General features: G+C 72.8%; 48 protein-coding genes. 36 read left to right on the forward strand and 12 right to left on the reverse strand.

All coding sequences use genetic code 11. The annotated features are described in order from the left end of the window. The 8 genes from BG452_RS22030 to BG452_RS22065 all read left to right on the forward strand — a co-directional run. The coding region (locus tag BG452_RS22030; protein ID WP_411292988.1) for an amylo-alpha-1,6-glucosidase at nucleotides 1–1,111 on the forward strand (1,111 nt) is incomplete at its 5' end. A gap of 165 nt (nucleotides 1,112–1,276) precedes the next feature. Next, nucleotides 1,277–2,035, forward strand: coding sequence for an NUDIX hydrolase (locus BG452_RS22035; RefSeq protein WP_188306066.1), 759 nt, complete (start codon nucleotides 1,277–1,279; stop codon nucleotides 2,033–2,035). Nucleotides 2,036–2,179: 144 nt separating this feature from the next. Next, the gene (locus BG452_RS22040) at nucleotides 2,180–2,467 is read left to right on the forward strand and encodes a hypothetical protein (RefSeq protein WP_188306067.1); all 288 of its coding nucleotides are present in this window, start codon (nucleotides 2,180–2,182) and stop codon (nucleotides 2,465–2,467) included. A 209-nt stretch (nucleotides 2,468–2,676) separates the two neighbouring features. Beyond that, a complete protein-coding gene (locus tag BG452_RS45850; protein ID WP_223242565.1) occupies nucleotides 2,677–4,158 on the forward strand; it encodes an ATP-binding cassette domain-containing protein in 1,482 nt (493 codons plus the stop codon). Nucleotides 4,159–4,161: 3 nt separating this feature from the next. Continuing rightward, entirely contained in the window at nucleotides 4,162–5,067 is a 906-nt protein-coding gene (locus tag BG452_RS22050; RefSeq protein ID WP_188306068.1) for a hypothetical protein, read from the forward strand. A 214-nt stretch (nucleotides 5,068–5,281) separates the two neighbouring features. Further along, nucleotides 5,282–6,160 (forward strand): FadR/GntR family transcriptional regulator, encoded by an 879-nt coding sequence (locus tag BG452_RS22055; protein ID WP_188306069.1) that lies wholly within the window; start codon nucleotides 5,282–5,284, stop codon nucleotides 6,158–6,160. Between the two features lie 501 nt (nucleotides 6,161–6,661). Next, nucleotides 6,662–8,308: an RNA polymerase sigma factor gene (locus tag BG452_RS22060; RefSeq protein ID WP_188306070.1), complete on the forward strand. Its 1,647-nt coding sequence runs from the start codon at nucleotides 6,662–6,664 to the stop codon at nucleotides 8,306–8,308. 218 nt (nucleotides 8,309–8,526) lie between these two features. After that, nucleotides 8,527–9,426: a serine protease gene (locus BG452_RS22065; protein WP_317621168.1), complete on the forward strand. Its 900-nt coding sequence runs from the start codon at nucleotides 8,527–8,529 to the stop codon at nucleotides 9,424–9,426. 225 nt (nucleotides 9,427–9,651) lie between these two features. On the opposite strand, the gene BG452_RS22070 is transcribed toward BG452_RS22065, so the two are convergent. Continuing rightward, complete coding sequence (locus tag BG452_RS22070; RefSeq protein WP_188306071.1) at nucleotides 9,652–9,885, reverse strand: hypothetical protein; 234 nt, start codon at nucleotides 9,883–9,885, stop codon at nucleotides 9,652–9,654. A gap of 538 nt (nucleotides 9,886–10,423) precedes the next feature. Here BG452_RS22070 and BG452_RS22075 point away from each other — a divergent pair. The 6 genes from BG452_RS22075 to BG452_RS22100 all read left to right on the forward strand — a co-directional run bounded on the left by BG452_RS22075 (nucleotide 10,424) and on the right by BG452_RS22100 (nucleotide 17,537). Next, entirely contained in the window at nucleotides 10,424–12,535 is a 2,112-nt protein-coding gene (locus BG452_RS22075; protein ID WP_188306072.1) for a type IIA DNA topoisomerase subunit B, read from the forward strand. 162 nt (nucleotides 12,536–12,697) lie between these two features. Beyond that, nucleotides 12,698–13,183, forward strand: a complete 486-nt coding sequence (locus BG452_RS22080) for a CcdC protein domain-containing protein (RefSeq protein WP_188306073.1) — start codon at nucleotides 12,698–12,700, stop codon at nucleotides 13,181–13,183. Between the two features lie 30 nt (nucleotides 13,184–13,213). Next, entirely contained in the window at nucleotides 13,214–14,389 is a 1,176-nt protein-coding gene (locus BG452_RS22085; protein WP_188306074.1) for a sensor histidine kinase, read from the forward strand. A 73-nt stretch (nucleotides 14,390–14,462) separates the two neighbouring features. Continuing rightward, nucleotides 14,463–15,167, forward strand: coding sequence for a response regulator (locus tag BG452_RS22090; protein ID WP_223242568.1), 705 nt, complete (start codon nucleotides 14,463–14,465; stop codon nucleotides 15,165–15,167). Between the two features lie 370 nt (nucleotides 15,168–15,537). Next, nucleotides 15,538–15,864, forward strand: a complete 327-nt coding sequence (locus tag BG452_RS22095) for a DUF485 domain-containing protein (RefSeq protein WP_411292989.1) — start codon at nucleotides 15,538–15,540, stop codon at nucleotides 15,862–15,864. Further along, the gene (locus BG452_RS22100; RefSeq protein WP_188306075.1) at nucleotides 15,861–17,537 is read left to right on the forward strand and encodes a cation acetate symporter; all 1,677 of its coding nucleotides are present in this window, start codon (nucleotides 15,861–15,863) and stop codon (nucleotides 17,535–17,537) included. Before BG452_RS22095 ends, BG452_RS22100 begins: the two co-directional genes overlap by 4 nt. A 71-nt stretch (nucleotides 17,538–17,608) precedes the next feature. Here the strand turns inward: BG452_RS22100 and BG452_RS22105 are convergent, their stop codons facing one another. Both BG452_RS22105 and BG452_RS22110 read right to left on the reverse strand, forming a co-directional pair. After that, nucleotides 17,609–18,298 (reverse strand): response regulator, encoded by a 690-nt coding sequence (locus BG452_RS22105; protein ID WP_188306076.1) that lies wholly within the window; start codon nucleotides 18,296–18,298, stop codon nucleotides 17,609–17,611. Then, entirely contained in the window at nucleotides 18,298–19,884 is a 1,587-nt protein-coding gene (locus BG452_RS22110) for a sensor histidine kinase (RefSeq protein ID WP_188306077.1), read from the reverse strand. Before BG452_RS22110 ends, BG452_RS22105 begins: the two co-directional genes overlap by 1 nt. 302 nt (nucleotides 19,885–20,186) lie before the next feature. On the opposite strand from BG452_RS22110, the gene BG452_RS22115 reads away from it, so the two are divergent. Genes BG452_RS22115 through BG452_RS22125 form a run of 3 tightly spaced genes read left to right on the forward strand, consistent with a single transcriptional unit; the run spans nucleotide 20,187 to nucleotide 22,959 of the window. Next, nucleotides 20,187–20,993: an ABC transporter ATP-binding protein gene (locus BG452_RS22115; protein ID WP_188306078.1), complete on the forward strand. Its 807-nt coding sequence runs from the start codon at nucleotides 20,187–20,189 to the stop codon at nucleotides 20,991–20,993. Next, nucleotides 20,983–21,852 carry an ABC transporter permease gene (locus BG452_RS22120; protein WP_188306079.1) on the forward strand — a complete coding sequence of 290 codons (870 nt, stop codon included), beginning with the start codon at nucleotides 20,983–20,985 and terminating at the stop codon, nucleotides 21,850–21,852. The genes BG452_RS22115 and BG452_RS22120 overlap by 11 nt, the downstream gene beginning before the upstream one ends. 36 nt (nucleotides 21,853–21,888) lie before the next feature. Beyond that, nucleotides 21,889–22,959 (forward strand): ABC transporter substrate-binding protein, encoded by a 1,071-nt coding sequence (locus BG452_RS22125; RefSeq protein WP_188306080.1) that lies wholly within the window; start codon nucleotides 21,889–21,891, stop codon nucleotides 22,957–22,959. Nucleotides 22,960–23,096: 137 nt separating this feature from the next. Here the strand turns inward: BG452_RS22125 and BG452_RS22130 are convergent, their stop codons facing one another. Both BG452_RS22130 and BG452_RS22135 read right to left on the reverse strand, forming a co-directional pair. Next, a complete protein-coding gene (locus BG452_RS22130) occupies nucleotides 23,097–23,999 on the reverse strand; it encodes a sucrase ferredoxin (protein WP_188306081.1) in 903 nt (300 codons plus the stop codon). Between the two features lie 179 nt (nucleotides 24,000–24,178). Continuing rightward, nucleotides 24,179–26,629, reverse strand: coding sequence for a DNA topoisomerase (ATP-hydrolyzing) subunit A (locus BG452_RS22135; protein ID WP_188306082.1), 2,451 nt, complete (start codon nucleotides 26,627–26,629; stop codon nucleotides 24,179–24,181). Nucleotides 26,630–26,935: 306 nt separating this feature from the next. Here BG452_RS22135 and BG452_RS22140 point away from each other — a divergent pair, with 306 nt between their 5' ends. From BG452_RS22140 to BG452_RS22150, 3 genes are all read left to right on the forward strand, one after another. Beyond that, entirely contained in the window at nucleotides 26,936–28,270 is a 1,335-nt protein-coding gene (locus BG452_RS22140) for a M16 family metallopeptidase (RefSeq protein WP_188306083.1), read from the forward strand. Between the two features lie 20 nt (nucleotides 28,271–28,290). Next, entirely contained in the window at nucleotides 28,291–29,655 is a 1,365-nt protein-coding gene (locus BG452_RS22145; RefSeq protein ID WP_188306107.1) for a M16 family metallopeptidase, read from the forward strand. Between the two features lie 324 nt (nucleotides 29,656–29,979). Next, nucleotides 29,980–31,173 (forward strand): RtcB family protein, encoded by a 1,194-nt coding sequence (locus BG452_RS22150; protein ID WP_188306084.1) that lies wholly within the window; start codon nucleotides 29,980–29,982, stop codon nucleotides 31,171–31,173. Between the two features lie 79 nt (nucleotides 31,174–31,252). On the opposite strand, the gene BG452_RS22155 is transcribed toward BG452_RS22150, so the two are convergent. Beyond that, nucleotides 31,253–31,534, reverse strand: a complete 282-nt coding sequence (locus BG452_RS22155) for an HPr family phosphocarrier protein (protein ID WP_188306085.1) — start codon at nucleotides 31,532–31,534, stop codon at nucleotides 31,253–31,255. A 241-nt stretch (nucleotides 31,535–31,775) separates the two neighbouring features. On the opposite strand from BG452_RS22155, the gene BG452_RS22160 reads away from it, so the two are divergent. The 4 genes from BG452_RS22160 to BG452_RS22175 all read left to right on the forward strand — a co-directional run bounded on the left by BG452_RS22160 (nucleotide 31,776) and on the right by BG452_RS22175 (nucleotide 37,306). Continuing rightward, a complete protein-coding gene (locus BG452_RS22160; protein ID WP_188306086.1) occupies nucleotides 31,776–34,607 on the forward strand; it encodes a GNAT family N-acetyltransferase in 2,832 nt (943 codons plus the stop codon). Between the two features lie 92 nt (nucleotides 34,608–34,699). After that, nucleotides 34,700–35,299: a DUF5998 family protein gene (locus BG452_RS22165; RefSeq protein WP_188306087.1), complete on the forward strand. Its 600-nt coding sequence runs from the start codon at nucleotides 34,700–34,702 to the stop codon at nucleotides 35,297–35,299. A gap of 101 nt (nucleotides 35,300–35,400) precedes the next feature. After that, nucleotides 35,401–36,588, forward strand: a complete 1,188-nt coding sequence (locus BG452_RS22170; protein ID WP_188306088.1) for an alkaline phosphatase family protein — start codon at nucleotides 35,401–35,403, stop codon at nucleotides 36,586–36,588. Nucleotides 36,589–36,649: 61 nt separating this feature from the next. Next, nucleotides 36,650–37,306 (forward strand): thymidine kinase, encoded by a 657-nt coding sequence (locus BG452_RS22175; RefSeq protein WP_188306089.1) that lies wholly within the window; start codon nucleotides 36,650–36,652, stop codon nucleotides 37,304–37,306. A gap of 50 nt (nucleotides 37,307–37,356) precedes the next feature. On the opposite strand, the gene BG452_RS22180 is transcribed toward BG452_RS22175, so the two are convergent. Next, nucleotides 37,357–38,112 carry a VOC family protein gene (locus tag BG452_RS22180; RefSeq protein WP_317621170.1) on the reverse strand — a complete coding sequence of 252 codons (756 nt, stop codon included), beginning with the start codon at nucleotides 38,110–38,112 and terminating at the stop codon, nucleotides 37,357–37,359. 167 nt (nucleotides 38,113–38,279) lie between these two features. Here BG452_RS22180 and BG452_RS22185 point away from each other — a divergent pair, with 167 nt between their 5' ends. Further along, complete coding sequence (locus BG452_RS22185; RefSeq protein ID WP_188306091.1) at nucleotides 38,280–39,155, forward strand: sulfurtransferase; 876 nt, start codon at nucleotides 38,280–38,282, stop codon at nucleotides 39,153–39,155. A 76-nt stretch (nucleotides 39,156–39,231) separates the two neighbouring features. Here BG452_RS22185 and sepH read toward each other — a convergent pair whose 3' ends face one another. Next, nucleotides 39,232–40,311 (reverse strand): septation protein SepH, encoded by a 1,080-nt coding sequence (gene sepH, locus BG452_RS22190; protein WP_188306092.1) that lies wholly within the window; start codon nucleotides 40,309–40,311, stop codon nucleotides 39,232–39,234. Between the two features lie 517 nt (nucleotides 40,312–40,828). Between sepH and BG452_RS22195 the strand changes: the two genes are divergently transcribed. Continuing rightward, the gene (locus BG452_RS22195) at nucleotides 40,829–41,704 is read left to right on the forward strand and encodes a hypothetical protein (protein ID WP_188306093.1); all 876 of its coding nucleotides are present in this window, start codon (nucleotides 40,829–40,831) and stop codon (nucleotides 41,702–41,704) included. A 73-nt stretch (nucleotides 41,705–41,777) separates the two neighbouring features. After that, the gene (locus tag BG452_RS22200; protein WP_188306094.1) at nucleotides 41,778–42,662 is read left to right on the forward strand and encodes an IS982 family transposase; all 885 of its coding nucleotides are present in this window, start codon (nucleotides 41,778–41,780) and stop codon (nucleotides 42,660–42,662) included. Nucleotides 42,663–42,935: 273 nt separating this feature from the next. Here BG452_RS22200 and BG452_RS22205 read toward each other — a convergent pair whose 3' ends face one another. Then, nucleotides 42,936–44,258: a D-arabinono-1,4-lactone oxidase gene (locus BG452_RS22205; RefSeq protein WP_188306095.1), complete on the reverse strand. Its 1,323-nt coding sequence runs from the start codon at nucleotides 44,256–44,258 to the stop codon at nucleotides 42,936–42,938. 138 nt (nucleotides 44,259–44,396) lie between these two features. After that, nucleotides 44,397–45,665 carry an MFS transporter gene (locus BG452_RS22210; RefSeq protein ID WP_188306108.1) on the reverse strand — a complete coding sequence of 423 codons (1,269 nt, stop codon included), beginning with the start codon at nucleotides 45,663–45,665 and terminating at the stop codon, nucleotides 44,397–44,399. Between the two features lie 131 nt (nucleotides 45,666–45,796). Between BG452_RS22210 and BG452_RS22215 the strand changes: the two genes are divergently transcribed. Further along, complete coding sequence (locus BG452_RS22215; RefSeq protein WP_188306096.1) at nucleotides 45,797–46,939, forward strand: ferrochelatase; 1,143 nt, start codon at nucleotides 45,797–45,799, stop codon at nucleotides 46,937–46,939. Between the two features lie 38 nt (nucleotides 46,940–46,977). Next, nucleotides 46,978–47,796, forward strand: coding sequence for an inositol monophosphatase family protein (locus BG452_RS22220; RefSeq protein WP_317621169.1), 819 nt, complete (start codon nucleotides 46,978–46,980; stop codon nucleotides 47,794–47,796). 224 nt (nucleotides 47,797–48,020) lie between these two features. Here the strand turns inward: BG452_RS22220 and BG452_RS22225 are convergent, their stop codons facing one another. Continuing rightward, a complete protein-coding gene (locus tag BG452_RS22225; protein ID WP_030057688.1) occupies nucleotides 48,021–48,206 on the reverse strand; it encodes a hypothetical protein in 186 nt (61 codons plus the stop codon). Nucleotides 48,207–48,648: 442 nt separating this feature from the next. On the opposite strand from BG452_RS22225, the gene BG452_RS22230 reads away from it, so the two are divergent. From BG452_RS22230 to BG452_RS22245, 4 genes are all read left to right on the forward strand, one after another. Beyond that, a complete protein-coding gene (locus tag BG452_RS22230; protein ID WP_188306097.1) occupies nucleotides 48,649–49,302 on the forward strand; it encodes a response regulator transcription factor in 654 nt (217 codons plus the stop codon). A gap of 87 nt (nucleotides 49,303–49,389) precedes the next feature. Next, nucleotides 49,390–50,712 carry an ATP-binding protein gene (locus BG452_RS22235; protein ID WP_188306098.1) on the forward strand — a complete coding sequence of 441 codons (1,323 nt, stop codon included), beginning with the start codon at nucleotides 49,390–49,392 and terminating at the stop codon, nucleotides 50,710–50,712. 273 nt (nucleotides 50,713–50,985) lie between these two features. Beyond that, nucleotides 50,986–51,969: an acyl-ACP desaturase gene (locus BG452_RS22240; RefSeq protein ID WP_188306099.1), complete on the forward strand. Its 984-nt coding sequence runs from the start codon at nucleotides 50,986–50,988 to the stop codon at nucleotides 51,967–51,969. A gap of 506 nt (nucleotides 51,970–52,475) precedes the next feature. Continuing rightward, the gene (locus BG452_RS22245; RefSeq protein WP_030057692.1) at nucleotides 52,476–52,775 is read left to right on the forward strand and encodes a DUF4193 domain-containing protein; all 300 of its coding nucleotides are present in this window, start codon (nucleotides 52,476–52,478) and stop codon (nucleotides 52,773–52,775) included. Nucleotides 52,776–53,002: 227 nt separating this feature from the next. Here BG452_RS22245 and BG452_RS22250 read toward each other — a convergent pair whose 3' ends face one another. Beyond that, a complete protein-coding gene (locus BG452_RS22250) occupies nucleotides 53,003–53,452 on the reverse strand; it encodes a DUF3093 domain-containing protein (protein ID WP_411292991.1) in 450 nt (149 codons plus the stop codon). A gap of 136 nt (nucleotides 53,453–53,588) precedes the next feature. Between BG452_RS22250 and BG452_RS22255 the strand changes: the two genes are divergently transcribed. The 3 genes from BG452_RS22255 to BG452_RS22265 all read left to right on the forward strand — a co-directional run bounded on the left by BG452_RS22255 (nucleotide 53,589) and on the right by BG452_RS22265 (nucleotide 55,498). Then, nucleotides 53,589–54,167 carry a PaaI family thioesterase gene (locus tag BG452_RS22255; protein WP_317621171.1) on the forward strand — a complete coding sequence of 193 codons (579 nt, stop codon included), beginning with the start codon at nucleotides 53,589–53,591 and terminating at the stop codon, nucleotides 54,165–54,167. 20 nt (nucleotides 54,168–54,187) lie between these two features. Then, complete coding sequence (dut, locus tag BG452_RS22260) at nucleotides 54,188–54,631, forward strand: dUTP diphosphatase (protein ID WP_411292992.1); 444 nt, start codon at nucleotides 54,188–54,190, stop codon at nucleotides 54,629–54,631. Between the two features lie 69 nt (nucleotides 54,632–54,700). Further along, nucleotides 54,701–55,498: a DUF3710 domain-containing protein gene (locus BG452_RS22265; protein WP_188306103.1), complete on the forward strand. Its 798-nt coding sequence runs from the start codon at nucleotides 54,701–54,703 to the stop codon at nucleotides 55,496–55,498. Nucleotides 55,499–55,968: the final 470 nt, after the last annotated feature.

Consider the following 55,968-nt stretch of genomic DNA (forward strand, 5'->3'; position numbering starts at 1 on the left):
GCAACAGGTCGCCCCCGCCCCCGGCCGTACGGAGGGCCTGCTGCCCGGCGGCCTGCGGCACGGCGGCCCCGAACTGCCGCCCACCTGCACGGCCACCGAGGCCACCCTGCTGTTCGTCACCGTGCTGGCCGAGGCCTGGCGCTGGGGCCTGCCCCGGGCGGAGGTCGCCGAACTGCTCCCGGCCGCCGAGCGGGCCCTGGCCGCCCTGCGGGAGGGCCTGGTCGACGGCTTCGTCACCGATCTGAGCCGCCCGGTGGAGGAACGGGGCGCCCAGCCGGTGGCCGCCCGCGTCGAGGTCCAGGCGCAGGCCCACCGGGCCGCCCTGCACGGCGCCGAACTGCTGGAGGCCTTCGCCAGGCCGGGAGCCGGGGACTGGCGGAGCTGGGCCGCCGACCTGCGCGGGCGCTTCCGCGAGCGGTTCTGGATCGACGACCTCTCCGGCGGCCGCCCCGCCGCCGGACTGGCTCCGGGCGGCCAACCGCTGCCGGCCCTCGCCTCCGCCCTGGTGCACCTGCTCGACACCGGGCTCGCCGCCGACGGCGGCCGGCACGAGAGCCTGCTGGACCGCGAACAGACCCGGCTGTTCGCCCAGCGCCTGGTCGCGCCCGAGCTGGACAGCGGCTGGGGTCTGCGGACCCTCAGTGCCAAGTCGCCCCGCTTCAACCCGCTGGGCCACCGCGGCGGCGCGGTGCGGATCCACGAGACCGCGCTGGCGATCGCCGGGCTCGCCGAGGCCGGCCACGAGAACGAGGCCGGCACCCTGTTGGAGGGCCTGCTCGCCGCGTCCGCCCACTTCGAGGCACGGCTGCCGGAGATGTACGCCGGGGAGCAGCGCACCCCCGGTTGCCCACCGGTGCCGCACCCCGCGGCCTGCCGCCCGGCGGCGGTCTCCGTGGCCGGGGCCGTCCACGCGGTGTTCGCGCTCGCCGGAGTACGGCCGGACGTCCCGGGCGGCCGCGTGCTGGTCCGTCCGGCCAGCACCGCTCCGCTCGGCGAACTCGAACTGACCGGCCTGCGGGTGGCGGGTGAACCCTTCTCGGTCCGGGTGAGCCGGATCGGGGTGGCGATGGTGGAGGAGGCCTCCGCGGACCTGCACCTGGTCGCCCGCTGACGCCGGGCCCGGCAGCGCCCGCCGGAACCCTGCCTGCCCACCCTCCGGCCGCCCCGGCACTGGTCGCCCGTGCGCGAATCGTGCCGGGCGGCCACGGCCACCGGTGCTACGCGCTCCCCGTACGGGCCTGTGCTTATCGTCAGAGAGACGACTATGATCGTCGCCATGTCGCGCTACGATCCGTCGGCCTTCCCCCCGTTCGCAGTCACGGTTGACCTGGTGGTTCTGACGGTGCGCGACCACTCGCTCTGCGCCCTTCTGGTCAGACGGGGCGAGCCGCCCTACCAGGGGTACTGGGCCCTGCCCGGTGGCTTCGTCCGCCCGGACGAGGGCCTGGCCGAGGCGGCCTCCCGCGAGCTGGCCGAGGAGACCGGGCTGCGCGCCCACTCCGCCCCTGGCCACGAGGCGGCGGGCCCCGGCGCGGCCGGTGCTCACCTGGAGCAGCTCGCCACCTACGGTCACCCGCAGCGCGACCCCCGGATGCGTGTGGTCAGCGTCGCCTACCTGGTGCTCGCTCCCGACCTCCCCACCCCCCGGGCCGGCGGCGACGCCAGCAGCGCCCGCTGGGCCCCGGTCAGCGAACTCCTCGGTGAGAACCCGGCCGACGGGGTCCCGCTCGCCTTCGACCACGGCCTGATCCTGGCCGACGGCGTGGAACGCGCCCGTTCCAAGATCGAGTACTCCTCCCTGGCCACCGCCTTCTGCCCGACCGAGTTCACCGTGGGCGAGCTGCGCCGCGTCTACGAGGCCGTCTGGGGCGTCGCCCTCGACCCGCGCAACTTCCACCGCAAGGTCACCGGCACCCCCGGTTTCCTCCTGCCCTCCGGCGGCACGACCACCCGTCAGGGCGGTCGCCCGGCCCAGCTCTTCACTGCGGGCGGCGCGACCGTCCTCAACCCGCCCATGCTCCGCCCCGACGCCTGAGCCCCCGCCGCCGCCCCGGACACCCGTCCGAGCGGGGCGCCGAACGGCCCCGGCCCGCAGGCCGACAGTGCGCCCCCGATGCACAGTGTCGGTGGACGCTTCGGCCGCCGGGCCGAAGGCCTTCGGACCCCTGGGAGCCCTGTGATGACCGCCGACCACCTGTGCGCCAATCAACGGGACGGCCTCGTGAAGCTGGTGGCGGCCTTCGACAGCCTCACCACGACGACCGACAGGACCGAGAAGCAGCTGGCTGCCCTGAAGGCCGCGCACGCCGCCCCGGCGACGATCGCCTCCGTACAGGAGACGTTGGACGCCGAGCGGGAGCAGTTGGCCCAGATCGCCCTGGAGGGCAAGGTCGCCGCCGAGGACTTCCAGCAGCAGTGCGGTGGCGAGCCGCTCCCGCGGGGCGCCGAGGCCTTCCTGACGACCTAGGCACCGGCTCCTGGCCCGAAACCTGGGTGGTGGCGACGGTCCGCCGGAGAGGCCGACGCCCGTGAATCGCAGGATCGGATTGTCCCCTGATCGGGTGAGGTGGGCGGGCGGTGGGCCCGTGGCGGTTCGGTAATGCCCGGATTCTGTGGTGCTGACCCCTAATGTGCTGGCGTCGAGCAGGTCGGCCAAGGGCATGGGAGCAGCCAGCGATGATCCAGATCACCGGACTGACCAAGGTCCATCGCAAGGGCGCCCCACCCGCCGTACTTGATCTGACCTTCGACGCCCGGCCCGGGATGGTGACCGTGCTGCTCGGCGACGAGGGGGCCGGCAAGTCCACCGCGCTGCGGCTGATGCTCGAACTCGAACGAGGCCAGGGCATCGCCCTCTTCGACGGCCGTCCCTACCGCCGGATCCGCCGCCCCGAGCGCGAGGTCGGTGTGCTGCTGCCCGGGCCGGGGGAGGGGGCCGCGGCGGTGTCCGGGAACCCGGGGCGCAAGGCGCGTGGTCACCTGCGGATGCTGGCCGCGGCCGTCGGCGTCCCCGCGCGGCGGGCCGACGAGTTGCTGGAGCAGACCCGGCTGGCCGCCGTGGCGGGGCAGCGGCTGCGGACCTTCTCGCCGGGCATGCACCGTCGGCTCTCACTGGCAGCCGCGCTGCTCGGCGATCCCGGCACCCTGCTGCTGGACGCGCCGACCGAGGGCCTGTCCCCGCGCAACGTCGAGTGGTTCCACTCCTTCCTGCGCTCCTTCGCGGTCGCGGGTGGAACGGTGCTGGTGACCACCCGGATCCCGCAGGAGGCCGCGCAGCTCGCGGACCGGGTGGTCACGCTGGACCGCGGCCGCCTGGTGGCCGACCAGCCGGTCGCGGAGTTCTGCCGGACCAGGCTCAGCCCCGAAGTGGCCGTCCGGGGGCCCCAGATGGCGCGGTTGGCCGACCTGCTGGTCAGCCAGGGCGCCGAGGTGCGCCGGGACGGCGGCGCGGGGCTCGCGGTGGCGGGCATCGACCGCACCGAGATCGGTGAACTCGCCTACCAGCACGGGATCCTGCTGCACGAGCTGGCCGACCGGGTGGTCGAGCAGCCGGTGCCCCGGGCCGCGCTGCCGGTCGCCTCCGGCCGCTCCGGCCGCCTCCGTCTCCAGCCGGATCCCGAGTCGGCCGACGGGGCGGCCCCCGAGGGCGCGCAGCCGGGCACCGACCCGCACCACGAGCCCACCGCCGCCGAACCCGCGCGCCCCGAACCCGCACACCCTGAGCCTGCGCACCCCGAACCCACGGTCCCGGAGCCCGCCACGGGGGGCCGTGTCCGCGAGGATGCGCCCCGGAGCACCCGTGCTCTGCCCGTCGCAGCCGTGACGGCCGCCCTGCCCGTCCTCGCCGCGGTCACCGCCCCGCAGCCGGACCCCGCCCCCACCGTCGCTTTCGACCGGCTCTTCCGCGACCAGCCCGGCGCCGCTGGGCCCGACCACGCCGAGGCGCTCCGCACCGGGATCGAGCCCCTCCGGTCCGAGACCAAGCCCGAGACCAGGCCGGAGACCAAGCCCGAGACCAGGCCGGAGAACGAGACCGGGACCGAGCCCGTGCGCCGCCGTCGGAGCGCCGCCGACCTGCTTACCGACGACACCGTCCGGCTCGGCCGGGTCACCACCGGCAAGGCCCCCGCCACCCCCGACGACCACCGGAGCGAGTGAACCGTGCGTGTCCTGGCCTACGAGCTGCGCCGCCTGCGCGGCCTGCGTTCCACTTGGCTGCTGCTCTCCGCCGTCCTGCTCTGCGACGCGGTCGTTGCCGCCGTTCTGGCGAGCCAGACCCCGGCCGGTCCACTGGCCGGCCCGGCCGGGGTGCGGTTGCTGACCGCCGCCGTCCCGCTGATCCCGCTGCCCTTCGCGGCGCTCGGCGCAGGCGTGCTGGGAGCGCTCTCGTACGGGCACGAGGTGCGGCACCCGGGGCTGGCGGCCTCGCAGGTGGCCTACTCGCGCCGGGTGTGGCTGCTGCTGGCCAAGCTGGTGGTGGTCGGCCCGGTCGCGGCGCTGCTGGCGCTGGCCACCCTGCTGCTCGACACGGTGGCCGTGCACCTCGCCCTGCCGGACGGGGTGACGGTGGCGGCCTGGTCGGATCCCGGCGCGCTGTCCGACGGGGTGTCCGGGGCGCTGGGCGGCGTCGGGCTGAGCGGGCCGGCCGAGCTGCCGGGCGCGTTCGCCCCGCTGGCGTTGGTGTCCGGGCACGGGGTGCCGGCCGCGCTGCTGGCCTTCGTCCTGCTGACCGTGGTGGCCGCCTGGACCGGTGTGCTGACCGCCTCGCTGACCCGCAGCGCCGCCGCCGGGGTGCTGCTGCTGTGCGCGCTGCCGCCGCTGCTGGAGTCCGGCGTGGCCCTGGTGCTGCGCCGGACCGGCCGCCCGTGGCCAACCCGGGCGGCGGAGCTGCTGCCCTTCCAGTCCGGCGTCGAGTGGGCCTACGGCTGGGTGTACGGCGGAGCCCGCGGGGCGGTCGCCGGGAGCGCGGCGTTGACGGATCCGGCGCTGCTGGTGGCGGTCGCGGCGCCGGCGGCAGCCCTGCTGCTGGCCGCGCTGCTCGTCCAGGCCCGCCGCCGCTCGCTGTAGACCCGCCGTCGCGGGCACCGGGGTCCGTCGCGCGCACCGGGGCCCGCCATGCGGACCGCACGCCGTCCCGAAGTACCAAGATCGACCAGCAGTGACCGTAATGAGCGGTTCTTCCTGATAAGAAGTCAATTATCCAGTCACGGTCGATCACCCTTTCGTGTGCTTTTCACGAGAATCCTCAAGCTGCGCCTGCCGATCGCCGACAAAGGATGGCGTGAGTACCCTTGCGCACCCCACCATGACCCCCGCCCGTTCCGCCGATGGGCCCATCCACGGCCCCGGCGATCTGGACCGCTTCTCGTACGCCGACCGGCCGACCCCGCCGGCGCCCCGCTGGGAGGGCGCCGAGTCCGACATCGCCCGGGTCGGCCGCAAGACCACCAGCAGCCGCGGCCGCGGTCTGCACGGCCAGCTGGTCCAGCAGCTCGGCCAGATGATCGTTTCCGGCGACCTCGGTGCCGACCGTCCGCTCGTGCCCGAGGAGATCGGCCAGCGCTTCGAGGTGTCGCGGACGGTCGTCCGCGAGTCGCTGCGCGTGCTGGAGGCCAAGGGCCTGGTCAGCGCCCGCCCGAACGTCGGCACCCGGGTGCGCCCGGTCGGCGACTGGAACCTGCTGGACCCGGACATCATCGAGTGGCGCGCCTTCGGCCCCCAGCGGGACGAGCAGCGCCGGGAGCTGTTCGAGCTTCGCTGGGCGATCGAGCCGCTGGCCGCCCGGCTCGCGGCCGGCCACGGCCGGGAGGACGTCCAGCAGCGGCTGGTCGAGCTGGTCGAGATCATGGGCCACGCCACCGCGCAGGCCGACCTCTCCACCTTCACCCGGGCTGACACCGAGCTGCACGTGCTGGTCCTGCAGATGGCCGGCAACCGGATGCTGGAGCACCTGTCCGGCATCATCTCCTGCGCACTGCAGGTCTCGGGCGGTCCGACGATCTCCTGCGAGCGGCCCTCCGAGTCCTCGGTCGGCCTGCACGCCCGGCTGGTGGACGCGCTGGGTACCGGCGACGGCACCGCGGGCGAGGTCGCGATGCGGGCGCTGCTCACCGCTCACCCCGAGATGGAGCCGTCCGTCCCCGCCCCCCGGGAGCACTGAGCGGACTGTTCTCGGCGAGCGGACGCGCCGGGCGCGGTCCGCTCCTCCAGGGCCCTCCGGCCGCACCATGTGGCGCTGCCGGAGGGTCTCTGTGCGAAGGAAGGCATGCGGGCGTGGCGCCGGGGGCGGTTTGCGGGGACAGGGCCCCGCGCCCATTCCCCGACGGCGTGTCCCGCCCATGACAATCGACTTCGGCGCGAGTGCGCGATGATGGATGACGGCCCCGGGGCCGTGGGCGCCGAGTGGTGTGACCCGCGACACCAAGGCCATGCGTAACACTTGACGAGTAGCAGCGATGTCTCCTGAGCGGGAGCAGCTCCGGAATACTCCAACATGTCAGAATGCTGTGTTGGTCCGCGGCGCTGCTGCCGTCCTGCAAACCCAGTCCTCAAGCCCGAGTCGGTCGGAATCGACACCGCGCGTCCGGCGCGCGATCTCCTTCCCCGCCCGCTCGGGCGGCCGGTACGGGTTCGAGTCCACTCATCGTCCGAGAGGTTGTTCGTGTCGGCCAGCACATCCCGTTCGCTTCCCCCCGAGATCGCCGAGTCCGCGGCTCTGCTGGCGCTCATCGAGCGGGGCAAGGCCCAGGGGCAGATCGCCGGTGACGACGTGCGCCAGGCGTTCGAGGCGGACCAGATCCCGGTCACCAAGTGGAAGAACGTCATGCGCAGCCTCAACCAGGTGCTGATTGAGGAGGGGGTGGACCTCATGGTCAGCGCGGCCGAGCCGGCCGGCGCCAAGCGCAAGAGCGTTGCTGCCAAGAGCCCCACCAAGCGCACCGCCACCAAGGCTGTCACCACCCGGACCCCGGCCGCTTCGTCGGCCCCGACCAAGCCGCCCGTGCGGATCGCCCCCGGCGCCCCCGTCGCGGCTCCGGCCGTCGCGGCCGCCGCCACGGCGCCCGCCCCCACCGTGTCCGCCGAGATCACCGTCGAGGAGACGACCACCGTCGTCGCCGGGGTGAAGGCCGTTCCGGCGAAGAAGGCCGTCGCGGCCAAGAAGACCGCGGCCAAGAAGACCGCCGCGCCGGCCAAGAAGACCGCCGCCAAGAAGACCGCCGCCGGCAAGGCCGGCAAGGGCGACGAGGAGCTGCTCGGCGAGGAGGAGCTGCTCGAGGAGACCGCGCTGCCCGGAGACAAGGCCGAGGCCGAGGGTGCTCCGGAGGAGGAGTCGGAGGGCTTCGTCCTCTCCGACGACGACGAGGACGACGCGCCGGCCCAGCAGGTCGCCGTCGCCGGTGCCACCGCCGACCCGGTCAAGGACTACCTGAAGCAGATCGGCAAGGTCCCGCTGCTCAACGCCGAGCAGGAGGTCGAGCTCGCCAAGCGCATCGAGGCCGGCCTGTTCGCCGAGGACAAGCTCTCGGCCGCCGACAAGCTCGCCCCGAAGCTCAAGCGCGAGCTGGAGATCATCGCCGAGGACGGCCGCCGGGCCAAGAACCACCTGCTGGAGGCCAACCTCCGCCTGGTGGTCTCGCTGGCCAAGCGCTACACCGGCCGCGGCATGCTGTTCCTGGACCTGATCCAGGAGGGCAACCTCGGTCTGATCCGTGCGGTCGAGAAGTTCGACTACACCAAGGGCTACAAGTTCTCGACCTACGCCACCTGGTGGATCCGCCAGGCGATCACCCGCGCCATGGCCGACCAGGCCCGCACCATCCGCATCCCGGTGCACATGGTCGAGGTCATCAACAAGCTGGCCCGCGTCCAGCGCCAGATGCTCCAGGACCTGGGCCGCGAGCCCACCCCGGAGGAGCTGGCCAAGGAACTCGACATGACCCCCGAGAAGGTCATCGAGGTCCAGAAGTACGGCCGCGAGCCGATCTCGCTGCACACCCCGCTGGGCGAGGACGGCGACAGCGAGTTCGGTGACCTGATCGAGGACTCCGAGGCGGTCGTCCCGGCCGACGCGGTCTCCTTCACCCTGCTCCAGGAGCAGCTCCACTCGGTGCTGGACACCCTTTCCGAGCGTGAGGCCGGCGTGGTCTCGATGCGCTTCGGTCTGACCGACGGCCAGCCGAAGACGCTCGACGAGATCGGCAAGGTGTACGGGGTCACCCGTGAGCGCATCCGCCAGATCGAGTCGAAGACCATGTCGAAGCTGCGCCACCCGTCGCGCTCCCAGGTGCTGCGCGACTACCTGGACTGATCGATCCACCGGTCGGCCAGGCCCGACCGGCAGCAGGACACGACGAAGGCCCGGAACCCTTGGGGTTCCGGGCCTTCGGGTTGTTCGGGGGCGGTGCGTCAGCGTCCGGGTGGCGCTTGTCGCTCGTCCGGGTGGCGGCCTGCCGGGAAGCGGTCGCGCAGTGTAGTTGATCACCTACGCTGTGGCGGTTGCCTGCTGCCGAGCCTTGTGGAGTCACGGTGCTGACCGACCCGGACCGAGCCGACCTGCCGACCTCCGTCCCGCGCCGGGCCGTCCTGGCCGCCGCCCGGACGGGCCGGCGCCGGCGGCGCGGCGCCCTGCTGGCCCTGCTCGCCGCCGTCCCCGTGCCGTTGGCCGCCCTCGGGGTGGCCGGTCCGGCCGAGGCGCAGCGCCGGGTGGTGGGGGGCGCCACCGTGAGCACCGCCGACCACCCCTGGATCGTGGCACTGGCCAGTCGCCAGCAGTTCGGCAGCGGGCGCTCCGGCCAGTTCTGCGGGGGTGCGCTGGTGACCCCGACCAAGGTGGTGACGGCCGCGCACTGCTTCTACGACGAGTCCAAGGGGCGGGTGGACCGGCCGGGACTCAAGGTGGTGGTCGGGCGGGACGACATGCGCGGCTCGGCCGGCCGTGAGGTGGCCGTCCAACGGGTCTGGATCCACCCCGACTACAACTTCGCCGCGAACATGAACGACGTGGCGGTCCTCACCCTCGCCGACTCCCAGGGCTCCCGGCCGGTGGTCGAGCTGGTCGGCCAGGGGGAGAGCGGGCCGTACGCGGCGGGGACCGGCGCGCAGGTCTACGGCTGGGGTGACACCAGCGGACGGGGTGACTACTCGCCGGTGCTGCGTGAGGTGGATGTGCCGATCGTCTCGGACCAGACCTGCGCGCACGCCTACCCGGGCGGACAGGACGGCAAGTTCGACGCCCGGGGCATGGTCTGCGCGGGCGAGGAGAAGGGCGGCAAGGACGCCTGCCAGGGCGACAGCGGCGGCCCGCTGATCGTGGCCGGCCGGCTGGCCGGACTGGTGTCCTGGGGGACGGGCTGCGCGGAGGCGGGCCATCCCGGCGTCTACACCCGGGTGTCCTCGGTCACGGACGCGGTGCGCTCCGTGCTCTGAGCATCACCACTAGTGATGGCGCGGTGACGCTCTGACGCTGTTTCGGCTGTGGCCGAGCCCTGGCCGCACCCCCGGCCCCGCGGTCGCGGCGAAGGGCAGGGAGCCGTCGGGAGAACAGCAAAGCCGGGTGGACGGCCCCGAAGGGGTCCTCCACCCGGCTTCCCGATCGCGCGCGGTGCGCGGCCGGACACAGCTCGACGCTGGCTGCTTGTGGTGGCGCCTGGGTCAGCGCTCCTCGTCGGCAACCGTCGTGTTGGTGCTGGTGCTGAGACGGCCGCTCTCGTCCTGTATCTCCACGGCGATCTTCTTGAGCTCCGGCTCGAACTTCCGGCCGTGGTGGGCGCAGAAGAGCAGCTCTCCGCCGCTGGCGAGTACGACGCGCAGGTATGCCTGGGCGCCGCAGCGGTCGCAGCGGTCAGCCGCGGTCAGCGGGCTCGCAGGTGTCAGAACAGTAGTCACGTCGCCTCTTCTCTAGCTCGACGAGCTGTCGTACCAGGGTCAACATCCAACCAGGCCGAAAACGTTCCCGCTCGTGGCTTTTCTTCTCTGAGGATTCTGCTGTGTTGATGAGGAGGTGCCCCGGGCGCCGGTGGTTCATGCGTGCCGAATCCCGGGATCCGCCTGTCGCTCGAACGTCCGATCGGGACCGGGTCCGAGGTCCGCGTAGCATAATCCTCTGCCGGGTTGGAGCATAAGCCCCGTCCCGGGCCCCGGTAGCCTGCATAACGGCAGTTCCGGAGCCTGTGCCGGACCCCACGATCCGCCAGGACCGGTGGTACCGGGAGGAGATGGCGCCCCCGGGGCCCACACCCGGACGCGGTCCTTGTTCGCGCAGCGCGTACAAGCTGCGCCGGGCCGGCCCGGCGTGCTGTGCACCTGTCGCAGGGGTGCGAGCACACAGAGCGACGACTGTCGGTGCGGCATGCTGCACTGGCGGTTGGTCCGGATGCGTCCGGATGTGACCGATGAGACAGAACTTCACCGAGGAGAGTGCCGCGTGAGTGCCGAAACGACCGTGCCGTCCGCGCTGCTGGCCGGCGACGACGGTTCCAACTACACCGCGCGGCACCTGCTCGTCCTGGAGGGTCTGGAGGCCGTCCGCAAGCGCCCCGGCATGTACATCGGTTCCACCGACAGCCGTGGTCTGATGCACTGCCTCTGGGAGATCATCGACAACTCGGTCGACGAGGCGCTGGGCGGCCACTGCGACCGCATCGAGGTCCTGCTGCACCCGGACTCCTCGGTGGAGGTCCGTGACAACGGCCGCGGCATCCCGGTCGACGTCGAGCCCAAGACCGGGCTGTCCGGCGTCGAGGTCGTGATGACCAAGCTGCACGCGGGCGGCAAGTTCGGCGGCGGCTCGTACGCGGCCTCCGGCGGTCTGCACGGCGTCGGCGCCTCGGTCGTCAACGCGCTGTCCGCCCGGCTGGACGTCGAGGTCGACCGCAGCGGCCACACCCACGCGATCAGCTTCCGCCGCGGCACCCCCGGCATCTTCACCGAGGCCAGCCCGGACGCGCCCTTCGAACCGGCCAACGGCACGACCAGGACCCGCAAGGTGCCCAAGGGCCGCACCGGTACCCGGATCCGGTACTGGGCCGACCGGCAGATCTTCCTCAAGGACGCCAAGCTCTCCCTGGAGCACCTGCACAACCGGGCCCGGCAGACCGCCTTCCTCGTCCCCGGCCTGACCATCGTCGTGCGTGACGAACGGCTCACCGAGAGCGAGCAGGTCCAGGAGTCGGTCTTCCACTACGACGGCGGCATCGCCGAGTTCTGCGAGTTCCTGGCCCCCGACAAGCCGGTCAGCGACGTGGTGCGGCTGCACGGCGAGGGCACCTTCAAGGAGACCGTGCCCGTCCTGGACGACCTCGGCCACATGACCCCGACCGAGGTCACCCGGCACCTGGGCGTGGACATCGCGCTGCGTTGGGGCACCGGCTACGACACCACCCTGCGCTCCTTCGTCAACATCATCGCCACCCCCAAGGGCGGCACCCACGTCACCGGCTTCGAGCGCTCGCTGGCCAAGACCGTCAACGAGGTGCTGCGCGCCAGCAAGCTGCTGCGCGTCGCCGAGGACGACATCACCAAGGACGACGCCACCGAGGGCCTCACCGCGGTGGTCACCGTCCGGCTCGCCGAGCCGCAGTTCGAGGGCCAGACCAAGGAGGTGCTCGGCACCTCGGCGGCCAACCGGATCGTCGCGGCCGTCGTCGCCAAGGAGCTCAAGGCCTTCCTCACCTCGGCCAAGAAGGACCAGAAGCTGCAGGCCCGGGCCGTGCTGGAGAAGGTCGTCGCCGCCGCCCGCACCCGGGTCGCCGCCCGGCAGCACAAGGAGGCCCAGCGCCGTAAGACCGCGCTGGAGACCAGCTCGCTGCCCGCCAAGCTGGCCGACTGCCGCAGCGACGACGTCGACCGCAGCGAACTGTTCATCGTCGAGGGGGACTCCGCGCTCGGCACCGCCAAGCTCGCCCGCAACTCCGAGTTCCAGGCGCTGCTGCCGATCCGCGGCAAGATCCTCAACGTGCAGAAGGCCTCGGTGAGCGACATGCTCAAGAACGCCGAGTGCGCCGCGATCATCCAGGTGATAGGGGCCGGCTCGGGCCGCACCTTCGACATCGACCAGGCCCGCTACGGCCGGGTCATCTTCATGGCCGACGCCGACGTCGACGGCTCGCACATCCGCACCCTGCTGCTGACCCTCTTCCACCGCTACATGCGGCCGATGGTCGAGCAGGGCCGGGTCTTCGCCGCCGTCCCGCCGCTGCACCGGATCGAGCTCACCAACCCCAAGCGCGGCCAGGAGAAGTACCACTACACCTACTCCGACGCCGAACTGCGCTCCACCCTGCTGGAGTTCCAGCGCAAGGGCCAGCGCTGGAAGGAGCCGGTGCAGCGGTACAAGGGTCTGGGCGAGATGGACGCCGACCAGCTGGCCGAGACCACCATGGATCCGCGCCACCGCACCCTGCGCCGGATCAACCTGGGTGACCTGGAGCAGGCCGAGAAGATCTTCGACCTGCTGATGGGCAACGACGTCGCGCCGCGCAAGGAGTTCATCGTGGACTCGGCGGCCACCCTGGACCGCTCGCGCATCGACGCCTGAGGCGTCTGACGCGCCCGGCGGAGCGGGGGCCTCCACCCACGGGTGGAGGCCCCCGCTCCGCCGGTTCCACCCGCCATCCACCCCGGCTCCGATCAGCGGGGAGCGCCGGATCCGTAGCGTCGGAGAGGTCAGCAACAAGCCTCTCGCGGGACGGAGAATCCGATGACTGCCCTCGCTAACCTCCTCGTGATCGTGGCGGTGGTGGCCCTGGTGGTCACGCGCCAGATGCGCGTCCAGCGGCTGGACACCGAACGCCGGTTCTGGCTGCTGCCGCTGATCCTGGGCGTGCTCGCGCTGCGCGATCCGCAGATCATCGACCACCAGCACACCGCGCTGTCGGTCACCCTGCTCGCCGCCTCACTGGTCACCGTGCTCGCGATGGGGACGGCCTGGGGCTGGACCGTCCGGATCTGGCGGGGCGCCGACGGCAACGTCCTGGTCAAGGGCACCAAGGCCACCCTGGCCGCCTGGGGTGGAATGATCGCCATCCGGATCGGCCTGTACGCGATCGGCTCGGCCCTGGGCGTCCACCAGGCGGGCAGCTCGCTGATGCTCGGCATGGCGGTCCTGCTGCTGGTCCGCTCGCTCGTGGTCAACTGGAGGGCCCGGACGCTGGAGCACGCACCGGCCACCGCCGTACTGCACTGATCCCCCGCCGTGAGCACCGAGGAGGCACCCTTGTCCGGGTGGTACTGGGCCCGCTGGCCGTCCCGGGAGGGGCTGGAGCGTGAGGTCGAGAGTCGGCCGCGGCGGGTCCTCACCGTGTTCGGCCGGACCGTCCTGCTGGGTGTCGTCAGCTGGGGGACCTTCTCCGACGGCAAGTACGCCGGCTGGGCGGTGACGGCCGCGGCGGCCGGGCTGGTCGCGGCCGCCACGCTCTGCGTGCTGTACCTGCGCGCCACCCGGGAACAGCGCCCGGCGGCCGCGTACCTGCTGGCCGCCGCCCTGGTCGGCGGTGCCTGGATCGCCAACTGGGGACTGGCCTACACACTGGCCGACTTCCTGTGGATCGGGCTGGCCGTGACGGCGCTGACCCGGATGCCGCCCGCGCCCGCGCTGATCGCCGCGGCGGCCGCGCTGGGCTCGTACACGGCGGCTTCGCCGGCGAGCTGGCTCAGCGTCTCCGCCACCATCGGCGGTTCCGTCCTGGTCGGCTTCCTGCTGCGGCTGGACGTCGAGGCACGCGGCACCGCCCGCCGGCTGCTGGTCCAGGAGCGCGCTGTCCGGGCCGCCGAGGCGGAGAGTGCGGCGCTCGCCGAACGGGCCAGGATCGCCCGGGAGATCCACGACGTGCTCGCCCACAGCCTCTCCGCGCAGCTGGTCCACCTGGAGGCGGCCCGGCTGATGCTGGACGCCGGGACGGACCGCGCGCAGGTCCGCGAACGGGTCGTCGCCGCACGGCGGATGGCGCAGGACGGGCTGGCCGAGACCCGGCAGGCGCTGTCCGCGCTGCGCGGGGAGTTCACGCCGGTCGGGGAGTTCCTGGTGGAACTGACCGAGCGGGAGCGGGCCCCGCTGACCGTCACGGGTACGCCCCGCCCGCTGGCCGCCGAGGCCGGGTTGGCGGTGCGGCGCACCGCGCAGGAGGCGGTGACCAACGTCCGCAAGCACGCGCCGGGCGCCCGCTGCTCGGTCGAACTGCGCTACCTGGCCGACGCGGTGGAGCTGGAGGTGCGCAACGCCCGGGCGCCGCGCGGCCAGTCCGCCGGCGAGCCGGCCGCCGCCGAGCTGGCAGCCAGCGGCAGCGGGTACGGTCTGCTGGGGATGCGCGAACGCGCGGAACTGCTCGGCGGCACCCTGCTGGCGGGCCCGGAGGACGGAGGGTGGCGGGTGTTGCTGCGGGTGCCGGCATGAGTGTGCGGAGCGAACTCGTCGTCGAGGGGCGCGGATCGCGCGAAGCGACTGCTGAGCGCGGCGAGGTGGGCGCATGAGCGCCATGGTCACCAGGGTGCTGGTGGCGGACGACCAGACGGTGGTGCGCGAGGGCATCGTGATGCTGCTGGGGCTGCTGCCCGGCATCGAGGTGGTCGGTGCGGCGGCGGACGGAGCGGAGGCCGTCGCCCTGGTGGAGCGTCATCACCCGGACGTGGTGCTGATGGATCTGCGGATGCCGCGTGTCGACGGCGTCGAGGCGACCCGACGGATCCGGGCCGCGCACCCGGAGACCGAGGTCGTGGTGCTCACCACCTACGCCGACGACGAGTCGCTGTTCCCGGCGCTGCAGGCCGGGGCGCGCGGCTACCTCACCAAGGACGCCGGCGGCGAGGAGATCGCCAAGGCCATCGCGGACGTCCGCTCGGGTGCGGCCGGGCTCTCCCCGCAGGTCCAACTCCGGCTGCTGGAACGGCTTTCGGAGGCGCCCGTGAAGTCCGCGCGGACGGACTCGCCGAGCCCGGAGCGGTCGGCCGCGCGGAGCGGGGAGCTGCCGAACGGGCTGACCGTGCGGGAGGCCGAGGTGCTCGCGCTGATCGCCGAGGGGCTCTCCAACGCGGAGATCGCCCAGCGGCTGTTCGTCAGCCAGGCCACCGTGAAGACGCACATCAACAACCTGTTCGCCAAGACCGCGGTGCGGGACCGCGCGCAGGCGGTCGCGTACGCCTTCCGGCACGGAATCACCGGTACGCAGCAGTAGTCGGATGAGCGTCCGTCGGATGATCGATCACCTCATCGAGTGAACGTATCTGCGATGGTCAGGGACGGTGTCCGGGGGCCTCCATGATGGTTTGGGTCAGAACGCCCGGCTCGGCCCAGGAGCAGCAGTGCCACAGCAGCAGACCAGCAGTCCCGGACAGGGGCAGCGATTCGACTGGTGGGCCGCTCCGGCCACCGCCGCCGCGTCCGAGCCGGTTGCCGCCCCCCGCCGAACGGCCGTACCGGCCCAGCCGGTACCCACTCGGTCGGCCGCCACGCCGGAACAGGCGGCCGCGCCCGTCGCGCCGCCGGTCGTGCCGCCGCCGGCACCGGCCGTCGCCCCGGTGGCCCCGCAGGAGCCGGCGGCGCCGGTGAGCACCACCGACAGCACCGTGGTCTACCGGAGCGTCCAGGCCAGCGCGGCCTTCCAGGACATCCGCCGCAGCTACCGGGGCTTCGTCTTCCCGGTCAGCGGCGCCTTCCTCGGCTGGTACCTGCTGTACGTCGCCGCCGAGGCCGCCGCCCCCGGCGTGATGCGCAGCCCGGTGGCCGGCCCGCTCAACGTGGCCTGGCTGCTCGGCCTGCTGCAGTTCGCCTCGACCTTCCTGCTCACCTGGCTCTACGCCCGCAACGCCCGGACCAAGCGCGACCGCGCCGCCCTGGGCCTGCGCTGGGACACCCAGGACCAGCTGCGATGACGGCCACCACCGGCGTGCTGACCACCGCCACCCCGCCCCCCGTCGCCCCCACCGGCCAGCACCACGGCCTGGCGATCGTGCTGTTCGCCGTCATCGTCCTGGTCACCCTGGGGATCACCCTCTGGGTCGGCCGCCAGGGCAACGCCGCCGAGGACTTCTACACCGGCGGACGCGACTTCACCCCGCTGCAGAACGGCTTCGCCCTCTCCGGCGACTACCTCTCCGCAGCCTCCTTCCTCGGCGTCGCCGGGCTGATCGCCCTCTACGGCTACGACGGCGTGCTCTACAGCATCGGCTTCCTGGTGGCCTGGCTGGTCGTGCTGATGCTGGTCGCCGAGCTCGTCCGCAACGCCGGCCGGTACACCCTCGCCGACGTGCTCGCGCTGCGGCTGCGCCGCCGCAAGGTGCGGGCCGCGGCAGGCGGCGCCAGCGTCGTGGTCACCCTGCTCTACCTGGTCGCCCAGATGGTCGGCGCCGGTTCGCTGGTCGCGCTGCTGCTCGGCACCAACAGCGCTCAGGCCCGGACCTGGACCATCATCGCGGTCGGCGCCCTGATGATCGTCTACGTCACGATCGGCGGGATGCGGGCCACCACCTGGATCCAGATCGTCAAGGCCTTCCTGCTGATCGCGGGTTCGGTGCTGCTCACCGTGCTGCTGGTGGTCCGCTTCCACGGCGACCTCCTCGAGCTGATGCGCCAGGCCGCCCGGCACAGCGGCGCCGGGCACCGCTACCTCGAACCCGGGCTCAAGTACGGCGCCACCTTCACCAGCCGGCTGGACTTCTTCAGCCTGGGCCTGGCCCTGGTGCTCGGCACCGCCGGCCTGCCGCACATCCTGTCCCGCTTCTACACCGTGCCCACCGCCCGGGCCGCCCGCCGCTCGACGATGTGGGCGATCGGCCTGGTCGGCGGCTTCTACCTGATGGCCATCGCGCTCGGCCTGGGCGCCACCGCGCTGGTCGGCTCGGCCGAGGTGCGGCACGCCAACTCGGCCGGGAACACCGCCGTTCCGCTGCTCGCCCTGGTGCTCGGCGGCGGCAACGGCAGCACCGGCGGGGTGGTGCTGTTCGCGCTGATCTCGGCGATCGCCTTCGCCACCATCCTCGCCGTGGTCGCCGGGCTGACCCTGGCCTCCTCGGCCGCCTTCGCCCACGACATCTGGGCCGGCGCCTGGCGCTGCCGCCCGCGCCGTCGTGGCGGGGAGGAGACCGCCGAGAAGCCCAGTGAGCAGCAGGAGGTGGTGGTCGCCCGGTTCGCCGCCGTCGGGATCGGCGCGGTGGCGATCGTGATCAGCCTGTACGCCCAGCAGCTGAACGTCGCCTTCCTGGTCGGCCTCGCCTTCGCGGTGGCCGCCTCCTCGAACCTGCCGGTGCTGCTGTACAGCCTGTTCTGGTCGCGGTTCACCGCCCGGGGCGCGGTCTGGTCGGTGTACGGCGGGCTGGTCCCGGCGATCGTGCTGGTGTTCTTCTCGCCGGTGGTCTCCGGCTCCAAGGCGGCGCTTTTCCCCGGAGTGGACTTCCACTGGTTCCCGCTGGAGAACCCCGGGATCGTGTCCATCCCGCTCGGCTTCCTGGCCGGCTGGATCGGGACGCTCACCTCGCCCGAGCCCGCCGACGCGGACCGCTTCGCCGAGCTGGAGGTGCGTGCCCTCACCGGTGCGGGCGCGGCCTAGGCCCTCCTTTCGGAGTCTGCCGTCGCGTCCCGGGAACCCCGGCGGGCTGGGCCGCCGGGGTTCCCGGATGTCTAGGCGCCTCTGGCCGCCAGTCCGTAGCGGTGCTCCGGGCGGCCGGTGTCGCCGTAGCGCAGGGTCAGCCGCAGCCGGCTGTCGCGCTCCAGCTGCTTGAGGTAGCGCTGGGCGGTCGAGCGGCTCAGTCCGGTGGCGTCGGCGACCTCCTGGGCGGACAGCGGCCGGCCGGCCCGTCGCAGCACGCCGAGCACCAGGTCGGTGGTGGGCGCCGAGTGGCCCTTCGGCAGGGCCCCGGTGGGCGCGCAGGCGCTGCGCAGGGTCGCGAACAGCCGGTCCACCTCGTCCTGGCCGGCCTCCCGGGCCGGTGCGGCCAGCGCGTGCCGCAGCTGCGCGTACGAGACCAGCTTGTCCCGGAGCCCGGCGAAGGTGAACGGCTTGACCAGGTACTGCAGGGCGCCGTGCTGCATCGCGGCGTGCACCGTGGAGACGTCCCGGGCGGCGGTCACCATCATCACGTCGCAGGCCACCTGGCGCTCCCGCAGCCGGCGGACCAGCGCCAGTCCGGTCTCGTCCGGCAGGTGGTGGTCGAGCAGCAGGAGGTCCACCGGACGGCGCTCCAGCGCGGCCAGGGCCTCCCCGGCCGAGTGGGCGGTGCCGGTGACCCGGAAGCCCGGCACCTTGGCCACGTACGCGGCGTGCACGTCCGCGACCCGGAAGTCGTCGTCCACCACGAGTACGTCGATCATCACGCCTCCACGAGCTGAGCGGTGAGCAGGGCCTCGGGCAGCTCGACGGTGAACCGGGCGCCGCCGAGCGGGCCGGTGTCGAGCACGATCCGGCCGCCGGTCCGTTCGACCAGCCGCCGCACCATCGCCAGGCCCAGCCCGCGCGGGCGGTGCGCGGGCGCGTCCTTGCTGGTCCACCCCTCCTCGAAGACCAGGCGGCGCAGTTCCTCCGGTACGCCCGGGCCGCTGTCCGCGACCTGCAGCAGCAGGGTGGAGCCGGCCGCCGCCAACGTCACCTCCACGCTGCCGCCCCCCTCCAGGGCGTCCACCGCGTTGTCGATCAGGTTGCCGAGCACCGTCACCAGCGCCCGGGCGTCCACCACCGCGTCCGGCAGGTGGGCGGCCGGGGCCAGCGCCAGTCGCACCCCGCGCTCGCCGGCCACCGCCGTCTTGCCCGCCAGCAGCGCCGCCACGTGCGGGTCCTGCACCTGCTCGGCGATCCGGGCGGCGACCGCGGCGTGCGAACCGGACTGCTCCGAGATGAACGCCACCGCCTGCTCGTGGCGGCCGAGTTCGAGCAGGCCGAGGAGGGTGTGCATCCGGTTGGCGTGCTCGTGGTCCTGGGCGCGCAGCGCGTCGGTGAGGCTGCGGGTGGTGTCCAGCTCGCGGACCAGCGACTCCAGCTCGGTGCGGTCGCGCAGCGTCACCACGGCCCCCTCGCTGGTGGCCGTCCGGTTCACCACCAGCACCCGGTCGTCCCGTACGGCGGGCAGGTCGGGGCCGGTGATCCGCCCGGTCAGCACATCGGCCAGCCGGCCCGGTGGCAGCACCTCGGCGATCGGGCGGCCGGTGCAGTCCTCGGGCAGGCCGAGCAGCCGCAGGGCCTCGTCGTTGGCCAGCCGGATCCGGCCGCGTTCGTCCAGCGCCACCATGCCCTCGCGGATGCCGTGCAGCATCGCCTCCCGCTCGACCAGCAGCGCGGAGATGTCGGCCAGCGCGATGTTGTGGGTGCGGCGCTTGAGCCGGCGGGCCAGGACGAGGGTGGCGACGGTGCCGGCGGCCAGGCCGGCCCCGGCGCACAGCAGGATGCCGGTGAGCATCTTCAGCAGGCGGCGTCGGATCGAGTCGTCGCTGATGCCGACGGACACCTCGCCGACGATCCGGCCGTCCGTCGTCCGCAGCGGCACCTTGCCGCGGGCGGTGCGGCCCAGGGTGCCCTGCTGGATCGCGGTGACGCTGCGGCCGCTGAGCGCGGGCTCCGGGTCGGTGCTGACCCGTTGGCCGATCCGGCCGGGGTCGGTGTGCGAGAGGCGGATGCCGTCCAGGTCGGTGACCACGACGAAGCTGGCGCCGGTGGCCAGCCGGATCTGTTCGGCGTTGCGCTGCGCGGTGGTGGTGTCCCGGGCGTCGGCGGCCCGGGCGATGGTCTCGTCGGTGGCGGTGGCCTGGGCGATGGACAGCGCCCGCTGCATCGCGTCGTGGTCCAGTTCGCTGCTGACCGGGGCCAGGAACAGCCCGGCGGTCACGGCGGTGACGCCGACGGTGACGACGGTCTGGCTCAGCAGGAGCTGGGCGAAGACCCGGCGGGGCCAGTGGGGGAGCTTCATCCGGGCCTCCTCTCGGTGGCGGCGGTGCTACGGGGGTGGGGGGTCGGGACACCCTATGTTTCCGGGGTGTTTCTGTCAGCCCGCGTCCCCGCAGTTGTAGCGCAAGCAAAACGAGCAGAACACCCCTCAATGCGGAGAAGTCGCACTTCGCGGAGAAGGCTCCCGCCGGGGCCGGGGCCGCTCCTACCGTTCCGGGGCAAGCACTGACCCCGGAGGAACGAAATGCGTGAGCGAGCGCGGCGAGTGAACCGTCGAGAGGCGCGCCCGGTGCGAAGCACCCACCGAGCGAAGCGGGGTGGGGCATGAGCACCCCGGCGATCGAGCTGACCGGCGCGACGAAACGCTTCCGAACCCCCTCGGGGGCCCTGCACACCGCCGTCCGCGATCTCGATCTGACCGTCGCCCAGGGCGAGTTCGTCGCCGTCGTCGGCCCCACCGGCTGCGGCAAGTCCACCACGCTGACGCTGGTCAGCGGTCTGGAGGAGCCCACCGAGGGCGAGGTCCGGGTGTACGGCGAGCCCGTGCGCGGGATCGACCCCAAGGTCGGGTTCGTCTTCCAGCAGGACGCCGTCTTCCCCTGGCGCACCGTGCTGTCCAACGTGATGGCCGGGCCGCGCTTCCGCGGCGCGCCCACCGCCGAGGCCAGGGAACGGGCCCGGGACTGGCTCGGCCGGGTCGGCCTGGCCGCGTTCGAGGACCGCTACCCGCACCAGCTGTCCGGCGGCATGCGCAAGCGCGTCGCGCTCGCCCAGACCTTCGTCAACGACCCGACCATCCTGCTGATGGACGAGCCCTTCTCGGCACTGGACGTGCAGACCCGCGCCCTGATGTCCGACCAGCTGCTGGAGCTGTGGGCCGGCACCGGCTCCTCGGTCGTGTTCGTCACCCACGACCTGGACGAGGCCATCGCGCTCGCCGACCGGGTCGTCGTGATGACGGCCGGGCCGGCCACCGTCAAGGAGGTCTTCACCGTCGACCTGCCACGACCGCGCACCGTGGAGGCCGTCCGGCTGGAACCGAGGTTCGTCGAGCTGTACCGCGAGATCTGGGCCTCGCTCGGCGAAGAGGTGCGCATCACCCGGGAGAGAGGAGCGGGTCGTGCCGCTTGAGAGCGCGTCCGCCGTCACCGGGAAGACCCCGGCCGTCACGACCAGGACCGAGGCCCGCGAACGGGCCGCCCGCAACCGCAGGTTGACCGTCTACGCGGCCCGGCTCGGGGTGCTGGTCGCCTTCCTCGGCCTGTGGGAGCTGTGCGCCCGCACCGAGGTCATCGACCCGTTCAACTTCTCGCAGCCGTCGAGGATCTGGGACCAGATCTGGCAGTGGATCACCCACGGCACCGCCCAGGGCTCGCTCGGCGAGCAGATCGGCTACACCCTGTACGAGGCCCTCACCGGCTGGGTGATCGGCGTGGTCGGCGGTGTGCTGCTGGGCATCGCGCTCGGCCGGATCCGCTTCCTGGCCGATGTGTTCGGGCCGTACATCAAGGTGCTCAACGCCATCCCGCGCATCGTGCTCGCCCCGATCTTCCTGATCTGGTTCGGCCTCGGCCCGGCCTCCAAGGTGGCCTCCGCGGTGGTGCTGGTCTTCTTCCCGGTGTTCTTCAACGCCTTCCAGGGCGCCCGCGAGGTGGACCGCAACCTGGTCGCCAACGCCCGCATCCTGGGTGCCGACAACCGCAAGGTCACCCTCCAGGTGGTCATCCCCGCCGCCACCACCTGGATCTTCACCAGCCTGCACGTCAGCTTCGGCTTCGCGCTGATCGGCGCGATCGTCGGCGAGTACATCGGCGCCACCAAGGGCCTCGGCCTGCTGGTCGCCGCCGCCCAGGGCACCTTCAACGCGGCCGGGGTGTACGCCGCGATGACCATCCTCGCGGTCGTCGCGCTGGTCACCGAGGGGCTGTTGACCCTCGCCGAGAAGAAGCTGTTCCGCTGGAAGCCCGCCGACGCGGGCGACGGCCGCTGAACTCCCCCCACCCGCCCGAAGAGAGGCACCCCCACGATGCGCTCGAACCCGATCAGCAGATCAGCCGCCGTCGCCCTCGCCGCCGCCCTGGTCCTCCCGCTCTCCGCCTGCGCCAACGACGCCGCCACCTCCGCCCACGGCGCCGCCCCGGCCGGGCAGCAGGTCGACGGACCCAAGGTCAAGATCATGGTCGGCGGCCTGGACAAGGTCATCTACCTGCCCGCGATGCTCACCCAGCGGCTCGGCTACTTCGCCGACGCCGGCGTCAACGTCGAGCTGCTCACCGAGCCGGCCGGCGTCAACGCCACCACCGCGCTGCTGGCCGGCGACGTCCAGGGCGCCGTCGGCTTCTACGACCACACCATCGACCTCCAGGCCAAGGGCAAGCACGTCGAGTCCGTGGTCCAGTTCGCCCAGGCCCCCGGCGAGGTCGAACTCGTCTCCGCCAAACAGGCCGACGCCATCAGGTCCGGCGCCGACTTCAAGGGCAGGAAACTCGGTGTCACCAGCATCGGCTCCTCCACCGACTTCCTCACCAAGTACCTCGCGGTCAAGAACGGCGCTTCCGTCAGCGACTTCAGCCCGATCGCGGTCGGCGCCGGCCAGACCTTCATCGCCGCCCTCCAGCAGGGCAGCATCGACGCCGGGATGACCACCGACCCGACCGTCGCCGCCGTCCTCGACAAGGGCCTCGGCAAGATCCTCTACGACCTGCGCACCCCCGAGGGCTCGCGCCAGGCACTCGGCGGGCTCTACCCCTCGTCCTCGCTGTACATGAACACCGACTGGGTGGAGAAGAACAAGGAGACCACCCAGAAGCTCGCCGGCGCCTTCGTGAAGACCCTCAAGTGGATGTCCACCCACAGCCCGGAGGAGATCGCCGCGAAGATGCCCGCCGACTACGCCCAGGGCGGCGCCGAACAGTACGCGGCGGCGATCAAGTCCACCCTGCCGATGTTCACCACCGACGGGGTGATGCCGGCCGACGGGCCCAAGACCGTGCTCGCGGTGCTCGCCGCCTTCCACCCGGACGTCAAGGGCAAGGAGGGGACGATCGACCTGTCCCGGACGTACACCACCGAGTTCGTCGGCAAGGCCGCCGGCTGAGCCCTGCTGCCCGCGGTCCCGCGCTCACCCCCACGGGCGCGGGGCCGTCGGGGCCGTCTCCTGGACGCAGGCGGGCCCGGCAAGGACCCGGGAGACGGGCCCTGCCCGCCTCGTTCGGCCTGCCCGCCTCGCTCGCCCTACACGCCTCGTACCGAGAGCACGTCCATCCGCGACGGCGTCCCCGCCGCCTTGCCGCAGCTCTCCGGACGCGGCGGCTCGCTCACCGACTCGATCACGTCCACCTCCCAGATCCGGCCGTCCCGGTGCACCACCCGCACCAGCCAGCGGCCCGCGCCGTCCGGCCGCTGCGCCAGGGTCAGCGCGTCCACCCCGGTCTCGCCGGTCGCCAGCCGCACCGCGTGCTCGGCCGCCTGGCCCGGACGCTCCCAGCCCGAGCAGCCCCGCGACCACTCCGGCACCATGTGCCCGGCCGCCGTCGCCGCCAGCACCTCCTTGGCGCTCTCCGGCGTCAGCCGCCCGTACGCGTAGCCGTACGGCAGCACCAGCATCGTGGGGGAGAAGCGGTGCCCGCCCAGGTGGGTCACCTCCCACACCTCGCTGTGCCCGGCCGCCGCCAGCTCCGCCGCGAGCGGACGGCCCAGCAGCGCGCAGCAGCGGTCCCGGCGGCCGTTGGTGCACACCAGGGCCAGCGGGCCGCCGACGTGCTCCACCCCGAACCCCGTGTGGTCGCCGACGCCCAGGGCCGCGAAGTCCAGCTCCAGCAGCCCCGCCGGATCCGCCACCTGCGCCCGGCGCACCCAGCCGCGGCCCGGCACCGTGTGGGCCACCACCACCTCGCGCCGCGCGGTCGGCAGGCAGTCCGCGTGCCGGCCCGGCCGCCGGATCAGGGCCACCCGTGCGCCGGTGCCCGCCGCGGCCGCCTCCAGGGCGCGCCCGATCGCCACGTCGAGGTGGCTCTCGCCCAGCGCCTTCGCACCCCACGGGCCGTTCTGCTCCAGCAGCAGCCAGGTGGTCGCGACCGCCGCCGTCGCGGTCAGCGGCTCCGAAAGTTCACGCGACACGGTCGCACAGGTGCTCACCAGGGCAAGGCTACCCTCAGCGGTTCGGCCCGGCCCGGAGCAGGAACGGGGCCCGGGCGGAGCCGCGGGGAGAGGTCCCGGACGCGTCGGAGGGCGGGGCTCCGGACGCGCCGGAGGGAGAGGCCCCGGACACGCCGGAGGGCGGGGCGCCCGCAGACACCCCGCCCCCGGACCGGTCATCACGCCGGGCCGGCCACCACCGCGATCGGCGCCGTCACCGGGGTCCCCGAGCCGTCCCGGCGCGGGTCCCGCTCCGGGAGGTCGACCGGCGCGCCCTTGGCACCGGCGGCGAGGGCCGGAGCGGCGCCCGCCCAGGCGAACGCCAGCGCGTCCTCACCGCGCAGGAAGCGCTGGCAGCGGACGCCGCCGGTCGCCCGGCCCTTGCGCGGGTACTGCTCGAACGGGGTGACCTTCCAGGACGTCTGCTCGTCACCGGACAGCGTGCCCGAGGTGCCCGCCACCGAGACCACCACCGCGTCCCCGGCCGGGTCCACCGCCGTGAAGGACAGCACCCGCGCGCCGTCCGCCAGCTTGATGCCCGCCATGCCACCCGCCGGGCGGCCCTGCGGACGGACCTGCCCCGCCGGGTAGCGCAGCAGCTGGGCGTCCGAGGTGATGAAGACCAAGTCCTCCTCGCCGGTGCGCAGTTCGACCGCGCCCACCAGCTCGTCGCCGTCCTTGAGGGCGATCACCTCGAACTCGTCCTTGTTCGCCGGCCACTCCGGCACCACCCGCTTGACCACGCCCTGCACCGTGCCCAGCGCCAGCCCCGGCGAGGACTCGTCCAGCGTGGTCAGCGCCAGCACCCGCTCCCCGGCCTCCAGCCGCAGGAACTCCTCCACCGCGGCGCCGCCCGCCAGCGTCGGCGACGGCATCGGCGGCAGCGCCGGCAGGTCGATCACCGGCAGTCGCAGCACCCGGCCCGCCGACGTCACCACGCCCACGTCCGCCCGCGCCGTCGCCGGCACCGCCGACACGATCACGTCGTGCTTCGCCCGCTTCTCCGACAGCTCGAACGGCTCGCCGTCCGCCGTCCGCGCCAGCAGCCCCGTCGAGGACAGCAGCACCCGGCACGGGTCGTCCGCCACCTCCAGCGGCACCGACAGCGCCGCCGACGGGGCCGACCCGGCCTCCAGCAGCACCGTGCGCCGCTCCGTCCCGAACTGCTTGGACACCGCGCCCAGTTCGGACGACACCACGCTGCGCAGCCGGGTGTCCGAGTCCAGGATCTCGGTCAGCTCCGCGATCTCCGCGAGCAGCTTCGCCTTCTCCTGCTCCAGCTCCACCCGGTCGAACCTGGTCAGCCGGCGCAGCGGGGTGTCCAGGATGTAGCCGGTCTGCGTCTCCGACAGCGAGAAGCGCTCCATCAGGCGCTCCTTCGCCTGCTGGGCGTTGTCACTCGACCGGATGATCGCGATGACCTCGTCGATGTCGACCAGGGCCACCAGCAGACCCTCGACCAGGTGCAGCCGCTCCTCGCGCTTGCGGCGGCGGAAGTCGCTGCGCCGGCGCACCACGGTGAACCGGTGGTCGACGTAGACCTCCAGCAGCTCCTTCAGCCCCAGCGTCAGCGGCTGCCCGTCGACCAGCGCCACGTTGTTGATGCCGAAGGTCTCCTCCATCGGCGTCAGCTTGTAGAGCTGCTCCAGCAGCGCCTCCGGCACGAAGCCGTTCTTCACCTCGATCACCAGCCGCAGCCCGTGCTCGCGGTCGGTCAGGTCCTTGACGTCCGCGATGCCCTGCAGCTTCTTCGCGTTGACCAGGTCCTTGATCTTCGAGATGACCTTCTCGGGGCCGACGTTGTACGGCAGCTCGGTCACCACGATGCCCTTGCGGCGCGCCGTCACCGACTCGATCGTCGTCGTCGCCCGGATCTTGAACGTGCCGCGGCCCGACTCGTACGCGTCCCGGATCCCCGACAGGCCCACGATCCGCCCGCCCGTCGGCAGGTCCGGACCGGGCACGAACCGCATCAGCGTGTCCAGGTCCGCGCTCGGGTGCTTGATCAGGTGCCGGGCCGCGGCCACCACCTCGGACAGGTTGTGCGGCGGCATGTTCGTCGCCATGCCGACCGCGATGCCCGTCGCGCCGTTCACCAGCAGGTTCGGGAACGCGGCCGGCAGTGCCAGCGGCTCCTGCTCGCTGCCGTCGTAGTTCGGCCCGAAGTCGACGGTGTCCTCGTGGATCGACTCCACCATCGCCATCGAGGCCGCCGTCAGCCGCGACTCGGTGTAGCGCATCGCGGCCGGCGGGTCGTCGTTGCCGAGCGAACCGAAGTTGCCGTGCCCGTCGATCAGCGGCAGCCGCATCGAGAACGGCTGCGCCATGCGCACCACGGAGTCGTAGATCGACGCGTCACCGTGCGGGTGCAGCCGGCCCATCACCTCGCCCACCACGCGCGCGCACTTCACGTGCGCCCGGTCCGGACGCAGGCCCATCTCGTTGGCCTGGTACAGGATCCGGCGGTGCACCGGCTTCAGACCGTCCCGCGCGTCGGGCAGCGCACGCGAGTAGATCACCGAGTAGGCGTACTCCAGGAAGGAGCCCTGCATCTCGTCCACGACGTCGACGTCGAGGATCCGCTCCTCGAAGTCTCCGGGCGGTGGGGTCTGCGAACTGCGGCGGGCCATCGCGGCGGGGCTCCCTTACGTGTCGCTGGCTGTGGCGGCGGCCGGTTGTCGGCCGGCCGCCGGTCGTCGGACGGGCGGTGCCGTCCTGATGCACCGTCCTGCCGCCGCGACCCGTCAACCGGGCGCGACCGACAGGGCACGGCGCCCCCATTGTGGACCCTCCCGCCGACACTCCCGGTCAGCGGCCCTCTTCCGCCCCTGGCGAACGCCGCTTCCGCGCGGACACAAACACGTCCCCCACGCGTTGCACCACAATGGGGGACGCCACACGAACCCCGACATCGACGACGGGAAGGACCCGAGCGCATGGCCAACCCGGCCCCCGCCTCCAGCCGAGGCATCGCCATCACCGAGCACCGCCTGGCCAACGGCCTGCGCGTCGTCCTCTCCGAGGACCACCTCACCCCGGTCGCCGCAGTCTGCCTCTGGTACGACGTGGGCTCCCGCCACGAGGTCAAGGGCCGCACCGGTCTGGCCCACCTCTTCGAGCACCTGATGTTCCAGGGCTCCGCCAACGTCTCCAACAACGGCCACTTCGAGCTCGTCCAGGGCGCCGGCGGCTCGCTCAACGGCACCACCAGCTTCGAACGCACCAACTACTACGAGACCATGCCCGCCCACCAGCTGGAGCTCGCCCTCTGGCTGGAGGCCGACCGGATGGGCTCCCTGCTCGCCGCCCTCGACGAGACGTCCATGGAGAACCAGCGCGCCGTCGTCAAGAACGAACGCCGCCAGCGCTACGACAACGTCCCGTACGGCACCGCCTTCGAGAAGCTCACCGCGCTCTCGTACCCCGACGGCCACCCGTACCACCACACCCCGATCGGCTCCATGGCCGACCTCGACGCCGCGACCCTCGAGGACGCCCGCGCGTTCTTCCGCACCTACTACGCGCCCAACAACGCGGTGCTGTCCGTCGTCGGCGACATCGACCCCGAGCAGACCATCGCCTGGGTCGAGAAGTACTTCGGCTCCATCCCCGCCCACGACGGCAAGCAGCCGCCGCGCTCCGGCGAACTCCCCGACACCATCGGCCGCGAGCTGCGCCAGAACCTCACCGAGGACGTCCCCTCCCGCGCCCTGATGGCCGCCTACCGCCTGCCGCACGACGGCACCCGGGAGGCCGACGCCGCCGACCTCGCGCTCACCATCCTCGGCAGCGGCGAGTCCAGCCGCCTCTACAACCGGCTCGTCCGCCGCGACCGCACCGCCGTCGCCGCCGGCTTCGGCCTGCTGCGCCTGGCCGGCGCCCCCAGCCTCGGCTGGCTCGACGTCAAGACCTCCGGCGACGCCACCATCGCCCAGATCGACGCCGCCGTCGACGAGGAGCTCGCCCGCTTCGCCGCCGAAGGCCCCACCCCCGAGGAACTCGAGCGCGCCCAGGCCCAGATCGAGCGCGAGTGGCTCGACCGGCTCACCACCGTCGCCGGCCGCGCCGACGAACTCTGCCGCTACGCCGTCCTGTTCGGCGACCCCAAGCTGCTGAACGACGCCCTCCCCAAGGTCCTCGACGTCACCGCCGAAGAGGTCCAGGCCGTCGCCAAGGCCCGGCTCCACCCCGACAACCGGGCCGTCCTCGTCTACGAGCCGACCGCTGCCGCTTCCGACGCCGCTTCCGAAGAGGAGGGTGCCGCCGTATGAGCACCGACTACGTCCCCGCGATGACCTTCCACCCCCAGCCCCAGCCCGGCACCCCCAGCCCCTGGGCCTTCCCCGCCCCCGAGCGGGCCGCCCTCGGCAACGGCATCACGGTGCTGCACTGCCACCGGCCGGGCCAGCAGCTGGTCGCGGTCGAGGTCCTCCTCGACGTCCCGCTCGCCGCCGAGCCCGAGGGCCTCGACGGCATCGCCGCCATCCTCGCCCGCGCCCTCAACGAGGGCACCGACACCCTCACCGCCGAGGAGTTCGCCGGCGAGCTCGAGCGCGCCGGGGCCACCCTCGACGCCCACGCCGACCACCCGTGCATCCGGGTCGCCCTGGAGGTCCCCGCCTCCCGGCTGCAGCGCGGCCTCACCCTGCTCGCCGACGCCCTGCGCGCCCCCGCCCTGCCCGCCGATGAGATCGAGCGCCTCGTCGCCAACCGGCTCGACGAGATCGTCCACGAGCAGGCCAACCCCGCCCGGCGCGCCGCCAAGGCCCTCTACGCCGAGCTCTTCGACGCGGCGGACCGTCTCTCCCGGCCCCGCAGCGGCACCGCCGACACCGTCAAGTCGATCGACCGCGCCGCCGTCAAGGCCTTCTACGACGCCCATGTGCGCCCCGCCACCACCACCGTGGTGGTGGTCGGCGACCTCACCGGCGTCGACCTGCCCGCCCTGCTGGAGAGCACCCTCGGCACCTGGACCGGCACCGCCGCCGAGCCCTCCGCCCACGCCCCCGTCACCGGCGACGACCACGGCCGCGTCCTCATCGTCGACCGTCCCGGCTCCGTCCAGACCCAGCTGCTGATCGGCCGGATCGGCCCCGACCGCCACGACCCGGTCTGGGCCGCCCAGATCCTCGGCACCTACTGCCTCGGCGGCACCCTCACCTCCCGCCTCGACCGCGTCCTGCGCGAGGAGAAGGGCTACACCTACGGCGTCCGCGCCTTCGCCCAGCCGCTGCGCTCCGCCGCCGACGGCAGCGGGCGCTCGCTGCTCGCCATCAGCGGCTCGGTGGACACCGCCTCCACGGCCCCCGCGCTCGCCGACACCTGGACCATCCTGCGCACCCTCGCCGCGGAGGGCCTCACCGACGCCGAGCGCGACGAGGCCGTGCAGTTCCTGGTCGGCGTCGCGCCGCTGAAGTACGAGACCGCGGGCTCGGTCGCCGGCACCCTGGCCGACCAGGTCGAGCAGCACCTCGCCGACGACTACCAGGCCGAGGTCTACCGGCAGCTGACCGAACTGCCCACCGCCGCGGCCACCGAGGCCGTGGTCGCGGCCTTCCCGCCGGACCGCCTGGTCACCGTGCTGGTCGGCGACGCCGCCGCGATCGAGGCGGACGTGCGGGCGCTCGGCATCGGCGAGGTCTCCGTCGTCAGCTGATCCGCCCGTCGGATTCCCGTCCGGCCCGGTGGAGCGCCCGCTCCGCCGGGCCGGACGCGTTTTTAAATCCATTGCGGGCCCGAGGCGTTCCGTGGATAGATGTTCCCCGACGCACAACACGTGCGAACTGCGAAGAACGAAGGGAGGCGGTCACCATGCGGGTCGAGCGAACCATACGACGACGCTCCCCAAGGCCGTATCTCCCCAGTTCCGCTCCGGCTGCCTGAGCGCATCCGCTTCCGAACTTCCCCGAGCCGCACCGGGATTCTCTTTCGCGCGGCACTTCTCCTTCCTGAACTCCCCGACCGCTGGAGGTCGTTCACCATGACGTACACCGAAGTGCCCGGTATCCAGGTACCGATCCGGATGTGGACCGATCCGGCGACGGTCGAAGGCCAGGCCCTGCAGCAGCTGCGCAACATCAGCTCCCTGCCCTGGCTGCACGGCCTCGCCGTGATGCCCGACGTCCACCTGGGCAAGGGTGCGACGGTCGGCTCCGTCATCGCCATGAAGGGCGCGGTCTGCCCGGCCGCGGTCGGCGTCGACATCGGCTGCGGCATGAGCGCGGTGAAGACCTCCCTCACCGCCGAGGACCTCCCGGACGACCTCTCCGGCCTGCGCTCCAAGATCGAGCAGGCCATCCCGGTCGGCCGCGGCCTGCACACCGACCCGGTCGACCCGACGAAGCTGCACGGCTTCCGGGCGGAGGGGTGGGACGACTTCTGGCAGCGCTTCGACGGGGTGGCGGAGGAGGTCAAGTGGCGCCGTGAGCGGGCGATGCAGCAGATGGGAACGCTCGGGGCGGGCAACCACTTCTGCGAGCTCTGCATCGATACAGAAGGAAATGTCTGGTTGATGCTGCACTCCGGCTCCCGCAACATCGGCAAGGAGCTGGCGGAGCACCACATGGGCGTCGCCCGCTCGCTGGCACACAACCAGGGCCTGGTCGACCGGGATCTGGCGGTCTTCCTGGCGAAGACCCCGGAGATGGCCGACTACCGGCAGGACCTCTTCTGGGCGCAGGAGTACGCGAAGCGCAACCGTGCGGTCATGATGGCGCTCTTCCAGGACGTCGTGCGGCGGGAGTTCGCCAAGGCGAAGGTCACCTTCGACGAGGTCATCAGCTGCCACCACAACTACGTGGCGGAGGAGCGGTACGACGGCGTCGACCTGCTGGTGACCCGCAAGGGTGCGATCCGGGCCGGCTCCGGCGACCTGGGGATCATCCCGGGTTCGATGGGAACGGGTTCCTACATCGTCCGTGGCCTGGGCAACGAGGCCGCGTTCAACTCCGCCTCCCACGGCGCCGGCCGCAAGATGAGCCGCACCGCCGCGAAGAAGCGGTTCACCACGCGCGACCTGGCCGAGCAGACCTCGGGCGTGGAGTGCCGCAAGGACAGCGGTGTGGTGGACGAGATCCCAGGCGCCTACAAGAACATCGAGAAGGTCATCGAGCAGCAGAAGGACCTGGTCGAGGTGGTCGCGCACCTCAAGCAGGTGATCTGCGTGAAGGGCTGAGCGAACCACGGCGCCGGCTGACAAGCCGATCGGGGTGCCGCCACGATGTGGCGACACCCCGATCGGGCGGCTGCGAGGCTCAGGCTGCGGCCGGGAGCTCGTCGAGGCCTTCCTGGACGAGCTTGGCGAGGCGGTCGAGGGCCTCGTCGGCGTCGGGGGCGTCGGAGGCCAGGATGACCTCGTCGCCGCCCTGGGCGCCCAGGGCGAGGAGGCCGAGCATGGAGGCGGCGTTGACGGGGTTGCCGCCCGGCTTGGCGATGGTGATCGGCACGCCGGTGGCCGTGACGGCCCGGACGAAGACGGAGGCGGGACGGGCGTGCAGGCCCTCGGCCCAACCGATGGTGACGCGGCGCTCAGCCATGAGACGTGCCTTTCCGGTGAAGCTGGTCACGGCCGTGCTCGGGGAGCGGGGGAAACGACCGTGTTGTCTAGACCAGTGTTGCACGCAGACAACCCCTGCGAGATGCCGCGTTCGGGACTTGTGATTGTTTCTTTTCGGGGCATAAGGCCCGGCCAGTGGCCGTGCCCACCCTGCCGTGGGCACGCGCCCGGCGCCATCCGGCTCGCCGCCGGATAACCTGACGATTGTGGAAGACCCGGCGGTGGCGAATCCCGCGCAACCCGACTATCCGCAGCACTGGGAAGCCGACGTCCTGCTGCGCGACGGCGGTACGGCCCGGATCCGGCCGATCACCCCGGGCGACGCCGGGCGGCTGGTGGAGTTCTACGAGCAGGTCTCGGACCAGTCCAAGTACTTCCGCTTCTTCGCCCCGTACCCGCGGCTCTCCGACAAGGACGTCCGCCGCTTCACCCATCACGACTTCGTGAACCGGGTCGGCCTCGCCGTGGTGGTCCGGGACCACTTCATCGCCACCGTCCGCTACGACCGGATCGACGCCGAGGGCCGCCCCTCCGACCACGGCACGGACGCCGAGGTCGCCTTCCTGGTCCAGGACGCCCACCAGGGCCGCGGCGTGGCCTCCGCCCTGCTGGAGCACATCGCGGCGGTGGCCCAGGAGCGGGGCATCCGCCGCTTCCAGGCCGAGGTGCTGCCGGAGAACCGCAAGATGGTGAAGGTCTTCACCGACGCCGGCTACACCCAGCGCCGCAGCTTCGCCGACGGTGTGGTGCACCTGGAGTTCGACCTCGAACAGACCGACCGCTCGCTCGCCGTGATGCGCGCCCGCGAGCACCGCGCCGAGGCCCGTTCGGTGCAGCGGCTGCTGACCCCGCGCTCGGTGGCCGTGCTCGGGGTCTCCCGCAACCCGCAGACCGTCGGCCGGGCCCTCCTGCGTGACCTGCTCGGCAGCTTCGACACCGAGTTCGAGAGCCGGTACCAGCCCAAGGGCGCCCCGCACACCGTGTACGCGGTGAACCGCAGCGCCCCGCCCGGCACCGAGCTGGACGGCGTCCCGGTGCACCGTTCGATTCTGGACATTCCCGGGCCGGTCGACCTCGCGGTGATCGCCGTCCCCGAGAGCGCCGTCCCGGCGGCCGTCGCCGAGTGCGGCGCGCACGGCGTGCAGGGCCTGGTGGTGGTCACCGCCGGCTACGCGGAGACCGGCCCGGAGGGCCGCGACCGCCAGCGCGCCCTGGTCCGCCAGGCCCGCGCGGCGGGCATGCGGGTGATCGGCCCGAACGCCTTCGGCCTGATCAACACCGACCCCGACCACCCGCTGAACGCCTCCCTCGCCCCGCACCTGCCCGACCGCGGCGGCTACGGGATCTTCTGCCAGTCCGGTGCGGTCGGCGTGGCCCTGCTGGAGTCCGCCCACCGCCGCGGTCTGGGCATCTCCTCCTTCGCCTCGGTCGGCAACCGCGCGGACGTCTCCGGCAACGACTTCCTCCAGTACTGGGCCGAGGACGAGGACACCGAGGTGGTGCTGCTCTACCTGGAGTCCTTCGGCAACCCCCGCAAGTTCACCCGGATCGCGCGCCGACTGGCCACCGCCAAGCCGGTGGTGGTGGTCAAGGGCGCCCGTCACACCGGCAGCCTGCCGCCCGGCCACGCCGTCCCGGCCACCGCCACCGGCCTGCGCGACGCCACCGTGGACGCGCTGTTCGAGCAGGCCGGGGTGACCAGGGTGGCGACCATCACCGAACTGTTCGACACCGGTGAGCTGCTCGGCCAGCAGCCGCTGCCGCCCGGCGACCGGGTCGCGGTGGTCGGCAACTCCGACTCCCTCGGCCTGCTCACCTACGACGCCTGCCTGAGCGCGGGGCTGCGTCCGCGCACGCCCGTCGACCTCACCACCGCCGCGACCGGCGAGAACTTCCGGATCGCCCTGGACGTCGCGCTCAGCGATCCCGCCGTGGACGCGGTGATCGCCGTCGCCATCCCGCCGATCGGCACCTCCGCGCACGCCTTCATGGGCGGCCGGCTGACCGGCCCGGACGACCCCGAGATGGGCTCGGACGATCCGGAGATCGCCACCGCCCTGCTCGAAGCGGGTGAGCGCGCACGGGAGTTGGGCAAGCCCCTGGTGCTGGCCCACCTGGCCCTGACCGACCTGCCGACCCGGCTGCGCCCCGGCGGCATCCCGGCCTACCCGGCGCCCGAGCGCGCCGTACGCGCCCTCGCGCACGCCGTGCACTACGCCCAGTGGCGCCGCCGTACCGCCGCGGCGGAGGAGACGGCGCGCGTCCCCGACCTGGACCGGATCGACGAGCCCGGCGCCCGCACCCTGGTGGCGGCGGCGCTCAGCACCCGCGCCGCGGTCGCCGCGCGCACCCAGCCCGGCGGCGCCCGGATCACCCTGTCCGACGCCGAGTCCCGGCTGCTGCTGGCCCGCTACGGCATCGACGTCTCGCCGACGCTGCCCGCTCCGGACGAGGAGGCCGCCGTCCGGGCCGCCGAGCAGCTCGGCTACCCGGCGGCCCTGAAGGCGACCGCCCCGCACCTGCGCCACCGCCCCGACCTGGGCAGCGTCCGGCTGGACCTGACCGGGGAGCCGGGCCTGCGCCGCGCTTACCGCGAGCTGGACGCCCTGTTCGGCGGCGCCGCCGGGGCCCAGCTGGTGGTGCAGCGGATGGCCCCGCGCGGCGTGGACACCGTGATCGGCGCCACCGTCGACCCGGCCGTCGGCGCGATCCTGTCCTTCGGTCTGGCCGGTGCCCCCGCCGATCTGCTGGGTGACGTGGCGCACCGCCTCGTCCCGGCCACCGACCAGGACGTCGCCGGGCTGATCCGGGAGGTCCGGGCGGCGCCGCTGCTGTTCGGCTGGCGCGGCGCCGAGGCGGTGGACACCGACGCGCTGGAGGAGCTGCTGCTGCGGGTGTCGCAGTTGGTGGACGACGTTCCGGAGGTCGCCTCGGTGGACCTCGAACCGGTGGTCGTCGCCCCGCACGGGCTGGCGATCCTGGGGGCGCGGGTGCGGGTCGCACCGCTGCCGGTCCGCAGCGATCTGGGCCCGCGCGCGATGAGCACGCTGTAACCTTCCTTGGTTGCGCCTGCCCGTTGGCGCTGATGTCCGAAGCTCGGCGCCGCGCCGCCCGCTTCGTCGGCGGACCATGCCAGGATGGAGCTATGGCGAAGACCGGTACCACCACCACTCAGGACCTGCGCTCGGCGATCGAGCGCAGTGGCTACTACCCGGCCCTGGTGTCGGAGGCGGTGGAGTCCGCGGTGGGCCCGGAGCCGATCAGCTCCTACCTGGTGCACCAGGAGACGACGTTCGACTCCAACGAGGTGCGTCGGCACGTGACGGTGCTGGTGCTGACCCCGACCCGGTTCGTGGTGAGTCACACCGACGAGCAGTCGGGCGACGCGGGCAGCCCCGCCGTGCCGTTCGCGACGACCTCGACGGAGAGCGTCCGGCTGGACCGGATCGGCTCGGTCGTGCTGAGCCGGATGGTGGCCAACCCGGAGACGTACACGCCGGGAACGCTGCCGCGCGAGGTGGTGCTGACGATCGGCTGGGGTGCGGTGCAGCGTCTGGACCTGGAGCCGGCCGGCTGCTCGGACCCGAACTGTGAGGCCGACCACGGCTACACCGGCTCGGCGACGGCCGACGACCTCTCGCTGCGGGTGAGCGAGGCCGGGGACGGCCCGGAGACGGTGGCCCAGGCGCTGCTGTTCGCCCGGGCACTGTCCGACGCGACGATCGACAACAGCCCGCGGGTCTGATCCCCCGGCCGAGCCCCGCCGTTCCCGTTCGCGCCCCCGTTCCTGTTCGCGCCCTCGTTCGCGATTCCGACCGCGTTCCCGACCGCTACGAATCCGGTTCCATGTCCTTCGCACCCTCCGACGGCTACGACGCCTTCGAGATCCTCGACCCGGCCGCCGCTCCCGCGCCCCCGTACGGCAGCGGCTCGCTCTGCGACCTGCTGCCCTCGGTGGCGGCGGGCCTGGGCGTCCCGGGGTTCACCGCGACCCTGCCGATCGCCCCGGCCGACCGGGCGGTGGTGTTCCTGGTGGACGGCCTCGGCTGGGAGCTGCTGCTGCGCCACCCCGAGTACGCGCCGTTCCTGTCCTCGCTGGCCGCGAGCTCGCTGGGCGGCACCGGCCGTCCGCTGACCGCGGGCTTCCCGTCGACCACGGCGACCTCGCTGGCCTCGGTCGGCACCGGGACGCCGCCGGGCCTGCACGGTCTGGCCGGGTACACGGTGGCGGTGCCGGGCGCCGACTACCTGATGAACCAGCTGCGCTGGCAGCCGCCCACCGACCCGAAGGCCTGGCAGCCGTACCCGACGGTGTTCGAGCAGACCCACCGGGCCGGGGTGGCGACCGCCCAGGTGTCCTCCCCGCTGTTCGCCCAGACCCCGTTGACCAGGGTGGCGCTGTCCGGTGGCACCTTCCTGGGCCGTACCACCGGCGAGGAGCGGATGGACCTGGCCGCCTCCTGGCTGGCCGAGCACGACCGGGCGCTGGTGTACACCTACGTCAGCGAGCTGGACGGCGCGGGCCACCGCTTCGGGGTGGACTCCGACGAGTGGCGGATGACGCTGGACGCGGTGGACCGACTGGCCCGCCGGCTGGCCGAGCAGCTGCCGCCGCGCTCGGTGATGTACGTGACCGCGGACCACGGCATGATCGACATCGCGCCCGAGGACCGGATCGACTTCGACGAGGACTGGGAGCTCGGCGCCGGCGTCGCCCTGCTCGGCGGCGAGGGCCGGGCCCGGCACGTGTACGCGGTGCCGGGCGCCGCGGCCGATGTGCACACGGTCTGGAGCGAGGTGCTGGGCGACCGGATGTGGGTGGCCACCCGGGACGAGGCGATCGCGGCCGGCTGGTTCGGCCCGACCGTCGACGAGCGGGTGTACCGCCGGATCGGCGACGTGGTCGCCGCGGCGCGCGACGACATCGCGATCATCGCCTCCCGCAACGAGCCCGGCGAGTCCGCGATGATCGGCCTGCACGGCTCGATGACCCCGGTCGAGCAGTTCGTCCCGCTGCTCGAAGTCCGCGGCTGAGCCCGTCCCTTGACTTCTCTGTGCCCGAACCCCCTTGATGTGAAAGGCCTTTGCTCCACCCATGGCTGAACTGGTGTTCTTCTCGGGCACGATGGACTGCGGCAAGTCGACGCTGGCGCTGCAGATGGACCACAACCACACCGCGCGCGGTCGGCAGGGCGTCATCCTGACCCGCAACGACCGGGCCGGCGCCGCCACCATCTCCAGCCGGCTGGGCCTGCGCGCGGACGCCGTCGAGGTGACGGACGACTTCGACTTCCACGCCCATGTGGTGCACCGGCTCTCGGCGGGCGGCCGGGTGGACTACCTGATCTGCGACGAGGCGCAGTTCTTCGCCGCCGAGCAGGTCGACCAGCTGGCCCGGGTGGTGGACGAACTGGACATTGACGTCTACACCTTCGGTATCACCACGGACTTCCGCACCCGGCTGTTCCCGGGCTCGCAGCGGCTGATCGAGCTGGCCGACCGGGTGGAGGTGCTGCAGGTCGAGGCGCTGTGCTGGTGCGGCGCGCGGGCGACCCACAACGCCCGTACGGTCGGCGGGGTGATGGTGGTCGAGGGCGCCCAGGTGGTGATCGGGGACATCTCGGTGAGCGACGACGAGATCGGCTACGAGGTGCTGTGCCGCCGCCACCACCGCCGCCGGCTGACCGCCGCGACCGCGCGTGCCTCGGTGCTCTCCCCGGACGTGCTGCCGTTCGAGGAGCAGCAGGCTTAGGGGCGTGTTCTGACAATTCGCGCGCCCGGCGGGAATCGTCAGACAGGCCGCTAAGGCTGCTCCCGGCCCGTGGCCTCCAGTACCGAGAAGTGCCCGCCCTGCGGGTCGGCCAGCCGGGCGGCGCGGCCGCGGGCGGTGTCGTGCGGCTCCACCAGGACGCGGCCGCCGAGTTCGACGGTGTGACGGGCGGTCAGTGCGCTGTCCCGGACGGCGAAGTGGGTGCGCCAGCGCGGCGGGTGGCCGCGCAGGTCGGCGTGGTGGCGGATGCCCGCGACCGGGCGCCCGTGCACCAGCAGCGCGGTCTCGTCGGCGGCGGACCGGACCGGCCGGTCGAGCACGGTGCCGTAGAAGGCGGCGGCGCCGTCGGCGTCGGGGGTGAGCAGTTCGGCCCAGGCGGGGCCGCCCGGGTCCTCCCCGGCCTCCCGACCGAGGTGCTCCTCGGCCTGCCAGAGGCCGAAGACGGCGCCGGAGACGTCGGCGGCGATGGCCATCCGCCCGGCGCGTTCGGCCTGTACCGGCCCGACCGCGACGGTGCCGCCGCACTCGCGCACGAGTTGGGTGGTGCGGTCGGCGTCGTCCACGGCGAAGTAGGTGGTCCACTGCACCGGGAAGCCGGTGGTGGTGGAGACGCCGAGGCCGGCGACGGGGGTGCCGTCGAGCTCGGCCCGGACGTAGGCGCCGAGTTGGCCGGGCCCGGGGGAGTACGTCCAGCCGAGCAGTTCGCCGTAGAAGGCGCGGGCGCCGGGCAGGTCGTGGGTCAGCAGGCTGACCCAGCAGGGCGTGCCCTGGGCCAGTCGGAGTTCCACCGCGGGCAATGCGGGCCTCCTCACGGGTGGTTGGCGCGCGGGAATCCTCGCGCGCGAGGGTGATGCTTCCACCCTGGCGCGAAGCCCAACCCTCGACCCGCGCGGAAAGTCCGGCAAAGAGCGCATAAAGAGCCGTGGCCGGGGCGCGCTGCGCGACAATGTCCGGCATGACCACCTTCAACGACGGTTCCCCGCTGATCTCCGCGGCCGAGCTGCGGGAGGCGCTCGCCTCCGCGCACCCGCCGGTGCTGCTGGACGTGCGCTACCAGTTGGTCGGCGCCGCGCCGGGCGGCCCGACCGCGGCCGAGGAGTACCGGGCCGGGCACCTGCCCGGCGCCCACTTCGTCGAGCTGGACCGGGACCTCGCCGCCCCGCCCGGCGCCCCCGGCCGCGGCGGGCGCCACCCGCTGCCGGATCCGGAGGAGTTCGGTGCGGCGATGCGCGGCTTCGGGGTGAGTTCGGGGCGCCCGGTCGTGGTGTACGACGGCGCGGCGTCGATGGCGGCGGCCCGGGCCTGGTGGCTGCTGCGCTGGGCCGGGCACCGGGACGTCCGGGTGCTGGACGGCGGATTCGCGGCCTGGCGGTCGGCCGGGCTGCCGGTGACGGCCGAACTGCCGGAGCCGGCGGAGGGTGACTTCAAGCCCGTCCCGGGCCAGTTGCCGACGGTGGACGCGGACGGCGCCGCGGCCTGGGCGCGTGACGGTCTGCTGCTGGACGCCCGGTCGGGGGAGCGCTACCGGGGCGAGAGCGAGCCGGTGGACCCGCGGGCCGGGCACGTTCCGGGCGCGGTGTCGGCGCCGACGTCCGAGAACGTGGGCCCGGACGGGAGGTTCCGACCGGTCGCCGAACTGCTGGCCCGGTTCCGGGCGTTCGGCGCGGGGGAGCGCCGGGTCGCGGTGTACTGCGGCTCGGGCGTGACGGCGGCGCATCAGATCCTGGCGATGGAGGCGGCGGGCCTGGACGCCACGCTGTACCCGGGCTCGTGGAGCGAGTGGTCGAGCGACGGGAGCCGCCCGGTGGCGGTGACCGACCAGCCGGGCTGAGTCCGGCCGAGTCCCCGGACGTATGACGGAGGGGCGGGAGGCCAGGCCTCCCGCCCCTCCGTCATACGTCCGGGGACTACTCCTGCTTCTTGCGCCGACTGCCGAAGACGATCTCGTCCCAGCTGGGCACGGTGGCCCGGCGCCCGGGCCGGACGCCGTCCGCCTCGGCCTGCCGGTCGGTGGTGCCGACCAGGCGCTCGCGGTGCGGGGCGACGGCGCGCGGCATCAGGATGTCGGCGTAGGCCGAGCCCGCGCCGACCGCCGGGGCGGCGGCCGCGGCCGGCTCCTCGCTCTCCTCGGCGACCTCGGCGGGCACCGGTTCGATCGGGGCGGGGCCGCCGACGGCGAGGTCGCCGCGGAACGCGGGGACGACGTCGAGCAGGCTGGTCAGCGAGTCCCGGGACTCGGCGGTGGCCTCGCGCGACTCGCGGACCTCGCGGGCCGACATGATGCGGTCGGCGGAGGGCCGGTCGATCATCGGGCGGGGCGGCCGGTCCTGGGGGAGCCGGGCGATCCGCGGGATGAACGGGAAGACCGAGTCCTCCTCGCGCTCGACGCTCTCGCCGATCAGCGCGCGGGCCTCGTCGTCGTTGGGCTGGACCAGGCGCCGGGGCGGGTCGTACGTCCAGGACGCGCTGCGGCCCTCGCCGTCGGCACGGTAGGAGAGGATGACCTCCCAGGTGCCGTCGTCGCGCCGCCAGGAGTCCCAGCGCTCGGTCTCCTTCTCGGCGCCGCGCAGGGCGAGCCGTTCGGCGACGGCCTCGCCGAGCTGCGGCCCGGGGGACTCGCCGTTGCGGCGGATGGCGGTCTTACGGGCGCGCTCGGCCATGAAGGCGCGCTCGGCGAGGACCGGCCCCTCGAAGCGGCGGACGCGGTCGACGGAGATGCCGGCGGCCTGGGCGACCTCCTCGGCGGAGGCACCGGCTCGTATCCGGGCCTGGATGTCCCGGGGGCGGAGGTGGCTCTCGACCTCGATCTCGATCTGGCCGAGGCGCGGCCGGTCGCCGCGGATGGCGGCGCGCAGCCGCTCGTCGATGGGGAGGGTGTACTCCGTGCTGTCGGCAGCCTTGAGCACCAGCCGTGTGCCGTCGTTGCTGACGGCCACAACCCGCAGTTCGGGCACGGTTACCTCCCGGGTGGTGCCTGCCGACGTCACCTGCGTCGCTGCTCCCGTACTGAGTGTGGCCTGCCCACTCGCGACTGGCCACAACCTTGCTGAGTTCCCCGGCGTGTCGGGCTTACGCCCGGCCACACCGCTGTGGCACGGTTGCCTTTTTGCCACGTCATCCGTCGACGTCGCGCCTGGGTGTCCCGGCCGTTCTTGCACGCGGAGTGTTCGCGACGATCCGGGACCGGCGTCGCCGTGCGTGCCCGTTCCGTGGCTCTTCGTCAAGCTGCCGGTGTAGGCACAGTCGACATGTCGACCCAGGGCTCGGGCTTTACGAACAGTACTCCATTCGTGGCATCCGAAGGGGCGGCTCGCCGCTCAAGTCTCCCGCGATTCACGGGAATCTCAAGAGCGCGCGCCCCCAATGGCGGACCACTGCCGGATGAACGGTGATCATCTTCACACAATCCGGGCGAGGAGAACCGCATTTTCGTCCCTTGTGTCCTTCTTTGGGCAAGATGGAGGGGCTTGTTCGAGTAGTAGTCGTACGGACCGAGGGATGTTGATGCCGGAGCTGAGCCCCGCCGAGGAGGGCGGCAAGGAGGAGCGCAAGCGGATCGATCTGAGTGTGGCTCAGGTCGTGGCGAGCGCGTTGGCCGCGGTGGTGGGCGCGCTGCTCGCCTCCGAACTCGGCGTGTACGGCACGATCATGGGCGCGGCCGTGGTCAGCATCGGGGCGACCACCGGTGGCGCGGTGTTCCAGCACGTGTTCCGGCGGACCGGCGAGCAGCTGCGCGACGCGGTGGACCGCGGGCCGAACCAGGCCGTGAACACCCTGCGCCAGGCGCCGGTCGGCCCGGAGCGGCCCGAGCGGCCGGCGGAGCTGCCCGCCGGCCCGCCCCCGGTGATCACTTCGGAGTGGAACGAGCCGCAGGTGGTGCGGGCGCGCCGGCGGTTGGGGTGGAAGGGCTACGCGGCGGCGTCCGGGCTGGTGTTCGTGCTGGCGATGACGCCGATCGTGGCGTTCGAGCTGGCCACCGGGCAGCCGGTGTCGGCGACGGTGAAGGGCGAGTCCGGCAACGGGACGTCCTTCGGCGGCACGGTGGCGCCCGGAGGCCAGGCACCGAAGGACGCCCCGGCGGACCGGCCGTCCACCGGCGGCGGGCGCGGCCCGGAGTCCACGCCGTCCGGCGGTGCCTCGGCTCCGGCGACCACCCGGCCCACCCGGGAGCCGAGCCCGACCCCGAGCGCCGGCACCGGCGGGCACGGCGGCGACGCCTCGCCCTTGGCGGGTCCGAGCGCGAGCCCGTCGGCCGGGGCCTCCCCGTCCGCGAGCGGCGGGAAGCCCACCGGCGGGGCGGTCACGCCCCAGCCGCCGGTGCCGACCGACGCTCCGGCGAACGCGACGGTGGCCCCGCCGGCCGGGACCTCGGCACCCTGAGCGGGAGCTAGATGAATGAGTCCGATGTCTGGGCTGGCCGCGACCATGACGAAGGGTGCCCGTTGGTTGGTTTGTGAAGACGAACCTGGACACCCTTCTGACGGCACTGTACGTGTTCATCGACGACCATGTGGCCCCGCGTCACCGGATCGGGCGACCGCCGAGGCTCTCGGACGCGGAACTGCTGTGCCTGGCCGTGGCGCAGGTACTGCTCGGCTTCCCCTCGGCGAGGCACTGGCACCGCTTCGCGAGCAGTCGGCTGCGGCACCTGTTCCCTTACCTGCCGGGGCAGTCCGGCTACAACAAGCGCCTGAACAGCGCCGGCTCGCTCATCGCGCAGGTCGTCGGGGCACTGGCCCGGCAGGTGCCGACCTGGCCCGACGACCTGCGGCTGATCGACTCCACACCGCTGCCCTGTGCCGCGTCGAGGGAGACCGTGAAACGCTCGGCCCTGGCGGGAACAGCCGGGTACGGCTACTGCGCCAGCCACTCCCGGTTCTTCTGGGGCCTGCGGCTCTACCTGCTGACCACCGCCGAGGGCATGCCCGTCGGCTGGTGCCTGGCGAACCCGAAGCTCGGTGAGCGCGAGGTGATGGAGGCGATGCTCGACCGTGACCGGCACCTCGTGCGCCAAGGGCAGGTGATCCTCGGCGACAAGGGCTTCGCGGGGGCCGCGTTCGAGGCCTTCGTCACCGACGAACTCGGCGCGCACCTGGTACGGCCCGACCGCAAGGGCGAGCCTGCCCGCTTCGGCAGGCTCGCCCGCGTCCGCCAGTGGATCGAGGCCGTCATCGACACCCTCAAGGGCCAGCTCAGCCTGGAACAACACGGAGCCCGAACCGAGGCCGGCGTCTTCGCCCGCACCGGTCAACGACTGCTCGCCCTCGCCGCCGCCATCTGGCACAACTGGACCACTGGCGCCGCGATCAAGCGCTCACTCATCGCCTATGACCACTGAGGACATCGGACTCATTCATCTAGGGCGTGTCTGACAATTCCCGCCGGGCGCGCGACGCTCCCCCAGCCTTCGGCTGGGAGGTACCCCCAGGGCACAAGCGCACCTCGCCGCGTTGTCGTCGGTCGCCGATGGCCCCCAGCCTGGCGGCCGGGAGGTGCCCCCACCGCGTGGACTCCGCCCCCAGCCTCCGGCCGGGAGGTGCCCCCACCTCCGCCTTGCGATGCACGCACCCCAACGCCGCGCGCTGATCCGGCGCGAATTGTCAGACACGCCCTAGGCCCCCAGCACCCGCCGCAGGTAGTCGTTGCCGAACAGGCGCTGGGGGTCGACCTCGTCCCGCAGCGCCGCGAAGTCGGCGAAGCGGGGGTAGACGCCGGCCAGGTACTCGGCGTCGCGGGTGTGCAGCTTGCCCCAGTGCGGGCGGCCCTGATGGGCGGTCATCAGCTGTTCCACGCCGGTGAAGTAGCCCTGTTCGCGGGTGCCCCGGTAGAGGTGGACGGCGATGTAGGCGCTGTCCCGGCCGGAGGCGGTGGAGAGCCAGAGGTCGTCGGCGGGGGCGAAGCGGACCTCGACCGGGAAGCCGACCTTCCAGTCGGAGCGTTCGATCAGGGCCTTCAGCTCGCGTAGCACCTCGGCGACGGCCGCGCGCGGCACGGCGTACTCCATCTCCACGAAGCGGACCTTGCGCGGGCTGGTGAACACCTTGTACGCGGTGTCGGTGTAGCTGCGGTCGGACCAGGCGCGGCTGGCGAGCGAGGCGATCGAGGGGATGGAGCCGGGGAAGCGGCGGCCGACCCGGCAGGCGCCCTCCCAGACGGTGTTGGAGAGGAAGTCGTCCTCCAGCCACTCCTTGAACCGGGGCAGCGGGGCGGCCGGCCCCTGGCTGCGGTTGTTGCGCTTGGTGGAGCAGCGGTCGGTGTGCGGGAACCAGTAGAACTCGAAGTGCTCGTTGACGGCGGTGAGGTCGTCGAGGCGTTCCAGCACCTCGTCGAAGCCCATCGGCTGCTCGTGGGCGGTGAGCAGGAAGGCCGGTTCGACGCCGAAGGTGAGGGCGGTGATCACGCCGAGGGCGCCGAGGCCGAGCCGGGCGCCCTGGAAGAGCCGGGGGTCCTCGGTGGGGGAGCAGCGCCGGACGGTGCCGTCGGCGAGCACGATCTCCAGGGCGCGGATCTGCGCGGCGAGCGAGCCGGAGTCGCGGCCGGTGCCGTGGGTGCCGGTGCTGGTGGCGCCGGCGACGGTCTGGACCTCGATGTCGCCCATGTTGGTGAGGGAGAGGCCCTCGGCGGCGAGGATCCGGTTGAGGCGGCTGAGCGGGAGGCCGGACTCGACGGTGATGGTGCCGGCCTCGCGGTCGATCTCGCGGACGGCGGTGAGCGCGTGGGGCCGGACCAGCAGGCCGTCGCCGGGCGAGGCGATCGCGGTGAAGGAGTGGCCGGAGCCGACGGCCTTGACGCTGCGGCCCTGTTCGGCGGCGCGCCGGATCTCCCTGGCCAGTTCCTCGGCGGTGCCGGGGGTCGCGCTCCGGGCCGGGTGGGCGCTCTGGTTGCCGGCCCAGTTGGTCCACCGGGTGCGGGTCGCCGTGCTGGCCTGGGGCATCTGCGCTGCCTCCTGCTCCGGGGCCGAACGGGGTCGGCGCGGTCTGCGGCGGCGCTGCCGCCCCAGGGCCCGTCCGCGCTGTGCGGGAGGCGGGCCGTACCTGCGGGTAGGGCCGCGGGTAGGGCGAGATTAGTCAGTTCACCGTTCGGCGTCTACGGGTCGTCCGACCGTTCCGTCGCCCGCCCCGGCGGGCTGCTCGGCGCCGAGTCCGGCGCGCAGTCGTCCGAGTCCGGCCAGGGCGGCGAGCACCCCGAGCGCGCCGGCGGCCAGTGGCACCCAGTAGCCCGCGGCGGCGCCGGAGGCGTCGACGACCCAGCCGCCGGCCGAGGAGCCGGTCGCGACGCCGAGGGCGAGTCCGGTGGTGGTCCAGGTCATGCCCTCGGTGAGCTGGGCGGCCGGGACGAGCCGTTCGACCAGGGCCATCGCGGTGATCAGAGTGGGGGAGATGGCGACGCCGGCGACCAGCAGCGCGGCGCCGACCGCGACCAGGCCGCCGATGCCGTGCACCGCGTGGGCGACCAGCAGCAGCGGCACCATGCTGAGCGCCATGAACAGCACGCCGAGGAAGAACCGCCTGGCCATCGAGCCGGCGGGCTTGACGGCGCCGAACACGACTCCGGCCAGGCAGGAGCCGAGCGCCCACAGGGCGAGGATCACGCTGGAGATCGACTTGTGCCCCTGGGTCTCGGAGAAGGCGACGGTGACCACCTCGACCGAGCCGAAGATCGCACCGGTGGCGACGAAGGTGAGGATCAGCACTTGCAGGCCGCGGTTGCGGATGACCGAGCGGCCCTGCTGTCTGGCGGCCTCGTGGACCGGGGGCTCGGTGGAGCGCTGGCCGGCGAACAGCAGCACGCCGACGGTGAGGAAGATCCCGGCGAGCAGCACGCCGGCCTCCGGGAAGACGGAGGTGGCCAGGCCGATGGAGAGGATCGGGCCGACGATGAAGCAGACCTCGTCGACCACGGCCTCGAAGGAGTAGGCGGTGTGCAGCCGGTCGGCGTCCTCGCGGTAGAGGTGCGCCCAGCGGGCGCGGACCATCGCGCCGGTGCTCGGCATCACGCCCATGCCGGCGGCGAAGACGAACAGCGTCCAGTCCGGGGCCTCCAGCCGGGCGCAGAGCAGCAGGCCGACGACGGCGCCGATGGTGAGGGCCATGGCCGGGACGATGATCCTGGCCTGGCCGTGCCGGTCCACCAGCCGGGAGACCTGGGGGCCCAGGACGGCGGCGGAGACCGCGAGGGTCGCCGAGACCAAACCGGCCACGCCGTACGAGCCCCGCAGTTGGGACAGCATGGTCACGATGCCGATGCCGGTCATGGAGATCGGCAGTCGGGAGACGAAACCGGTGGAGGAGAAGGCCACGGTGCCGGGCGCGGCGAATATTCGGCGGTAGCTGGACAGCACGGGCGCTCCGAGCAGGGGGGTAAGGAACAAGGCTGGTCTGGACAGCTTACGTACGTTGGCAAACGGGATTTTCCGGATGCCCGCGCGGCCCCGGCGCCGACGCCCGGCCCCTCAGTGGCAGGATCGGTGCCATGTCCGACGCGCGCAAACCCTCCCCTTCCGGCGCCGCCCCGTACGACGCCCTGCTGCTGCTGTCCTTCGGCGGGCCCGAGGCCCCCGAGGACGTCGTCCCGTTCCTGGAGAACGTCACCCGGGGCCGCGGCATCCCCAGGGAACGGCTGAAGGAGGTGGGCAAGCACTACTTCATGTTCGGCGGCGTCAGTCCGATCAACGAACAGAACCGGGAGCTGCTCGCCGCCCTGCGCAAGGACTTCGCCGAGCACGGGCTGGACCTCCCGGTCTACTGGGGCAACCGGAACTGGGCCCCGTACCTGGTGGACACCCTGCGGGAGCTGGCCGCGGACGGCCACCGCCGGATCGCCGTGCTCGCCACCAGCGCCTACGCCGGCTACTCGGGCTGCCGCCAGTACCGGGAGAACCTGGCCGACGCGCTGGCCACCCTCGCCGAGGAGGGCGTCCCGGCGCTGACCGTCGACAAGCTGCGGCACTTCTACAACCACCCCGGCTTCGTCGAGCCGATGATCGACGCCACCCTGGCCGCCCTGGCCGACCTGCCCGCCGACGTACGGGACGGCGCCCGGCTGGCCTTCACCACCCACTCCATCCCGGACGCGATGGCCGAGACCTCCGGCGCCCCGGACGACCCGGCCCGCGGCACGCCCGGCGGCGCGTACGTCGCCCAGCACCTGGATGTGGCCCGGCTGATCGCCGCGGCCGTCGCCGAGCGCACCGGCGTCGCCGACCGGCCGTGGCGGCTGGTCTTCCAGAGCCGCAGCGGCGCTCCGCACACCCCCTGGCTGGAGCCGGACATCTGCGACCACCTGGAGGCCCAGCACGCCGACGGCGCGCCGGCCGTGGTGATGGTCCCGATCGGCTTCGTCTCCGACCACATGGAGGTCAAGTACGACCTCGACACCGAGGCCGTCGCCAAGGCCGCCGACCTGGGCCTGCCGGTCTCCCGCGCGGCCACCGTCGGCGCCGACCCGCGGTTCACCGCCGCGGTGCGCGAGCTCGTCCTGGAACGGGCCGCCACCGAGCGCGGCGAGGCCGTGACCCGCTGCGCCCTCGGCGCCTTGGGTCCCAGCCACGACGTGTGCGCGGTGGCCTGCTGCCCCAACCCGCGCACCCCCCGCCCGGCCGCCGCCGAGCGCTGACCCCCGCCGAGCACCGACCCCTTCCGGAGGAGATTCCCGTGCCCACCCCCGCCCTGCCCGACGACCGGCTCCTCGACGACCTGCTGGACGTCGCCCTGGACGCGGCCCGGCAGGCCGGCGTCCTGCTGCGCGACAGCCGCCCCGCCGACCTCGGCGTGGCCGGCACCAAGAGCAGCCCGGTCGACGTGGTCACCGAGATGGACCTCGCCTCCGAGAAGCTCATCGTGGAGCTGATCGCCGACCGCCGCCCCCAGGACGGCTACCTCGGCGAGGAGGGCGCCGAGCGCCCCGGCACCAGCGGGGTGCGCTGGGTCGTCGACCCGCTCGACGGCACGGTCAACTACCTGTACGGGCTGCCCTCCTGGGCGGTCAGCGTGGCCGCCGAGGTGGACGGCCGGGCCGTCGTCGGGGTGGTCTACGTCCCGGCGCGCGGGGAGCTGTTCCACGCCGTGCTGGGCCGCGGCGCCCGCCTCGACGGCCGGCCGCTCTCCGCCCGCCCGGCCCCGCCCTGGGGCCAGGCGCTGATCGCCACCGGCTTCAACTACGTCCAGCCGGTGCGGGTGCGCCAGGCCGAGGTGCTGCTGGCGCTAATGCCCGAGGTACGGGACGTCCGCCGGGCCGGGGCGGCCGCGGTGGACCTGTGCGACGTGGCCGCCGGGCGGCTGGACGGCTACTACGAGCGCGGCCTCGCCCCCTGGGACCGCGCGGCCGGCTGCCTGATCGCCACCGAGGCCGGCGCCCTGGTCGGCGGCCGCCCCGGGCACGGCCCGGACGGCGAGCTGACCGTGGCCGCCGCCCCGGGCGTGTACCAGCCGCTGCAGGAGCGGCTGGCCGCGCTGCGCGCCTGGGCGGACTGAGAACGCTTCGGGAAGGCGAAGCCCCCGGCGCGGAACCTTCGGGAAGGCGAAGCCCCCGGCGCGGAACCTTCGGGAAGGCGAAGCCCCGCGACGGTTCCTCGGGACGGCGAACCCCGCGCGGAACCCTTCGGGACAGCGAAGAGCCCTGGCATACGGGGGATGCCAGGGCTTGGGGTTTCGCACGGCCCCCGCAGGGCCGCTGGTGCCGGAGTACCGGCGTCGGGTCAGGCGGCGGTGCGGTGGCGTTCCAGCACGGTGTCCACACCGTGCTCGGCGGCGAGACGACGCAGGTCGTCCAGCTCGGACTGCTCCACCTCGGCGAGGAACTCGTCCCCGGCCTCGATCGCGCGGTGCAGGTCCTGCTCGGCGTTGGCTATGCGCTGCAGGATTCCGGCCTTGAAGGCGTCCATACGGGCCCCCTTACTGTGTCGGACGTGCACGGTCGTGCGCTCTCCGCCCTGAGGAAGGTTCAGCCGGTGAATGCGCCCTGGCCGACAGGTGAGAACTCCGGTCGGGCGCGGAGACGGCCTGCGGCCGCTCCCGGTGACGTCCCAGCCCCAGGGCCGGCGCGGATGAACGCACGGCGGGTGGGTGCGATCGGCCAACAGCCAGATCGCGGGTGTGCAGCTGTCCTCCCCGCCCGGGGGGCCGGGAAACCTCCCGGCGGAAGAAAGTTGCCCGTGTCACAGTCCAAGCGGAGCGATACCGACACGAACGGTCACCGTCGCGGGGTCCGGGCTTCCTGCCCGTGGGGCAGCTTATCGCTGCTTTACCGCAGGACCAGGCAGGATGGAGGCACCGTCGGAGCCGTGCGTCCGTTTCCGGGGCCGGCCTGGAGAAGGGACAACGACCGTGCGGGTTCTCGTCGTCGAGGACGAGCAGCTGCTTGCCGAGGCCGTCGCGACCGGCCTGCGCCGCGAGGCGATGGCTGTCGACGTGGTGTACGACGGGGAGGCCGCGCTCCAGCGCATCGCGGTCAACGACTACGACGTCGTGGTCCTGGACCGTGACCTTCCGCTGGTCCACGGCGACGACGTCTGCCGCAAGGTGGTCGAGCAGGGCCTGGCGACCCGGGTGATCATGCTGACCGCCTCCGGCGACATCAGCGACCGGGTCGAGGGCCTGGAGATCGGCGCCGACGACTACCTTCCGAAGCCGTTCGCCTTCAGCGAACTCGTGGCCCGGGTAAGGGCGCTGGGCCGCCGTGCGACCATCCCGCTGCCCCCGGTGCTGGAGCGGTCGGGCATCTCGCTCGACCCCGGTCGGCGCGAGGTGATCCGCGACGGGCGCACCGTCCAGCTCGCCCCCAAGGAGTTCGCCGTCCTAGAGGTGCTGATGCGGGCCGGCGGCGCCGTCGTCTCCGCCGAGCAGCTCCTGGAGAAGGCCTGGGACGAGCACACCGACCCGTTCACCAACGTCGTGCGGGTCACCGTGATGACGCTGCGCCGCAAGCTCGGCGACCCGCCGGTGATCGTCACCGTGCCCGGTTCCGGCTACCGGATCTGACCCCGGAGTCCGCCTCCACGGAACCCGCCCCCGAGGATTCCCCGCCGTACTCAGCGCCCGCCCCGGCGGACGCCCGAGAGGACCATCATGACCACCCCGCCGCCCCCGGCCGGCGGGCCCTCCGGCGCGCCCGCCGGCGGCCCGCGTGCCGTACCGCCCAGGCCCGTGCACCCGCCGCGCCCGCCCCACCCGAACCAGCACGAGACCTACGTCCCCGGTGACGGCATGCTCGCCTGGCTGCCGTTCCGCCCCACCATCCGGATGCGGCTCACCCTGCTGTACGGCGGGATGTTCCTGATGGCGGGCGTCGTCCTGCTGCTGGTGATGTACTACTTCGTCCAGCAGGCCCTGAACTCCGTCGCGCCGCCGCAGCTCAACTTCTCCGTCGTCGACCGCAACGGCATCCCGTACTCGTCCTTCGTCGTCAACGGCGTCCAGATGACCAGCGACCAGTTCAACGCGCTGCTCGCCAGCCGGCACGAGGCCGCGTCGAACATCGCCGTCAACGCCCTGCTGCGCAAGTCGCTCACCGTCCTGGTCTGCCTCGCCGTGATCGCCTTCGCGGCCGGCTACGCGATGGCCGGCCGGGTGCTGCGCCCGCTCGGCCGGATCACCCGCACCGCCCGGGACGTCGCCTCCTCCGACCTGCACCGCCGGATCGAGCTGGACGGCCCGGACGACGAGCTCAAGGAGCTCGCCGACACCTTCGACGACATGCTGGACCGGCTGGACCGCTCCTTCGACTCCCAGCGCCGCTTCGTCGCCAACGCCTCGCACGAGCTGCGCACCCCGCTGGCGATCAACCGCACCCTGCTGGAGGTCCAGCTCTCCGACCCGGCCGCCTCGCCCGACCTCCAGCAGCTCGGCAAGACCCTGCTGGCCACCAACGAGCGCAGCGAGCAGCTGGTCGAGGGCCTGCTGCTGCTGGCCCGCAGCGAGAACGAGCTGACCGACCGCCGCGCGGTGGAGCTGTCCGAGGTGGCCACCCGGGCGCTGGAGCAGACCCGGGGCGAGGCCGACAAGCGGGAGGTCGAGCTGCGGTCCAAGCTCGATCCGGCGGTGGTCGCGGGCAACGGGGTGCTGCTGGAGCGGCTCGCGCTCAACCTGCTGCAGAACGCTGTCCGCTACAACACCCCGGGCGGCTGGGTCGAGCTGGCCACCGCCACGGTGCCGGGCGGCGGTGAGCTGGTGGTGTCCAACACCGGCCCGGTGGTGCCCGGGTACGAGCTGGAGCACATCTTCGAGCCGTTCCGCCGGGTGAAGGGCGCCGACCGCACCCGCAGTGACAGGGGGGTCGGGCTGGGCCTGTCCATCGTCCGCTCGGTGGTGCGCGCCCACGGCGGCACCGTCGAGGCCACCCCGCGCGCCGGGGGCGGTCTCACCATGCGGGTGCGGATTCCCTCGCCCTAGCCCCCCTCACAGGGCCGATCCGGCCCGTCATGGCTCCCGGTGCTGCCACGTTCCGTGGGCGACCGTTCTCAGCCGCCCCCGTCAGGCCCGTCAAGACGACATAAGGCCTGGCGGGGGCGGCTTGTCATTTCCGGCCCGAGCAACTTACGGTGTCGTAACCTACGCAACCGTAAGTGCGACCGCCGGGATGTCCGCCGACGGCTCCGAGAAACGGACGCGTGCCCGCCCAACGCGCCCGTCCCGCGCGTATCCGTCCCCCCCAGGAGCAAGATCGTGACCATCGCCCCCGTGCAGAGCAGTCCCTCGCTCGGATCGAGCGGCTGGACCGACGCGCGGCTGATCCTGGCCCTCGAAGAGGTCGTCGAGACCGAGCTCAACCGCCACCTGGGGGTGGCGAAGGAGTGGATGCCGCACGAGTTCGTCCCGTGGAGCCAGGGCCGGGACTTCGACGGCGTGCTCGGCGGCGAGGCCTGGTCGCTGGACCAGTCGCAGGTGACCCCGCTCGGTCGGGTCTCGCTGGTGGTGAACCTGCTGACCGAGGACAACCTCCCCAGCTACCACCACGAGATCGCGAGCATGTTCGGCCGCGAGGGCGCCTGGGGCACCTGGGTGCACCGCTGGACCGCCGAGGAGGGCCGGCACGGGATAGCCATCCGCGACTTCCTGCTCGCCACCCGGGCCGTCGACCCGGTGGAGCTGGAGCGGGCCCGGATGAGCCACATGTCCGAGGGCTTCGAGTCCGACAACGCGCACAGCATGCTGCACTCGGTCGCGTACGTGGCGTTCCAGGAGCTGGCCACCCGCATCTCGCACCGCAACACCGGCAGGTACGCCGGGGACGAGCTGTGCGAGCAGCTGTTGGCGAAGATCGCCAACGACGAGAACCTGCACATGGTCTTCTACCGGAACCTGCTGAAGGCCGCCCTGGAGATCGCCCCCGACCAGGCCATGCGCGCCATCGCCGACGTGGTCGTCAACTTCCGGATGCCCGGTCACGGCATCCCCGGTTTCGAGCGCGCCGCCGCGCAGATCGCCCTCGGCGGGGTGTACAACCTGCGCATCCACCACGACGACGTGCTGCAGCCCGTGCTGCGCAAGCTGCGCGTGATGGAGATCGGCGGCCTCGGCCCCGAGGGCCTGCTGGCCCAGAACGAGCTGGGGGCCTTCCTGGACGGGCTGGACGGGCAGGCGCGCAAGTTCGAGGAGCGCCAGGCTGCGCTGCTGGCCCGCCGGGAGGCCCGCCGGAACGCCGGTTAGGGCGCCCGCGGGGGCGCTCCCCCGGGTCGTCGCGCCCTCCGAGGGAGGGGGCGGAGTGGGTGGATTTTCCGTGGTTTGCCCCGGAAGATTCTGAACGTGACCAAGCTCACACCGTGTCGCTCCGCGGAGCGGGGTGACCCCGGAGAGTGATCACTCCATCGGGGGTGTCGATCGCCGTCCGTGACCGGTATCCGGCCCGCCGCCGGTCCGCAGGATTGGTCGGCATCCCTGGTGGGCAAGGGATTCAGCGGACACCCGTACGGGTTTCGCTCACTGTGAGTCGCCGACCTGGCGGGCATTCGGCGGGTCGGAGATGGCCCAGCGTGAGGCCTTTTGCGCCTCGGAGGATCACCCCAACGGAGCCCTGGCTGAGTGTCGATTGAGTAACGGGGCTTGAAGTAAGGCAAAATCTCCGCCTCGGGTCGGGCACAAGACCGACCCCCCATGCGTTACGTGCGCTGGAGATACCGCACACACCGCACAAACCCGGAGGGGGAGAGCGAAAAATGGCAACCGACTACGACACCCCACGCAAGACCGACGACGAGCTCAACGAAGACAGCATCGAGGAGCTCAAGGCTCGGCGGAACGACAAGGGCGGCGGCTCCGTCGACGTCGACGAGTTCGACGCTGCCGAAGGCATGGAGCTTCCCGGCGCCGACCTCTCGAACGAGGAGCTCGCAGTTCGGGTCCTGCCGAAGCAGGCCGACGAGTTCACCTGCATGAGCTGCTTCCTGGTCCACCACCGCAGCCAGCTGTACAGCGAGAAGAACGGCAACCCGATCTGCCGGGACTGCGGCGCCTGAGCACCGCAGCGGACAGCGCCAGGTGCCCGTGGCTCCCGCGGCACCGGCACACCGCCCCTTCCGGCCCCGGGCAGCGGGGCCGGACGGCAGGTCCGCGGCCCGTCCTGCGGGACGGACGCGGGAGGACGGAGTCGGTCGGCCGCGTGCCGGCCAGGACAAAGTCGTAGGGACGGTCCCGCATCAGCGGAACCGTCCCTCTCGGTCTTTCGGGGCCTGTGGTGCGTCGGCTACGTACGGGCGCCGCGCCGGGCCTCCTCCAGTGCCTCGGCCAGCTTCATCGGCGAGCGGGTCGACAGGTAGAGGTAGGGCGTCGGGTCGGCCGGGTCGCTCACCTCGACCCGCAGCGCGGTCGGGACGTAGCTGCGCAGCAGCATGAAGGCACGGGGATCGGCCTTCGGGCCGCGCCAGGCCGCGGCCTCGGCGGGACTCAGGGCCTGGGCGGCACCCAGCGCGTCCACCGGGATCCGGGCCGGCCCGGCCACCAGCGAGCCCTGCACCACGCGGATCCGGGCCGAGCCGTAGCTGCTGATCGCCACCGCGCCGGCGGCGATGCCGACCACCAGGCCGACCAGGGCGGCCAGGCCGCTGACCCGGATCAGGATCAGTGCGAGGGTCAGACCGATTGCGACGGGGAGCAGCCACCAGGAGCGCGGCACCGTGAGGCGTTCGTCGTACATGCCCTCCATTGTGGGCGCCCTGACGCCCGGGCCGGGACGCCACCCCCACCGGAGGCCTTGCTACCCCTGGGTAGGCTGGCGAACCGTGACCGGTACGACCACCCCCACCACCCCCACCGACCGGTCGGCGCCCGCGGTGCCGCCGACCCCGACCACCCCGCCGCCGGACGCCGTGATCCCGGAGCGCCACCCCCAGGCGCCCGCCCCCGGCACCCACCTAGGCTCGCACTACGAGCACTGCTTCGGCTGCGGACCGCAGCACCCCGGCGGCCTGCGGATCGACGCGGTCGCCGGCGAGGGCCTGGACGTCACGGCCGAGCTCACCGTCCGGGACGTCCACCAGGGCGGCCCCGGGCTGGCCCACGGCGGCCTGCTGACGACGGCGATGGACGAGACCCTCGGCACGCTCAACTGGCTGCTGCACGCGCCCGCCGTGACCGGCCGGCTGGAGACCGACTTCCTCAGGCCGGTGCCCGTCGACTCGGTGCTGCACCTGCGCGCCTGGATCACCGGAGTGCGCGGCCGCAAGATCTACAGCGCCGCCGAGGCGCGGATCGGCGGCCCGGACGGACCGGTCGCCGTGCGTGCACAGGCACTGTTCATCCAGGTGAAGCTGGAACACTTCACCACGCACGGTCGTGCCGAGGACATCGACAAGGTCCTCGACGACCCGGATCTGATGAAGCGCGCACGAGCCTTTGAGGTGAACCCTTGAGCGAGACCCCCCGTCCGCAGCTGGACGTCCTGATCAAGCGCATCGACGCCGAGCTGCCGCTGCCCGAGTACGCGCAGCCCGGGGACGCCGGCGCCGACCTGCGGACCACCGTCGACGCCGAGCTGGCCCCCGGCGAGCGGGCGGTGCTCCCCACGGGCGTCGCCATCGCGCTGCCGGACGGCTACGCGGCCTTCGTCCACCCGCGCTCCGGGCTGGCAGCTCGTTGCGGAGTTGCTCTCGTGAACGCCCCGGGGACGGTCGATGCCGGGTACCGTGGAGAGATCAAGGTGATCGTCGTCAATCTGGACCCGCGCGAGGGGGTCAGCTTCCGCCGAGGGGACCGGATCGCCCAGCTGGTCATCCAGCAGGTCGAGAGGGCCCGCTTCCACGAGGTGGCCGAGCTGCCGGGGTCGGCACGCGCCGAGGGTGGGTTCGGGTCGACCGGCGGCCACGCCGCGGTCTAGCATTCCCGCGGCCTCGCAGGAAGCCGAGCAGGTATTCGCATCGGTCTTGGACCGGGAAGGACAGTGACCGTGTTCCGTCGTCGCCAGAAGAGCGAGGACGCTGTCGAGCAGCTCGCCGACGACGCCATCAGCGCCGACGAGACGGCCGATGACGTCGAAGGTTCCGCCGAGAGCGAGAACGTGACCGAGCTGGACCAGGCCGACAAGGTCGGCCTGCCGCCGGCCCCGCGGCCGGACGGCCCGTGGGACCACACCGAACTGGAGACCCCGGAGGAGGGACGAGTCGACCTCGGGGGTCTGCTGGTCCCCGGTGTCGAGGGCATGGAGCTGCGCGTCGAGGTCGCCGGTGACGCGATCGTCGCCGCCACCCTGGTGCTCGGCAACAGCGCCATCCAGCTTCAGGCCTTCGCGGCCCCGAAGTCGGAGGGCATCTGGGGGGAGGTCCGCGAGGAGATCGCCAACGGCATCACCTCGCAGGGCGGCCTGATCGAGGAGGAGGAGGGCCCGCTCGGCTGGCACCTCCGCGCCCAGGTCCCGGTGCAGCTCCCGGACGGCACCCAGGGCGTGCAGATGGTGCGCTTCGTCGGCTGCGACGGTCCGCGCTGGTTCCTGCGCGGCGTGATCTCGGGCCAGGCCGCCGTGCAGCCCGAGATGGCCGGCATCCTGGAGCAGGTCTTCCGGCAGACCGTCGTCGTGCGCGGTGAGAGCCCGATGGCCCCCCGCGACCCGATCGTGCTGAAGCTTCCCGAGGACGCCCAGATGGTCGCCGACGGTGGCGGGGCCGCTGCCGCCGCGGGCGAGGGCGAGGGCCGCTACGGCTCGCTCGACCCGTTCGCGCGGGGCCCGGAGATCACCGAGGTCCGCTGATCCCCGCCCGATCGTCTCTGCTGATCGCCTCCGCCCGGAACCCCGGGCGGAGGCGATTTGCATGTGGCGGGCCGGTCACCGTACAGTTCCGGAGTCGCCGCGGGAGACCGGGGCGACAAAGCGGAAAGTGAATCCGATGAATGAAACTCCGGAAAACGGAGCGGAAAACATCTGATAAGCTGGAAACACGAAAGAACGAAGCGCCCGGAGGGCCCGCTGGAAGGCGGCTCGAAGGAAGTGTCCGTTCCTTGAGAACTCAACAGCGTGCCAAAAGTCAACGCCAGATATGTTGACATCCCCGACCTCGATCGTCTGATCGGGGTTGGAGATTCCTTTTGAAACAAACACTAGCGAGGACGCAGTGCGCGGGACCGCCCTATTCCGGTGGTTGCCGTGCCGCTCAACGCGGGTGTGCACCGGCCCTGCTTGATTGTGGGGCCGAGTAAACATTCACGGAGAGTTTGATCCTG

Origin of the sequence: Streptomyces sp. CBMA123 (assembly GCF_014596465.1) — a bacterium.
In the GTDB taxonomy this organism is placed as follows: Bacteria; Actinomycetota; Actinomycetes; order Streptomycetales; family Streptomycetaceae; genus Kitasatospora.

Coding starts and splice junctions, on each gene's coding strand:
- BG452_RS22250 (WP_411292991.1), bottom strand. CDS start 53,452: ATGTACGACGAACGCCTCACGGTGCCGCGCTCCTGGTGGCTGCTCCCC.
- BG452_RS22140 (WP_188306083.1), top strand. CDS start 26,936: ATGGCCAACCCGGCCCCCGCCTCCAGCCGAGGCATCGCCATCACCGAG.
- BG452_RS22115 (WP_188306078.1), top strand. CDS start 20,187: ATGAGCACCCCGGCGATCGAGCTGACCGGCGCGACGAAACGCTTCCGA.
- BG452_RS22195 (WP_188306093.1), top strand. CDS start 40,829: ATGCCGGAGCTGAGCCCCGCCGAGGAGGGCGGCAAGGAGGAGCGCAAG.
- BG452_RS45850 (WP_223242565.1), top strand. CDS start 2,677: ATGATCCAGATCACCGGACTGACCAAGGTCCATCGCAAGGGCGCCCCA.
- BG452_RS22185 (WP_188306091.1), top strand. CDS start 38,280: ATGACCACCTTCAACGACGGTTCCCCGCTGATCTCCGCGGCCGAGCTG.
- BG452_RS22215 (WP_188306096.1), top strand. CDS start 45,797: ATGTCCGACGCGCGCAAACCCTCCCCTTCCGGCGCCGCCCCGTACGAC.
- BG452_RS22035 (WP_188306066.1), top strand. CDS start 1,277: ATGTCGCGCTACGATCCGTCGGCCTTCCCCCCGTTCGCAGTCACGGTT.
- BG452_RS22125 (WP_188306080.1), top strand. CDS start 21,889: ATGCGCTCGAACCCGATCAGCAGATCAGCCGCCGTCGCCCTCGCCGCC.
- BG452_RS22090 (WP_223242568.1), top strand. CDS start 14,463: ATGAGCGCCATGGTCACCAGGGTGCTGGTGGCGGACGACCAGACGGTG.
- BG452_RS22100 (WP_188306075.1), top strand. CDS start 15,861: ATGACGGCCACCACCGGCGTGCTGACCACCGCCACCCCGCCCCCCGTC.
- BG452_RS22105 (WP_188306076.1), bottom strand. CDS start 18,298: ATGATCGACGTACTCGTGGTGGACGACGACTTCCGGGTCGCGGACGTG.
- BG452_RS22135 (WP_188306082.1), bottom strand. CDS start 26,629: ATGGCCCGCCGCAGTTCGCAGACCCCACCGCCCGGAGACTTCGAGGAG.
- BG452_RS22155 (WP_188306085.1), bottom strand. CDS start 31,534: ATGGCTGAGCGCCGCGTCACCATCGGTTGGGCCGAGGGCCTGCACGCC.
- BG452_RS22205 (WP_188306095.1), bottom strand. CDS start 44,258: ATGCCCCAGGCCAGCACGGCGACCCGCACCCGGTGGACCAACTGGGCC.
- BG452_RS22235 (WP_188306098.1), top strand. CDS start 49,390: ATGACCACCCCGCCGCCCCCGGCCGGCGGGCCCTCCGGCGCGCCCGCC.
- BG452_RS22170 (WP_188306088.1), top strand. CDS start 35,401: ATGTCCTTCGCACCCTCCGACGGCTACGACGCCTTCGAGATCCTCGAC.
- BG452_RS22040 (WP_188306067.1), top strand. CDS start 2,180: ATGACCGCCGACCACCTGTGCGCCAATCAACGGGACGGCCTCGTGAAG.
- BG452_RS22165 (WP_188306087.1), top strand. CDS start 34,700: ATGGCGAAGACCGGTACCACCACCACTCAGGACCTGCGCTCGGCGATC.
- BG452_RS22245 (WP_030057692.1), top strand. CDS start 52,476: ATGGCAACCGACTACGACACCCCACGCAAGACCGACGACGAGCTCAAC.
- BG452_RS22145 (WP_188306107.1), top strand. CDS start 28,291: ATGACCTTCCACCCCCAGCCCCAGCCCGGCACCCCCAGCCCCTGGGCC.
- BG452_RS22225 (WP_030057688.1), bottom strand. CDS start 48,206: ATGGACGCCTTCAAGGCCGGAATCCTGCAGCGCATAGCCAACGCCGAG.
- BG452_RS22175 (WP_188306089.1), top strand. CDS start 36,650: ATGGCTGAACTGGTGTTCTTCTCGGGCACGATGGACTGCGGCAAGTCG.
- BG452_RS22110 (WP_188306077.1), bottom strand. CDS start 19,884: ATGAAGCTCCCCCACTGGCCCCGCCGGGTCTTCGCCCAGCTCCTGCTG.
- BG452_RS22150 (WP_188306084.1), top strand. CDS start 29,980: ATGACGTACACCGAAGTGCCCGGTATCCAGGTACCGATCCGGATGTGG.
- BG452_RS22080 (WP_188306073.1), top strand. CDS start 12,698: ATGACTGCCCTCGCTAACCTCCTCGTGATCGTGGCGGTGGTGGCCCTG.